The organism is Geodermatophilus sp. CPCC 205761 (assembly GCF_051383655.1).
Classification (GTDB): Bacteria; Actinomycetota; Actinomycetes; order Mycobacteriales; family Geodermatophilaceae; genus Geodermatophilus.
In genome coordinates this window covers 1-57,322 of sequence record NZ_JALPKQ010000025.1, presented here as the reverse complement: position 1 = coordinate 57,322, position 57,322 = coordinate 1, and the positions used below count along the sequence as shown (strand labels likewise).

Genomic DNA, 57,322 nt, shown 5'->3' with positions numbered 1-57,322 from the left:
CCGCACCGACAGCCGCCCGGCGGCCCGCCAGGCGCGGGCCACGACGTCGCGGTCGCCCTCGGTGACCAGGTTGCCCATCACCCGCAGGGCGACCGTCATCAACGCCCGCGACCGCATGCCCGCCGGCCCGGCGGCCGGGAGGAATCGCGGCACGGTCAGCAGGCCGGCCAGCCGACGGGCGATGGAGAACGCGTCGCCGTAGTGCCGGCGCAGGGTGGCCGGCCAGGCGAGCGACCAGTCGTCCTCGTCGAGCAGCCCGGCGATGCTCCGGCCGGTCTCCAGGCCGTAGTCGATGCCCTCGCCGTTGAGCGGGTTCACACAGCCCGCGGCGTCCCCGATCAGCGCCCAGTTGCGCCCGGCGACGTTCGACACCGCGCCGCCCATCGGCAGCAGCGCCGAGGCCGGCGCCTCCACCGGCCCGTCCAGCCGCCAGTCCTCGCGGCGGGCGTCGGCGTAGACCTCCAGCAGTGCCTTGAGCTGCACCCCGGCCGGACGGCGGGCGGTGGCCAGCGTGCCGACGCCGAGGTTCACCTGCCCGGACGCCGCCCCGAGGGGGAACACCCAGCCGTACCCGGAGAGCAGCTCCCCGGCGCCTCCGCGCAGCTCCAGGTGGGAGGAGATCCACTCGTCGTCCGCCCGCCCGGAGCGCACGTAGCCGCGGGCGGCGACGCCGTAGGCGGTCTCCCGGTGCCACTCCCGGCCGAGCACCCGCCCCAGCGGGGAACGGACGCCGTCGGCGACGACCAGCCGCCGGCACGCCACGGTGACGGTCTCGTCGTCGGGCAGCTCGAACACCACGCCGGTCACCCGGTCCCCGTCGCGCTCCACGTCGACGGCTCGGGCGCCGTCCAGCGGAACGGCGCCGTGGGCCAGGGCGACCTCGCGGATGCGGGCGTCGAGCTCGGTGCGCGGCACGGCGCTGCCGTGGTCGGGGAACTCCCCGCCGGGCCAGGGCAGCTGCCACTCCCGACCGAAACCGGCCGCCCGCAGCCCGCGGTTGCGGGCGCGGGCGCGGGCCCAGTCCCCCAGGCCCAGGTGGTCGAGCTCGGCCATGGCGCGCGGCGTCAGTCCGTCGCCGCAGGTCTTGTCGCGCGGGAAGGCCGCGGCGTCGGCGAGCACGACGTCGTGCCCGGCCCGGGCCGCCCAGGCCGCGGCGGCCGAGCCCGCGGGGCCGGCTCCGACGACGAGGACGTCGGTCGCGGTCGGGAGCTCGGCGCCGGCGGTCACGCCCCCAGTGTCCCTGGTCGCGACGACGGCCCGGCGCGCGCCGCTCAGCCGAAGAGCGGGAAGCGCTCCGCGGCCGTCCCGATCTCGGCCCGGTCCGCCGCGGTCAGCGGCTCGCGTCCGGTGCCGCGGCGGGCCGCGGTGACGCCGTCCCACGACGCGGGCAGCGGCCCGCCGAGCAACCCCTCGAGCACCCGGCGGACCTCGGCCAGCGGCGCCGCGCCCGGCCCCGGCCGGTCCAGGTGGAGCACCAGGTCGAGGTGGTGGACCGCGGCCTCGACGACGAGCGTGGACAGCAGGTCGGCGACGGTCAGGGTCGAGCCCTGGGTGCGGACGACGGCGTCGGGCGCCACCCGCCCGGCCGCCACGACGACCGCCGCCGAGGCCTCCGCGTAGCGCCGCTGGACCGCGCCGAACCCGCCCTGCACGCTGGCCGCCACCCGGGTGCTCCACAGCTCGTCCTCGTCGTCGGGCGCCGGCGGACGCCAGGACCGCCAGTAGTCGACGGCCGTGGTGTCCGCCGGGCCCGACGCCGGCGTGTTGAGCGCGACCAGAGCCCGCCGGGCGTCGCTGAGCAGGTGGAACCCGAGGTCCACCGGCGTCCAGCCGGCACAGCCGGTCGGCTGCCAGCCCTCCCCGGCGCTCAGCGAGGAGAGCACCTCGGTGAGGTCGGGATAGGCGGTGCGCAGCAGGTCCAGCGGCTCGGGCACGCCGCCAGCCTGGCACCGCTCACTCGGGCCGGGGACCCCGCGCGCGCACCTCCTCGACCGCGGACATGGCGTCGCGCAGCTCGCCGAGCCAGGACTCCGCGTGCTGGCCGACCAGCCGGACGGCCCACACCAGCGCCTCGGAGCGCGACCGGGCGACGCCGGCGTCGACGAGCGTGTCGAGGACGAGCCGCTCGGGCTGGCGCAACCGGGTCATCACGGGGACCGAGAGGTTGGTGAACAGCTCGTGCTCGTCCCCGCACGCCGCACCCCAGGCGACCGAGCGGCCGTAGCGCTCCTGCGCGGCGTCGGCGATGGCCATGCGCTGCTCACGGGTCTCCTCCCGGAACCGGGAGATCCGGCCGGCGCGGGCGGCCGCGGGGTCGCCCTCGCCCGGCGAGGGCTCGGCGAGCGTGCCGACGACGGTGATCTCGTCCCGGTCGATGCTGAGGTCCACCGGGCCGGTGAACCAGCCGTCCGGGAGCCGGCCGGCGAACCAGCCTGCGACCTCGGCGCGCTCCACCGGGGGCGGCGCCTCGGGCCCGCGACCCCGGCCGCCCGGTCCACGGCCGCGGAACCCGCCGCCGCGAAAGCCCCCGCGCATGCCCGCGAACGGCGAGTCGGAGAAACGATGGTGGTGTCCGTGCACGACGGCCTCCCTCAGCGTGGTGATTACACGCTTACACGGTAAGACCGTCAGCGGTCCTCAGGAAGGGTTCATCGCTCCGCCCAGAGCGGACACCCCCGTCACCGGGGCGGAGCAGACGAAGCCCCGGCAGACGTAGGCGGCGGGCCGGCCGTCCACGAGCGGGCGCCCCGCCAGCAGCGGCACCCCGGGGGCGTCGGGCTCGCCCACGACGACGACCGCCCCGGGGCTGGTGGACGCCCGCGCGGCCGCCGCGAGGGCGTCGCGCTCCGGCCCGGCCGGCCCGCTGACCGCGACCTCCAGCGGGCCGGCCAGCAGCGCCTCCCCGACCGCCGCCGCCCAGCCGGCCGCCCGGGGCGCCTGGGCGACCAGGGCCGCCAGCGACCCGACCGCCGCCTCGCCGAGCTCCCGGTGTCGCGGCGACCCGGCCAGCGCCGAGTACGTGACGGCGGCGCCGGCCACGGCCGCGATGCCGGCCGGCGTCGGGCCGTCGGCCGGGTCGAACGGCCGGTGCACGAGCGCCTCGGCGTCGGAGGCGGTGTCGTGCCAGCCGTCGGCGTCCACGAACTGCTCCGCGACGACGTCGAGCAGGTCGCCGGCGAGCTCCAGCCACCGCCCCTCCCCCGTGGCCTGGTGCAGGGCGAGCACCCCCTCCGCGAGGTCGCCGTAGTCCTCCAGCACGCCGGCCGGCGTCCCGGCCAGCCCGTCCCGGGACGCCCGTCGCAGCCGCCGGTCCACCCAGTGCGTGGAGGCGACAAGCTCCGCGGCCCGGCGGGCGGCGGCCACCGACCCGTCGTCCCCGGTGAGGACGCCGTGCTCGGCGAGCGCGGCGACGGCCAGCCCGTTCCAGGCGGTGACGACCTTGTCGTCCCGAGCCGGCTGCGCCCGCCGGGCCCGGACGGCGGACAGCCGCTCGCGCACCGAGGCGAACCGGGCCGGGTCGTCCGGGATGCGGGCCAGCTGCAGGGTCGACGTCCCGTGCTCGAACGTGCCGCGCTCGGTCACGGCGAACACCTCGGCCGCCCAGCGGGCGTCGTCCGCGCCGAGCGCCTGGGTCAGCTGCGCCGGCGTCCACACGTAGGTGAGCCCCTCGACGCCCTCGGTGTCGGCGTCGAGCGCGGAGGCGAAGCCGCCCTCCGGCGTGCCCAGGTCCCGGACGAGGAAGGCGGCGGTCTCGTCGGCGACCCGCCGGGCCCACCCCTCACCCGTCGCCCGCCAGAGGTGCACGTAGACGCGCAGGAGCAGCGCGTTGTCGTAGAGCATCTTCTCGAAGTGCGGCACCACCCACTGGCCGTCGACGGAGTAGCGCGCGAACCCGCCGGCGAGCTGGTCGTGGATGCCGCCGCGGGCCATCGCCTCCAGCGTGCCGCGGGCCATCCGCAGCGCCTCGGCGTCGCCGGTGCGGGCGGCGTGGCGGAGCAGGAACTCCAGCACCATCGACGGCGGGAACTTGGGCGCTCCGCCGAAGCCGCCCCACCGCTCGTCGTAGCTGCCGGCCAGCGAGTGCGCCGCGGCGTCGAGCGCCTCCGGCCGCAGCGGGTCCGGGGCGCCCAGTTCCAGCCGCGCGGAGATCGCCCGCACGATCCGCCCGCTGGCCTCCTCCAGCTCTGCGCGCCGCGTCGTCCAGGCGTCGGTGACCGCGGCCAGGACCTGGCGGAAGGCGGGCATGCCGGGCGCCGGGCGGGGCGGGTAGTAGGTGCCGCAGTAGAACGGCTCGCCGGCGGGGGTGGTGAACACCGTCATCGGCCAGCCGCCGTGCCCGGTGAGCGCCTGGGTGGCGGCCATGTAGACGCTGTCGACGTCCGGCCGCTCCTCGCGGTCGACCTTCACGCAGACGAAGTCGGCGTTCATCTGTGCCGCGGTCGCCTCGTCCTCGAAGGACTCGTGCGCCATGACGTGGCACCAGTGGCAGGCCGCGTAGCCGACCGACACCAGCACCGGCACGTCCCGCTCGCGGGCCTCGGCGAACGCCGCCTCCCCCCACTGCCGCCAGTCGACCGGGTTGTCCGCGTGCTGCAGCAGGTAGGGGCTGGTCGCCCCGGCGAGTCCGTTGGGCACGGGCCCTGCCTACCCGCGCGCCTCGCGGGCACGCCCGGACTCGCCGCCCTCGCCCTCGTCGGGCTCGCGCTCCTTGCGCCGGAGCAGCCACGAGGTCGCGCCCAGCAGCAGGACCAGCACGCCGAGGACGGCGATCTCGATGATCCGGTCGGTGAACTCGGCGCCGCGCCCGACGACGCCGGCGGCCTCCACCGACAGCACGACGATCTCCTTGATCGACGCGATCACCCCGATGACGAGGAACGGCTCGGCGACCAGCTCCCGCTTCTCCACCGTCGTCCGGACGGCGAACAGCAGCTCCACCACGATGAAGACCAGCAGCAGCACGTCGAGCAGCTCGAGCATGGGCGCCTGGGAGAAGTCGGTGAACACCGACCAGGTGGTCCGCCCGGCGAGGGCCAGCAGCACCAGCGCCGCCACGACGAGCAACAGCGCGATGCCGGTGTAGACGACGTTCTCGGCGAACTCGAGTGCGCGGGTGCCGGCCTGCCCGAGGTTCGACCGGGGCGGCCGCTGCTCCGGGTCGTCCCGGCGGGGGCTCATGCGGGAATCGTGGACCACCGCGGAGTCCGCGGGCAGGTACCGGCAGCCAGGTCCCCCACTCGGGTGGCCCTAGCACGATCTGCCCGCCTTGCGCAGGAGCCACGCCCGGTGGGCTTGGCGGTTGTTGCCGTTCCGATGCGAACTTCTTCGTCGAGTCGACGTGTCGACAGGTCTATCTCCGTCTCGGCGTGTCGGCGGATGCTGCCGACGGCGCACACCAAGGAGGCCCGCCATGAACCGGTCCCGTTCCCGTTTCTTCGTCCTCGCCGTCTCGGTCCTGGCCCTGCTGGGGGTGATCACTCCCGCCGCGGCGGCCGCGAGTCCCTACTGCGGCATCACCTGGGGGTCGCAGGCCAAGTCCCTGCACCCCTACGACCCGGGGCACAACTTCGTCGACGACGTCCGGGCCGGCCGGCACACGTGCTACGACCGGCTCGTCGTCGACATCGCGGAGGTGGGCGGCTTCGACGCCTACAACGTCCGCTACGTGCGCGCCGTGACCCAGGACGGCAGCGGGGCCGTCGTGCCGCTGCGGGGCGGGGCCGCGCTGCAGATCACGGTGGGGGCGACCGGTCACGACGATGCCGGGCGGCCGACGTACTCACCCCGCAACCGGCGGGAGGCGGTGGACGTGGCCGGCTTCAGCACCTTCCGTCAGGTGGCCTGGCTGGGCTCCTTCGAGGGCCGCTCCGACCTCGGCCTCGGCGTCCGGGCGCGACTGCCGTTCCGCGCCTTCGTGCTCGAGGGCAGCTCCGCCCACGTCGACCGGCTCGTCATCGACGTCGCGCACCGCTGGTAGCCCGTCGCACCGACGACGGCCGTCCGGTCAGGCCCGCGGGGGCTCCGGACGGCCGTCGTCGCGGCGCGGCGGCTCGATGGCCAGGGGGGCCCGGCGGAGCGTGTCCAGCAGCTCCTGCCCGGGCTCCGGCCGCGGCTCGAGCAACTCGGCCGGGGTGTCGGGGACGACGACCCGCGGCTCGTCGTCGTCCTCGGGGTCGAAGCTGGGCGGGATGCGCTTGAGGTGCCGCGACATCGACTTGACCAGCAGCGCGGTGGCGATGAGCAGCAGGAGGATGAGCAGCAGCCCCAGCGGGCCGGCCTTGCCGACGTCGGAGGGGAGCTGGTCGGCGGCGAGCACGGCGGTGGTCACGGGACGGTCACCTCACAACGGACACCGGCGAACAGGTCGTCCTCCGGCAGGGGCGAGTCGACCACCGAGCGCGCCAGTTCGTAGTCCTCGGTCGGCCAGACCTGCTGCTGCACCTCCAGCGGGCAGGCGAACCAGCGGCCGTTCGGGTCGATCTGCGTCGCGTGCGCGATGAGCGCGGCGTCCCGGACGGCGAAGTGGTCGGCGCAGTGCACCTTCGTGGTGACCCGGTGGGAGATGTCGCGGTCCGGGTCCCAGTTCTCCAGCCACTCCGCGTAGGGCGACTCCGCGCCCGAGGCGATGATCGCCTCGTGCAGCGCCCGCGTGCGGGGCAGCGTGAAGCTCATGTGGTAGTAGAGCTTGAGCGGCTGCCACGGCTCGCCGAGCTCGGGGTAGCGGTCGGGATCCCCGGCGGCCTCGAACGCGTGCACCGAGATCTCGTGGGTCTTGATGTGGTCGGGGTGCGGATAGCCGCCGCGCTCGTCGTAGGTCGTGATGACGTGCGGCTTGAACCGGCGGATCAGCTCCACCAGCGGGGCCGCGGCCTCCTCGGTGGGCACCAGGGCGAAGCAGCCCTCCGGCAGCGGCGGCAGCGGGTCGCCCTCGGGCAGGCCGGAGTCGACGAAGCCGAGGAACTCCTGTTCGACGCCGAGGATCTCCCGGGCGCGGTCCATCTCCTCGACCCGGATCTGCGGCAGGCGCTCCCACACGTCGGGGCGGTCCAGCGCCGGGTTGAGCACCGAGCCGCGCTCACCGCCGGTGCAGGTCGCCACCATCACGCGGACGCCCTCGGCGACGTACTTCGCCATCGTCGCGGCGCCCTTGCTCGACTCGTCGTCGGGGTGGGCGTGCACGGCGAGCAGGCGCAACGGGGCTGCATCGGTCACCCGGACATCATCCACCGCCCGCGGGGGCCGCCGCCGCTCCCCGGCCCCACGATCGGGTGGACGTGGTGCTCGTCACGCTCCGACCCGCTACCGTTCCGCAACTCGACCGCCGATCCGCGTGGAACACCCGCGCCACCGGCGGTGTTACGTTGACCGTTCTGAACGCGGCCGTTTCCCCGTGCGGGGGGACGGCCACCGACTTTTCAGGAGCACCGCCGTGTCCACCCCCACTGACGAGCAGAACCCGGGCGTCTGGCTGACCCAGGAGGCCCACGACCGGCTGAGGGCCGAGCTCGACCAGCTGGTGGCGGGCCGCCCGGCCATGGCCGCCGAGATCAACGCCCGCCGCGAGGAGGGTGACCTCCGCGAGAACGGCGGCTACCACGCCGCCAAGGACGAGCAGGGCAAGCAGGAGGCCCGCATCCGGCAGCTGGAGGACCTGCTGCGCAAGGCGCGGGTCGGCGACGCTCCGACGACGGCGACGCACGCCACCACCGGCACGGTCATCACCATCCGGTTCCAGGGCGACGACGAGACCGAGAAGTTCCTCCTCGGCTCCCGCGAGATCGTCGGGACCACCGACCTGTCGGTGTACTCCCCGGAGTCGGCCCTCGGGGCGGCCATCATGGGCGCGAAGCCCGGCACGACGGTGACCTACCAGGCGCCCAACGGCCGCGACATCACCGTCGACGTCGTCGCCGTCGAGCCCTTCGTCCCCTGACCGGGGCGGTCCGCATGGGCCGGCCGGCGCGGTCCCGGCGCGTGGAGAACACCGGGTTCGAGTGCGTGTACTGCCACGCCCCGGTTCCGGCCAACACCGACGGGCACTACCGCAACCACTGCCCGCTGTGCCTGTGGTCGCTGCACGTCGACGACCTGCCCGGCGACCGGGCCAGCGAGTGCCGGGCGCCGATGGAGCCGATCGGGCTCGTGGAGAAGTCGGGGAAGGGCTGGCAGGTGGTCCACCGCTGCACGGTGTGCGGTCACCGCCAGCCCAACCGGCTGGTCCGCGAGGGCGAGTCCCCCGACGACCTCGACGTCGTCCTCGGACTGCCCTGGCTGTGAGGCCGCCGTCCTCCCGGGCCTCGGCACTGCGGGCGTTCCTCGCGCACTGACGGTCCGGTAGGACCCGCGGTGCGCGAGGAACACCCGCACCGGGTGGTCAGGAGGCGGGCAGCAGCCCGCGCCGGCGGAGCAGCGGCGTCGGGTCGGCGTCGCGGCCGCGGACGGCGCGGAAGGCCGCCAGCGGGTCGACCGACCCGCCCACCGCAAGCAGGCGCTCGCGGAAGACGTCGCCGTTCTCCCGACGCAGCCCGCCGTTCTCGCGGAACCACTCGACGGTGTCGGCGTCGAGCACCTCCGACCAGATGTAGGAGTAGTACCCGGCCGCGTAGCCCCCGGCGAACACGTGCTGGAAGTACGTCGTGCGGTACCGCGGCGGCACCAGGTCGTAGGCGACGCCGGCGGCCTCCAGCGCGGTCCGCTCGAACTCCGCCGGATCGCCGATCTCGGTCTCCGGGGTGATCCGGTGCCAGGCCTGGTCCAGCAGGGTGGCCGCCAGGTACTCGAGCGTCGCGAAACCCTCACCCCAGAGCTGGGCCCCCTCGATGGCCTCGACGACGCTGGCGGGCAGCGGCTCGCCGGTCTCGACGTGCCGGGCGTAGCCGCCGAGCACCTCGGGCCACAGCGCCCACATCTCGTTGACCTGGCTGGGGAACTCGACGAAGTCCCGCGGCACGCTGGTCCCGGCGAAGCGCGGGTAGGTGACCGCGGAGCTCAGCCCGTGCAGCGTGTGCCCGAACTCGTGGAACAGCGTGGTGACCTCGTCGAGCGTGAGCAGCGTCGGCTGCCCGTCGGCGGCCCGCGTGACGTTGAGGTTGTTCACCACGACCGGCCGGGTGTCCAGCAGCCGCGACTGGCTGACGAAGGAGCTCATCCACGCGCCGCCGCGCTTGCCCTCCCGGGCGTAGAAGTCCCCGAGGTAGAGGCCGACGGTCCCGCCGTCGGCGCCGGTGACCTCCCAGACCCGGACGTCGGGGTGGTAGCCCTCGAGGTCCGGGCGCGGGGTGAACCGGTAGCCGTAGAGCAGCTCCGCGGCGCGGAAGACGCCGTCGACCAGCACCCGGTCCAGCTCGAACCACGGCCGCAGCGCCGCGGTGTCGACGGCGTAGCGCTCGGCCCGCACCCGCTCGCTGTAGAACGCCCAGTCCCACGGCGCCAGGTCCGTCACCCCGTCGCGCGCGGCGACCTCCGCCAGGGCCGCCGCCTCGGCCTTCGCGTTGGCCAGCGCCGGCCCCACCATCGAGGCCAGCATCGCGTCGACCGCCTCCGTGCTGCCGGCGGTCTGGTCGGCCAGGACGAGGTCGGCGTGCGTGGCGAACCCCAGCAGCGGCGCGCGCTCGGCCCGCAGCCGGGCGATGCGGGCCGCGACCGGGCCGTTGTCGTGCTCCCCGGCCGAGGCCCGGCTCACCGACGCCTCGAACACCCGCTGCCGCAGGGCCCGGTCCCGCAGCTTGGCCAGCACCGGCTGCCCGGTCGGCAGCAGCAGCGGGAGGAGGAAGCCCTCCACCCCACGCTCGGCCGCCGAGCGTGCGGCGGCGGCCACCTCCGCATCGCTGAGCCCGTCGAGCGCGGCGGGGTCGGGAACCACCACGGCGGCGGCCTCGGTGGCCATCTGCAGGTTCTGCCCGAACGTCGTCGAGAGCGCGGAGAGCTCCTGGTTGAGCTCGGACAGCCGGGCCCGGCCGGCCTCGTCGAGGCGGGCGCCGGAGAGCACGAAGTCCAGGTGGTAGCGCTCCACCAGCCGCAGCGCCTCGGGGTCCAGCCCGGCCTCGTGCCGGCCGGCGTGGACGGCGTCGATGCGCGCGAAGAGCTCCGGGTCCAGCCTCAGCGCGTCCGAGTGCGCCGACTCCAGCGGCGCCAGCTCGCGCTCGATCTCCCGGAGCCGGTCGGAGGACACCGACGAGGCCAGGTTGTGGAACACCGCCCCGGCCCGGCGGTAGAGCCGGCCGGAGCGCTCCAGCGCCACGACGGTGTTCTCGACGGTCGGCGGCTCGGCCGACCCGACGATCGCGGCGACCTCGGCTCGCTGCTCGGCCATCCCGCCCAGCAACGCCTCGCGGCAGTGCTCCAGCGTGATCTCCGCGAACGGAGGCAGCTGCAGCGGCAGCCGGGACGGCTCGAGCAGCGGGTTGTCGGCGGACGGGACGACGGGGGCGGTCTGGAGGGCGCTCATCGCCGCCCATAGTGCTATGACACTGCGGTCCTACCGGACCGCACCGCGGCCAGGTGCCGTCCCCGGCCCGCGCTGAGCCCCACCCGCCGGGTGTCCCGGTCGCCTGCGGCATCGCGACTACCGGCTGGCCGTGCGCTGGTAGGCGCGGACCGACAGCGGCACGAACACGACGAGGAAGACCGCCGTCCAGAGCAGCGTGTAGAGCACCGGGTTCTGCAGCGACCAGGCGTCGGGGACCGGGGCGCCGGGGACCGTGTTGCCGAACAGCTCCCGGGCGGCCTGCACCACCGCGGACACCGGGTTCCACTCCGCGAAGGTCTGCAGCACGGCCGGGAACGTCTCCAGCGGGACGAAGGTGTTCGCGATGAACGTCAGCGGGAAGATCACGATGAAGCTGGCGTTGTTCACCACCTCCGGCGTGCGGACCAGCAGCCCGACCAGCGCCATCAGCCAGGAGACGCCGAAGGCGAAGACCAGCAGGACGAGGAAGCCGCCGATCGCCGCCAGCACCGAGGTGTGGATCCGCCAGCCCACCACGAAACCGGTCAGCGCCATCACCGCGATCGAGATGACGTTCAGCCCGAGGTCGGCGACCGTGCGCCCGATCAGGACCGACGCCCGCGACATCGGCAGCGACCGGAACCGGTCGATCAGGCCCTTCTGCAGGTCCTCGGCGATGCTCGCGCCGGTGACGGTGCTCCCGAACACGACGGTCTGGGCGAAGATCCCGGGCAGCAGGAACTCGGCGTAGCTGACGTCGCCGGGCACCTGGATGGCGCCGCCGAAGACGTAGCGGAACAGCACCACGAACATGATCGGCGACAGGGTCGCGAACACGATCAGGTCGGGCACGCGCTTGACCTTGATCAGGTTGCGCTTGGTGATGGTCGCGCTGTCGGACAGCGTCTGCGCGATCGTGCTCATCGAGCCGCCTCCCCCGCGTGCGCCGGCCGCCGGCCGTTCTCGGCCTCTGCTCGCTCCTCGGCCGCGTGGCCGGTGAGGGTGAGGAACACGTCGTCGAGGTCCGGCCGGCGCAGGCCGATGTCGAGCACCTCGACCCCGCTGCCCTCGAGCAGCCGCAGCGCCGCGGCGAGGTCGTCGGTGCCGCCGCTGACCGGCAGCGAGAGCCGGCGGGTCGACTCGTCCCGCTGCGGCTCGTCGACGGCCAGCGGACGCAGCCGCCCGGCCGCCTCCTTGAGGTCGCCGGCGTCACCGACGGTGAGCTCCAGCCGCTGCCCACCGACCTGCGCCTTCAGCTCGTCGGCGGTGCCGCGGGCGATCACCCGGCCCCGGTCGATGACCACCATCCGGTCGGCCAGGCGGTCGGCCTCCTCCAGGTACTGGGTGGTGAGCAGGATCGTCGTCCCGCCGCCGGCGAGGTCGGCGATGAACTCCCACATCGACAGCCGGCTGCGCGGGTCGAGGCCCGTGGTCGGCTCGTCGAGGAAGAGCACCCGCGGGCGGGCGATCAGCGAGGCGGCGATGTCCAGCCGCCGGCGCATGCCACCGGAGTAGGTCTTGGCCGGCCGGTTGGCCGCGTCGGTCAGGTCGAACCGCTCCAGCAGCTCGCCGGCCCGCGCCCTGGACCGGGCGCGGCCCAGCCGGTACAGCCGGCCGACCATCTCCAGGTTCTCGAAGCCGGTCAGGTACTCGTCGACGGCGGCGTACTGGCCGGTCAGCCCGATGCAGGCGCGGACCGCGTCGGCCTCGTGCACGACGTCGAGGCCCACCACCTGCGCCCGGCCCGCGTCCGCGCGCAGCAGGGTGGTGAGGATCCGCACCACGGTGGTCTTGCCCGCCCCGTTGGGTCCGAGGAGCCCGAGGACGGAACCCTCGGCCACGGTCAGGTCCACCCCGTCGAGGGCGGTGGTCGCGCCGAAGCGCTTCACCAGCCCCTCGACGACTATCGCGTCGGTCATGGACTGCACGCTAGGCCGGGGTACCGACGGTTCCCGACTCCTCACCCGGCAGTGGCGGCGCGGGACTCCCCGTCAGCCGACGGTCACCGCGTAGCCGGCGCGGTACACCTGGGCGAGCACCTCCTCGGCGTGCTCGGGCCCGCGGGTCTCCAGGACGACGAACACCTCGACCTCGCCGATGTCCAGCCGGGTCGCCGTCCGCTCGTGCTCGACCTCCAGCACGTTGGCGCCGACCCCGGCGAGCTCGCTCAGCACCGCCGCCAGCGACCCCGGCCGGTCGGGCACGCGCAGGCGCAACCGCAGGTAGCGCCCGGCCGCGGCCATGCCGTGCTGGACGACCTTGAGCAGCAGCACGGGGTCGATGTTGCCCCCGGAGACGACGGCGACCACCGGCGGCGGGAACGCGGTGGGGTCGGCGAGCACCGCCGCCACGGCCGCTGCCCCGGCGGGCTCGACGACGAGCTTGGCCCGCTCCAGGCAGAACAGCAGCCCCCGGGAGAGGTCCTCCTCGCTGACCGTGCGCACCTCGTCGACGAGGTCGCGGACGTGCGCGAACGTCAGCTCGCCCGGGGCGGCGACGGCGATGCCGTCGGCCATCGTCGCCGTCGCGTCCAGGGGGACCGGGCGGCCGGCGGCCAGCGACCCCGGGAACGCGGCGGCCTCGGCGGCCTGGACGGCGACCACCCGGACGTCGGGACGGCGGTGCCGCACGGCGGCCGCCACCCCGGACACCAGCCCCCCGCCGCCGGTGCACACCACGACCGTGGCGACGTCGGGGCACTGGTCGAGCACCTCGAGGCCGACCGTGCCCTGCCCGGCGATGACGTCGGCGTGGTCGAAGGGGTGGATGAACACCGCGCCGGTCCGGACCGCGTGCTCGGCGGCCGCGGCCAGCGCCTCGGTGAGGTCGTGCCCGGCCAGCCGGGCGTCGGCGCCGTAGCCACGGGTCGCGGCGACCTTCGGCAGCGGCGCGGTCTCCGGCATGAACACCGTGGCCTCGATCCCGAGCAGCTGCGCCGCGAGGGCGACGCCCTGCGCGTGGTTGCCCGCGCTGGCGGCGACCACGCCGCGGGACCGCTCGTCGGGGGTCAGGCGGGCCAGCCGCGTGTAGGCACCGCGGATCTTGAACGAGCCGGTGCGCTGCAGGTTCTCGCACTTGAGCCACACCGGCCCGCCGACCCGCTCGGCGAGCGCCCGGGAGTGCTCCAGCGGCGTCTGCCGCACGACCCCGTCGAGCAGAGCCGCCGCGGCGACGACGTCCGCGCCGCTGACCAGTGGGGTCCCGTCGGCGGCCATGCGCTGATCCTCCCAGGCAGCGCCGCAGGTGGGGGCACCCGGACGGGTGCCCCCGATGGCGTCGTCGTCGTACCGTGACGGGGGTGACGGACCCCGGCTTCCCCGCCTCCGCTCCCCCCGCTCCCACGACCCTCGGCGAGCTCCGCGACAGCGGGGCGACCTTCCAGCCCGTGAAGGCCGAGATCCGCGCCAACCTGCTCGCCCGCCTGACGGCCGGCGAACCGACCCTGCCCGGCATGGTCGGCTTCGAGGACACCGTCGTCCCCGAGGTCGAGCGGGCCGTCATCGCCGGCCACGACCTCGTGCTGCTCGGCGAGCGCGGGCAGGGCAAGACCCGGCTGATCCGCACCCTGGTCGGCCTGCTCGACGAGTGGACGCCGGTGCTGGCCGGCAGCGAGATCAACGAGCACCCGCTGCACCCGATCAGCGTGTGGGCGCACCGGCAGATCGCCGAGCACGGCGACCGGACCCCCGTCGGCTGGCTGCACCGCAGCGACCGCTACGGCGAGAAGCTCGCGACGCCGGACACCAGCGTCGGTGACCTGATCGGCGACGTCGACCCGATCAAGGTCGCCGAGGGCCGCACCCTGGGCGACCCGGAGACGGTGCACTACGGGCTCGTGCCGCGCACCAACCGCGGCATCTTCAGCGTCAACGAGCTGCCCGACCTCGCCGAGCGGATCCAGGTCGCGCTGCTCAACGTGCTGGAGGAGCGCGACATCCAGATCCGCGGGTACCGGGTGCGGCTGCCGCTGGACCTGCTGCTGGTCGCCAGCGCCAACCCCGAGGACTACACCAACCGCGGGCGGATCATCACCCCGCTCAAGGACCGCTTCGGCGCCGAGGTGCGCACGCACTACCCGATCGAGCTCGCCGACGAGATCCGGCTGCTGCACCAGGAGGCGCGCACCAGCTGGCTCGACGCCGCCGGCCGCGGGGTCGGCGGCCAGTTCGCCGCACCACTCATCCCCGAGCACCTCGCCGAGATCATCGCCCGGTTCACCCGGCTGGTCCGCGAGTCCAGCCACGTCGACCAGCGCTCCGGCGTCAGCGCCCGGTTCGCCATCGCGGGGCTGGAGACCGTCGCCGCCTCCGCCGTCCGCCGGGCCGCGGTGGCCGGGGAGACCCGGCCGGTGGCGCGGGTGGTCGACCTGCCCTGCGTCGTCCCGGCCAGCCGCGGCAAGGTCGAGTTCGCCGACGCCGGCGCCGACCCGGACGACGAGCGGGAGCTGGAGATCCTCGAGCACCTGCTGCGCCAGGCCACCGCGCAGACCTTCCGCGCCCGCTGCGCGGGCCTGGACCTCACCGGCCTGCAGGAGCACTTCACCGGCGGGGAGACCGTCGAGTCCGGGGAGCTGGTGCCGGCCGCGGCGCTGCTGGGCCAGCTGGGCACGATCCCCCGGCTCGCCGAACTGCTCGGCCGGCTCGGCGTGCCGGAGGGCGAGCAGTCGGCCGAACAGGCCGCCGCCGCGGTGGAGTTCGCCCTCGAGGGGCTCTACCTCACCCGCCGGCTGGCCAAGGACACCGACGGCGCCCGCACGGTGTACGGGGCCTGACGATGGCGCGCCGGCCCGGCAGGGGGCACCGGTACTCGCGGTGGCACGGCGGGCCCGACCCGCTGGCCCCGCCCTACGACCTGGGCACCGCGGTCGACGAGATCGGCGACTCCGTGCTCGGTGGCAGCGGCGTGCGCGAGGCGCTGCGCGAGCTGCTGCGCCGCGGCATGGACGGCCGCCGCGGCCTCGACGAGCTGCGCCGGTCGGTCCGCGAGCGGCTGCGCCAGGCCCGGACCGCCGGCCGCCTGGACGGCACTCTGCAGGAGGTGCGGGAACTCCTCGACCACGCGCTGGAGGCCGAGCGCCGGGAGCTGTTCCCCGACCCGGACGACATGGCCCGCCTCAAGGAGGCCGAGCTCGACGCGCTGCCCGACGACACCGCGGGCGCCGTACGCGCGCTCAAGGACTACGAGTGGCGCTCGGCCGAGGCCCGGCAGGCCTACGAGCAGATCCAGGACCTGCTGCGCCGCGAGGTGCTCGACAGCTCCTTCGCCTCGATGAAGCAGGCGCTGGAGAACGCGACCGAGCAGGACATGCAGGCGGTCAAGGACATGGTCGCCGACCTCTCGCAGCTCATCGACGCGCACAACCGCGGCGAGGACACCGACGAGCGGTTCGCCGAGTTCATGGACAAGCACGGCCAGTTCTTCCCCGACGACCCGCAGTCGATCGAGGAGCTCATCGACTCGCTGGCCCGCCGCGCCGCCGCCCAGGAGCGGATGATGGCCGGCCTCTCCCCCGAGCAGCGGGCCGAGCTGGCCGACCTCATGGCCCAGACCATGGCCGACATGGGGCTGGCCAGCGAGATGGCGCACCTGCAGGACGCGCTCCGCCAGGCCCGGCCCGACCTGCCGTGGGGGCAGCGCGGGCAGGTCCCCGACGGCGAGCAGGCGCTCGGCCTGGGCGACGCGACCAGCGCGGTGGCCGAGCTGGCCGACCTCGAGGCGCTGTCCAACCAACTGTCCCAGGGCTACGCCGGCGCCTCGCTGGCCGACGTCGACGAGGAGCTGCTGGAGCGGGCGCTCGGCCGGCCCGCCGTGGACGACCTCGCCGCGCTGCGGCAGATGGAGCGGGAGCTGGAGCGGCAGGGCTACCTCAACCGCTCCGACGGCAAGCTGGAGCTCTCCCCCAAGGCGGTCCGCCGGCTCGGGGCGACCGCGCTGCGGCGCGTGTTCGCCAAGCTCGACGCCACCGGCCGCGGCGACCACGACGTCACCGACGCCGGTGCCGCCGGGGAGCTGACCGGCGGCTCGCGGGAGTGGCAGTTCGGCGACGAGCAGCCGCTGGACGTCGTCCGGACGGTGCGGAACGCCGTCCTGCGCACCGCCGGCGAGCCGCGCGCCGAGGAACAGCGGTCCGTGCGGATCGCCGTCGAGGACTTCGAGGTGGTCGAGACCGAGCGGCGCACCGGCGCCGCGGTGGCGCTGCTGGTCGACCTCTCCTACTCGATGGCGCTGCGCGGCACGTGGGGCGCGGCGAAGTCGACGGCGATGGCCCTGCACTCGCTGGTGACCACCCGCTTCCCGCAGGACGCCATCCAGATCATCGGCTTCTCCTCCACCGCCCAGGTGCTGCGCCCCGAGACGCTCGCCGAGCTGTCGGTGGACACGCTGCAGGGCACCAACCTGCAGCACGGGCTGATCCTGGCCCGGCGGTTCCTCGCCCGGCACCGGGACGCCGAGCCGGTGGTCCTGGTGGTCACCGACGGCGAGCCCACCGCCCACCTGGAGGACGACGGGACGCCGTTCTTCTGCTGGCCGCCGATGCCCGAGACGATCGCCCGCACGGTGGCCGAGGTGGAGCGGGTGGCCCGCTCCGGGGCGACGATGAACGTCTTCGCGCTGGACCCCGAGCCGGGGCTGGTGCACTTCGTCCACGACATCACCCAGCGGGCCGGCGGGCGGGTGTTCACCCCGGACAGCGAGCGGCTCGGCGAGTACGTCGTGGCCGACTACCTGCGGACCCGCCGGGGCCGCCGGGCACGGTGAGCAGCGTGAGCTCCCCGGTCCCGACCGTCGAGGAGGTGCCGGTCGACGTCGTCCTGCCGCTGCGCAGCGCCGTCCTCCGGAACGGCGGCCCCGCCGACCTCCCCGGGGACGGCGACCCGGCGACGGTGCACCTCGCCGCGCGCACCCCGGACGGCGAGGTGCTGGGCGTGGTCCGCCTCTCCCCCGCGCCCTGCCCGTGGCGCGAGGCGCGGGCCCCGTGGCAGCTGCGCGGCATGGCGACCGCCCCCGCCGCCCGCGGCACCGGCGTGGGCCGGGTGCTGCTGGACGCCGCACTCGCCCTGGTCGCGGCGCGCGGCGCGGACCTGCTGTGGTGCGACGCGCGGACGACGGCCGCGGGGTTCTACGAGCGGCACGGGTTCACGGTGGTCGCCGGCCCCTACGACAAGCCCGGCATCGGGCCGCACCTGGGGATGCTGCGGGATCTGGGCGGGCGCTGAGTTCCCCGGCCCGACGGGGTCTGCACCTCGTGACCGAGTACGTGCAGACCGAGGACGGTGTGCGCATCGCCTACGACCGTGAGGGCGCCGGCCAGCCGCTGGTCCTCATCGGCGGTGCCGGGCAGTTCCGCGCCGTCGATCCCGACACCCGGGGCCTGACCAGCGAGCTCGCCGCCCGCGGGTTCGACGTCGTCCACCCCGACCGCCCCGGCCGCGGTGACAGCGCGGGCGACCCGCCGTTCCGGCTGGCCGGTGAGGTGGCCGCGATCCGCGCGCTGCTCGACGTGGCCGGCGGCCGGGCCTGGCTCTACGGCAGCTCATCGGGCGGCGCGATCGCCCTCGCCGCGGCGGCGCGGCTGCCCGGCGTGGAGCGGCTGCTGCTGTGGGAGGTGCCGCTCGGCGAGGAGGATGGCGCCGACGGCGCGGAGTTCCTCGCCGCCATCCGCCAGCGCGTGGCGGCCGGCGACCGCGAGGGCACCCTCCGCCTGTTCATGGACGGCATGCCGCCGGAGTGGTTCGAGGCCATGCGCGCCGGGCCGCAGTGGCCGCTCTTCGAGCGGATGGCCCCCACCGTCGAGGCCGACGCCGAGGCCCTGGCCTGGACCCAGTCGGCGCCGCGGGCGCGGCTGTGGTCGTCGATCACCGCGCCGACCGTGGTGCTGCTCGGGACGGCACCCTTCCCGTTCTTCGTCGACGCCGCCGACTCGATCGTCGCCGCCCTGCCGTCGGCCGAGCGCGCGGAGGTGCCCGGCAGCGGGCACCGGTGGCGCCCGGCCGACCTCGCCGACCGCCTCGCCGGGTACCTGCCGGCCGCGGCTCAGTGACCGGGCACGGGGTGCGAGCCGCTCGAGCTGATCCCCGGGATCGCCCCGGCGCGGAAGGCGTCGACGAACAGCCGGTGGTCCTCCTGGGTCCGCCGGGCATAGGCCGAGGCGAAGCCGATCAGCTCGTCGGCGAACTCCTCGCGGCGGTCGCCGACCATCGCGGTGACCGCCTCCTCGGTCTGGAAGGGCACGAGCGTGTGGTCGCTGTCGGCGTCCCCGACGCAGTGCACCTTCGCCGTCGCCCGGCCCAGCTGGGCCATCACCGGGGCGATCTCCTCGGGCTCGGTCAGGTCCTCCCAGTCCAGGTCCAGCTCGTACGGCGACAGCTCCTGGACGACGAACCCGACCCCGCCGATCTCGGTGTGCCCGAGGAACTGGGAGGCGTTGGCCTGCAGCGCCCGCTGGGAGATCGCCGTCCGGTGGCCCTCGTGCTCGAAGGCCGCGCGGATCGCCGGGTCCCGGACGATCCGGCTGGGTGCCGGCACGTTGCCCTGCTTGAGCGAGAGGACGACGTCGTTCTCCAGCGCCTGGTCGTAGCCCTCGAGGAGGACGTTGTAGGCGGGCAGCCCGGCGCTGCCGATGCCGAAGCCGCCGGTGGCGATCACGTCCTTCACGTCGAAGGCGACGTCGCGGCGCCGGCGCGGCGGGAAGACCGTGCCGTGGTACCGCTCCAGGGCGGCGAGCACCCGGTCGCGCTCGTCGTCCGGCAGCCGGCGGTTGCGGGGACGCTCGGCGAACCGCCGCTCGTACCCCTCGACGACGGTCATGCGGTCCAGCAGTGCCTGCCGGCTGCGCGCGCTGGTCTCCAGGATGACGTCGTGCACCGCACCCTCGGTGTTCTCGCGGACCAGCGCGAAGGCCTTGTCGTCGTCGCTCCGGGTGAACGCCGCGACCTGGTCCAGGTAGGCGTCGAGGTAGCCGCGCAGCAGGTCGGCGATGACGTCGTCCCCGAGCGCCTTGCGCCAGGCAAGCAGCGCGAAGCTGGCGGCGAACCGGCGCAGGTCCCAGCAGACGTGCCCCACGTAGGCCTCGTCGAAGTCGTTGACGTCGAAGACGATCTGCCCGCCGCCGTCCATGTAGGTGCCGAAGTTCTCCGCGTGCAGGTCGCCCTGGATCCACACCCGGCTGGTGCGCTCGTCGCACCAGCAGTCCTCCAGCTGCGCCATGTCGGCGTAGAAGAGGCAGGCGCTGCCCCGGTAGAACGCGAACGGGTCGGCGGCCATCTTGCGGAACTTGGTCCGGAACGCGTCGGCGTCGGCGGTCATGAGCTCGGAGAAGGCGTCGACGAGCACGTCGACGATCAGCTGCGACCGTTCACCGTCCGTTGGTACACCGGTGACCCGTGCGGGGGAATCTGCCACGGGGCGACCGTAGGGGGCGGCTAACCTGCGGAACAGGTGGTTGACGCGGCGCGGAGGGCGGGAGCGGCGGTGACTCGAGCGAGCAGGGCGTGGCGGCTGGCGACGGGAGCCGTCTACGGCGGCGGCGGGCTCGGCCTGGCCGGCGCCGGCGCGGTCGCCCTGCTGCGGGCCCAGGCGCGCGCGGCCCGGCGCCGGGTCGAGGCGCGGACCCTGAAGTCGGACCCGCCCTCGGGCGACGGGATCTACGGCCGCGGCCGCGGCAAGCCGATCGTGCTGGCCGTGCTCGGCGACTCCAGCGCCGTGGGCCTCGGCGTCGAGCGGGCCGCGGAGACCCCCGGGGTGCTGGTCGCGGCGGCGCTGGCCGAGCTGGCCGAGCGGCCGGTGCGGCTGGTGCGGCTGGCGGTCTCCGGGGCGGAGTCCTGGGAGCTCGAGGAGCAGGTCGACAAGGCGCTGGTCGAGCACCCGGACGTCGTGCTCATCATGATCGGCGCCAACGACGTCACCAGCCGGACCCGTCCGTCGGTCTCCGTGCGGCACCTGCACGACGCGGTCAGCCGGCTCGTCGACGCCGGCGCGGAGGTCGTCGTCGGCACCTGTCCCGACCTCGGCACGATCCGGCCGATAGGCCAGCCGCTGCGGCTGCTGGCCCGCCGCTGGAGCCGGCAGCTGGCCGCCGCGCAGACCATCGCCGTCGTCGATGCCGGCGGGCGCACCGTGTCGCTCGGCTCGGTGCTGGGCCCGACCTTCGCGAAGGACCGGGGCCTGTTCAGCGTCGACGAGTTCCACCCCAGCGGCGCGGGGTACACCGCCGCGGCCGCCGTCCTGCTGCCCTCGATCGCCGACGCGCTGGGGGTCTGGCCGGCCGCCGCCGACCGCGGGCTGCGCAACCTGCGGCGCGACACCGTGCGCCCGGTGGCGCGGGCCGCCGCCCAGGCCGCCGGACGCACCGGTACCGAGGTGCAGGCGACCGAGGTGCGCGGCTCCGACGTCGGCCCGCGCGGCCCGTGGGTCCGCCTGCGCCGCCGCCGGCCGCCGGAGATCCCGACGCCGGAGCAGGCCGAGCGGGCGGCGGAGGCGACGCCGCGGGGCTGAGGTCCGATGGCGTTACCGGGTAGTAGGTTCGAGGTGACCCGACGTCCGGCGTCACCCGTCGGATCCGCCTCATCGTGGAGGACCCATGCCCGAAGCCGTCATCGTCGCGACCGCGCGCTCGCCCATCGGCCGCGCCTTCAAGGGCTCGCTCAAGGACCTGCGCCCCGACGACCTCACCGCCACGATCGTGCGGGCGGCGCTGGAGAAGGTGCCGGCGCTGGACCCGACCGACATCGACGACCTGATCCTCGGCTGCGGCCTGCCCGGCGGCGAGCAGGGGTACAACATGGGCCGGGTCGTCAGCGTCCTGCTCGGCATGGACCACCTGCCCGGCACCACCGTCACCCGCTACTGCTCCTCCTCGCTGCAGACCACCCGCATGGCCATGCACGCGATCAAGGCCGGCGAGGGCGACGTGTTCATCTCCGCCGGCGTGGAGATGGTGTCCCGGTTCGCCAAGGGCAGCAGCGACTCGCTGCCGGACACCAAGAACCCGGTGTTCGAGGACGCGCAGGCCCGGGTGGCCAAGACCGCGGAGAGCGGCGCGGACGCCTGGGCCGACCCGCGACAGAACGGTGAGCTGCCCGACATCTACATCGCCATGGGCCAGACCGCCGAGAACCTGGCGCTGCTCAAGGACGTCTCCCGGCAGGAGATGGACGAGTTCGCCGTCCGCAGCCAGAACCTGGCCGAGCAGGCGATCGCCGACGGCTTCTGGGCACGGGAGATCACCCCGGTCACCGCCCCCGACGGCACGGTGGTCAGCACCGACGACACGCCGCGAGCGGGCACCACGCTGGAGGGCGTCTCCGGGCTCAAGCCGGTGTTCCGCCCCGACGGCCGGGTCACCGCGGGCAACGCCTGCCCGCTCAACGACGGCGCCGCCGCAGTCGTGGTCATGAGCGACACCAAGGCCCGCGACCTGGGGCTGACCCCGCTGGCCCGGATCGTCTCCACCGCCGTCACCGGGCTCTCCCCGGAGATCATGGGCTACGGACCGGTCGACGCCTCCCGGGCGGCGCTGCAGCGTGCCGGGATGAGCATCGGCGACATCGACCTCGTGGAGATCAACGAGGCGTTCGCCGCGCAGGTCATCCCCAGCTACCGCGACCTCGGCATCGACATCGACCGGCTCAACGTGCACGGCGGGGCGATCGCCGTCGGCCACCCGTTCGGCATGACCGGCGCCCGCATCACCGGCACGCTGATCAACGGCCTGCAGACCAAGGACAAGACCTTCGGCCTGGAGACGATGTGCGTCGGTGGCGGCATGGGCATGGCGATGGTGCTCGAGCGCCTGAGCTGACGGAGGACCCCCTGCCCCCCACCGCTCGCAGGCTCGCGGCGGCCCCCTGCAGGGGGCCGACCAACGGTCAGTGGCCGGCCCCCGCGTGCCGTTCGCAGCACGCGGGGGCCGCCGGTCCCGCGGTCAGGCCGCCTCGACGGTGAACGGCACGGTGAGCACGTCGCCGTCGGCGAGCCGGAACTGGGCCCACAGCCGGTAGGTCCCGGCGGTCGGGAACTCGGCGTGGACGTCGAGCTCGGGGCCGAAGCTCTGGCCCGGCAGGGCGAAGACCGGGCGACCGGACGCGTCCTCCACCTCGGCGTGCTCGTGGGCGAACGTCGTCCCGTCGGCCCGCATGACCACGACGTGGCCGGCGGCGGCGAGGTAGGGCTGCAGGTCGTCGACCGGCCGACCGGTCTCCGCGTCGGTGAACTCGACGTGCAGGTCGCTGCGGCTCCCCACCTCGGCGTCGCCCCCGAGCTCGACGCGGACGCCGTCGACGACCACGCTGCGCGGACCGGCCGCCAGGACCACCGGCTCCGGCGCGGTGCCGGCCACGGTCACGACCTGCCGCTGGTGGACGTCGGCCATCTCGCCCTGCCGGCGGAACTCGGTGTTGACGACGTACCGGCCGGCGGTCGGGAAGGTGAGCTCGACGGCCAGCTGTCCGGGCGCCCCGGTGGGCTGCGGGTGGACGTGCGCGAACGTGCCGAGGTCCTCGCGGGTGGCGATGAGGTGCATCCACGCCTCGTGGCTGCGGGTGAGGTCCTCGACCGGGCCGCCGGTGGCGGTGTCGACCACGGTGGCGACCAGCCGGGCCGCTTCCCCGGGGCGGACGTCCGCGGGCAGCTCCAGCCGCACCTCGACGCCCGCGTCGGCGGCCTCGGTGGGCGGCACCTCGGCGGTCATCATCTCGCTCATCGCCGGGCGCATCGGCATGCCCGTGCCCTGCATCCAGGCCAGCGTGCCGTTCATGCCGCGCTCGGCGGCGTCCATCCGGCTGACCGCGGTCAGGCCCGCGCCCAGGGCCAGGGCGACGACCGCGACCCCGGTGAGGTAGGCGTACTGGCCGACCCTGGCGCGCACCGGCGGGTGCAGGATCTCCGCGACCGTGGCCGGGCGGCGGAACCGGCGCAGCCGCAGCGCGTTGGTCAGGACGCTGACCGAGCTCATCGCCATCGCCGCGCTGGCCAGCACCGGGTCCAGCAGCAGGCCGTCCCATCCGTACAGCGCGCCGGCGGCGACCGGGATCAGCAGCAGGTTGTAGCCGAACGCCCAGGCCAGGCCCTGCTTCATCGTGGTGACGGTGCGCCGCGAGAGCGCGATGGCCGAGACGATGCCGCGCAGGTCGCCGCCGACGAGGGTGATGTCGGAGGCGGCGATGGCGACGTCGGCCCCGGTGCCGATGGCGATGCCGACGTCGGCGGCCGACAGCGCGGCGGCGTCGTTGATGCCGTCGCCGGCCATCGCGACCACGTGCCGCTGCTGCTGCAGCTCGCGGACCTTCGCCGCCTTGTCGGCCGGCAGCACGTCGGCGAGCACGTGCTCGATCCCGACCTGGTCGGCGATGGCGCGGGCGGTGGCGGCGTTGTCACCGGTCAGCATCCACACCTGCACGCCCAGCGCCCGCAGCTGCGCGACGGCCTCGGCGGACTCCGGCCGGACGGTGTCGGCGACGGCGATCGTGGCGGCCGGCAGGCCGTCGATCGCGACGAACATCGGGGTCTGCCCGGACGCGGCCGCGGCCGCGGCGGCACCGGTCAGCCCGGACACGTCGATGCCGCTGGCGCGCATCAGCGCCTGGTTGCCGACGAGGACGCGCCGGTCGCCGACGGCGGCGTCGATGCCGTGGCCGGGGACGGCCGCGAAGGAGCCCAGCGCCGGCACCCGCAGCCCGCGGTCGGCCGCGGCCGCCACGATCGCCTCACCGACCGGGTGCTCGCTGCCCGCCTCGGCGGCTGCGACCAGGGCCAGGACGTCGTCCTGGGTCCAGCCGCCGGTCGTGGTGACCGACGTGAGGGCCGGCCTGCCGCGGGTGATCGTTCCGGTCTTGTCGAGCACGACGGCGGTGACCCCGCGGGCGGTCTCCAGCGCGTCCCCGTTGCCGATGAGGATGCCGAGCTCGGCGGCGCGGCCGGTGCCGACCATGACCGCGGTCGGGGTCGCCAGCCCCAGCGCGCACGGGCAGGCGATGATCAGCACCGCGATCGTCGTCGTGATCGCCATGGTCAGCCGGCCGGTGTCCGGCCCGAACAGCGCCCACGCCACGAACGTGGCCGCGGCCAGCAGCAGCACGACCGGCACGAACCAGGCCGAGACCCGGTCGGCGAGCCGCTGCATCGGCACCTTGGCGCCCTGCGCGTCCTCGACCAGCCGGACGATCTGCGCCAGCGCGGTGTCCTCGCCGACCGCCGTCGCCCGCAGCACCACCGTGCCGGTGCGGTTGAGCGTCGCCCCGATGACGGTGTCCCCCACGGCCTTGTCGACCGGCAGGCTCTCGCCGGTCAGCATGCTCTCGTCGACCGCGGTCGCGCCGTCGGTGACCACGCCGTCGACCGGCACCTTCTCCCCGGGCCGCACCCGCACCAGGTCGCCGACGACGACCTGCTCGACCGGGACGTCGACCTCGGCGCCGTCGCGCAGCACCCGCGCCGTCCTCGGAGCCAGACCCACGAGCGCGGTGATCGCCGCGGCGGTGCGCTTCTTCGCCCGGCCCTCCATCCACCGGCCGGCCAGCACCAGCGCCAGGATGACCAGCGAGGTCTCGAAGTAGACGTGCAGCGGCAGCCCGAGGCGCTCGGCCGCGGCCGGCCACAGCGTGACGAAGGCGCTGTACGCGTACGCGACGCCGGTGCCCAGCGCGACCAGGGTGTTCATGTTCGTCGACCGGTGCCGGGCCGCGGTCCACGCGGCGCGGTAGACCTCGCCTCCGGCCCAGAACTGGACGACGGTGGCGACCACGAGGATCGCCGGCATCAGCCAGTCCATCGTGTCCAGGTACAGCGGCACGTACATCAGGGCCATCAACCCGAGGCCGACGGCGAGGGTGACCTGCCACTTCCGCTTCAGCGCGGCCAGGTGCCGGTCCCCGTCGCCGTCCTCCGGCCCGGCTCCGGCCGGCGCGGCTACCGGCTGCGCCTCGCGGCGGGGGGTGGCGGTGTAGCCGGCCCGGGCGACCGCGGCGGTCAGCTCGCCGAGCCCGGCGCGGGCCGGGTCGAACCGGACGGTGGCCACCTCGGTGGCCAGGTTGACCTCGGCGGCGGTGACGCCGTCGACGCGGGCGAGGGCCTTCTCCACCCGGCCCACGCAGGAGGCGCAGGTCATGCCGCCGATCTCGAGCGTGCACGCGGCGGTGGCCTCGGTCGTGGCGGGAAGCGGCGCGGTCGTCGTCATTGCGGAGCTCCTGGTCGCAGGGGCGGTGGGCTGGAACCGATGCTCGGCGGCGGCCTCCCGGCTCGGACCGGGGAAACCGCCGGGATCCGTGTCAGACCTGCGCGGCCGCGTAGGCGGCCGGTGTCCAGGCGGCCGTGACCTTGTGCCGGAGGGTCGCGCCGAGGCGGCGGTAGAACCGCTGGGCGTCGACGTTCTCGACCTCCATGCCCCAGCGGATGAGCATCTGCTCCGGCGCGGCAACGGCGGCGAGGGCGGCCATGAGCGCGCGGCCGACACCGGCGTCCCGGTGCCCGGGGCGGACGTAGAGGTCGTCGAGGGCGAGGACGTCCCCGCCGCTCCACAGGTGCAGCTGGCGGACCGCGGAGACGTAGCCGACGGGCGCACGGCCGCGCTCGGCGAGCAGCACGGTCACCTCGGGCCGGGCGAGCAACGTCCGCCACTGCTCGACGTCGACGTGGACGTGCGCGGTCTGGTCCTCGTGGGCGGCGATCTCGCCGACCATGGCGGCCACGTCGCCGGCGTCGGCCGGCGAGGCCCGCCGGACCGTGATCGGAGCTCGCGGGCGGTCGGTCAGGGGCAGGACGGTCATGTCGGGCTCCTCGGGGTCGGACGGGCGTCCCGGGGTCGCCGGCGGCGGGAGCGCGGGGTGCGGGCTCCCGGCGCCGGTGTGGTCAGGACAGGACGCGGTAGCCGGCCTCGTCGACCGCGGCGGCGATGTCGGCGCGGTCGACCGGACCGGTGGCGGTGACCGTGACGGTGCCGCCGGCCAGGTCGACGGTGACGGTCTCGACGCCGTCGACGGCGGCGATCTCCGCGGTGACCGCCCGGCGGCAGTGCTCGCAGGTCATCCCGGCGACGGAGAAGGTGGTGGCACCGGTGAAGGTGCGCGGCGTGGCGGACAGCATGGGAACTCCTGGTGGTCGGTGCGGCATCGGTCGGGGATCAGGGTCGGCGCGGAGGGGGTGCCTCCCGCCGGGGAGCTCGCCGGGGTCGGCCCGGTCAGTGGCCGTGTGCGCCGTGCCCGTGGCCGGCGGCGCCCACAGGGGGCCTGCCGCCGGGGACGGCGAGCAGGGTGAGGACGACCAGCGCGCCGAGGACACCGGCGGTGACCGCGAAGGCCCGGCCGTAGCCGTCGACGAAGCCGGCGGAGGTGGCCAGGTCCCCGGCGACGGCAGTGAGCGCGGCGACGCCGAGGGCGGCGCCGATCTCGTGGCCGGTCATCATCAGCCCGGACGCGAGCCCGGACCGGTCGGCCGGCACGTCGCTCATCGCGGCGACGGCGATGGCCACGAACATGGGGCCGACGCCGGCGCCGACGAGCAGGAAACCGGGCAGCACGTCGGTGGTGTAGGAAGTACCGCCCGCGTTCGCGGCCAGCAGCAGCACGCCGGCGGCCATGACCACCAGGCCGCCGAGGATCAGCGTGCGGGCGCCGAGGTGGCCGATCACCTTCGACGCGGCGGCGGCAGCCAGGGTGATCGCGGCGGCCAGCGGCAGGAACTGCAGCCCGGCGACGACCGGCGAGGAACCGACGACGGCCTGCAGGTACAGCGAGGACAGGAAGATCGCGCCGACCACCACGCCGGTCACGCCGGCCATCACCGCCGAGGCCGAGACCAGCGACCGCATCCGCCACGTCGCCGGGGGCACCAGCGGGTCGGCGGCGCGCCGCTCGAGCCGGGCGAAGGTGGCGAGCAGCACCGCTGCGGCGGCCAGCGCCGCCCACGTGCGGGGTGCGGCCCAGCCGGCCGAGCGGGTGGCCTCGATGCCGGACACCAGCGCCAGCAGACCGCCGACCAGGGTCAGCGCGCCGGGGAGGTCCAGCCGGCGCAGCGCCCGGGGCTGCGAGCCGCCGCGGGCCACGGCCCGCAGGGTGCCGAGCACGACGGCGATGCCGATCGGCACGTTGATGAAGAACACCGCCCGCCAGCCGAGCGCGCTGGTCAGCGCCCCGCCGAAGAGGACGCCGGCGGCGATGCCGAGGCTGCCGACGGTGCCCCAGGCGGCGAGTGCGGTCTGCCGCTGCCTCCCGGCGTAGGCGGTCATGATGATCGACAGCGCGGCCGGGGTGAGCAGCGCCGCACCCGCGCCCTGCGCCGCGCGGGCCAGGACGAGCGTGAGCGGGGTCTGCGCCAGGCCGCTGACCAACGAGGCGACGGTGAACAGGCCGACGCCGGCGAGGAACGCCCGGCGCCGGTCGAGCAGGTCGGCGATCCGGCCGCCGAGCAACAGCAGCCCACCGGAGAGCAGCACGTACGCGCTGATCGTCCACTGGTGGTCCGCGGCCGACAGGTGCAGGGCGTCGCTGATCGACGGCAGCGCGACGTTCACCACCGACACGTCCAGGATGACCATGAACTGGGCGGCGATCATCAGCGCGAAGACCGCCCACGAGCGGCGCGGCTCCTCCGCGGCCGGCGGCGACGGGTGGTCCGGTGCGTGGTGGGCCGGGTGCCCCTGGGCGTGGGCGTGAGGCGCACCGTGCCCCTGGGCGCGGGGCGCACCGTGCGCCTGGACGTGGGCCGCCGGTGCGGCGGTGGGGTGGGCCGACATGGCTCCTCCTCGAGGTGGGGACTGTGGGGCCGGCTGCCACGCTCGCCGTCGCCGAGCTCACTCACGCCGGGAGAACCACCAGGTCTCCGAACCCCGGACCCGTCCGCTGCGGTCGTTACGGTTCCGTCGTGCTGGCCGGACGGGACCGCGAACGCGCGGCGATCGCTGCACTGCTCGAGGCCGCCCGCAGCGGCGCGGGCGGGTCCCTGGTGATCCACGGCGTGGCCGGGTCGGGCAAGTCGACGCTGCTGGCCGACGCCGTCTCGGCCGCCACCGGCATGCGGGTGCTGCGCACCTCCGGGGTGGAGTCGGAGTCGCCGCTGCCGTTCGCCGCGCTGCAGCGCCTGCTGTGGCCGCTGCGCGCCCGCATCGACGCGCTGCCGGCGCCGCAGGCAGCGGCGCTGCGCGCCGCGCTGGGCGAGGCCGCCGGGGAGGGCGACCGGTTTCTCGCGTTCCTCGGCACGCTGAGCCTGCTCGCCGACGCCGCCGAGCAGAGCCCGGTGCTGGTCGTCGTCGACGACGCGCACTGGCTCGACGACGCCTCCGCCGCGGCGCTGCTGTTCGCCGCGCGCCGGCTGCAGGTCGAGCCGGTCGCCCTGCTGTTCGCCGCCCGCGACGGCGACGTGCGCACCCTCGACAGCGGAGGCCTCCCCCTGCTCCCGGTCGGCGGCATCGACGCCGGCGCCACCGGCGAGCTGCTCGCCGCCCGCACCGGCCTCCCCGTCCCGGCCGACGTGCGCGACAGGCTGCTGGCCAGCACCGGGGGCAACCCGCTGGCGCTGGTGGAGCTCGCCGAGGTCCTGACGGCCGGGCAGCTGTCCGGCCGGGAGCGGCTGCCGGCCCGCCTGCCGCTGACCGAGGGGGTGGAACGCGCCTTCCTCGACCGGTACCGACGGCTGTCGGAGCAGGCCCGGACCCTGCTGTTGGTCGCGGCCGCCGACGACTCCGGCCGGACGCGGGTCGTGCGGCAGGCCGCCGCGGACCTCGGCGCGGACGAGGACGCGCTGCTCGAGGCCGAACGCTCCGGCCTGCTGCGGGTCCACGGCGCCGAGGTCGACCTGCGCCATCCGCTGGTGCGCTCCGCGGTGTACGGGGCCGCGACCAGCACCGAGCGCCGTCGGGCGCACCGGGCGCTCGCCGCCGTCCTCACGGGTCCGGGTGAAGCCGATCGGCGCGCCTGGCACCTGGCCGCCTCCGTGGAGGAGCCGGACACGGCGGTCGTCGCCGAGCTCGACGCCGCCGCGGACCGCGCCCGGGCCCGCGGCGGCCTGGAAGCCGCCGCGTCCGCCTGGGAGCGCGCCGCCGAGCTGTCCCCGGCCGGGGAGGCCCAGGCCGGGCGTCTCTACGCGGCCGCCCGCTCGGCGTGGTTGGCCGCGCAGCCTGCCCGGGCCCGGGCGCTGGCCGACGCTGCGGCCACCCAGGTCCGCGATCCGCTGCTGCGCGCCGACATCCGGCGCCTGCGGGCCCGCATCGAGTGGAACGTCGGGTCGTTCCACACCGGGCACCGCATGGTGCTCGCGGCCGCCGCCGAGGTCGCCCCGCACGATGCCCAGCGGGCCCGGGAGATGGCCATGTTCGCCGCCGCGCTCGCCGCCTTCGGCGCGGGTTCCGGCAGCACCGTCGACCTCACCGCGCTGGTGCCGGTGCCCGGGCCCGAGGCGCCGGCGCGTGCCCGCTGCTTCTCCGATCTGCTGTCCGGCCTCGCCGCGGCGGTCGCAGGCGACTGGGCGGCGGCGATGCCGCCGCTGCAGGCGGCCTTCACAGCGGCCGAGAGCCTCGCCGAGGAGGACGCCGACCTGCTGCCCAACCTGGGCATCGCCGCGATGTACCTCGGCGACGACACCCTGACCCGGCGCTACCACGAGCAGCTGCTGACCCGGGCCCGCAGCACCGGCGCGGTGGTGATGACCCTGTACTCCCTGACCCGGCTCGGTCTTCCGGAGCTGGCCACCGGGCGGTGGACCGCGGCCCGCGCCGCCGCCACCGAGGCGTTGCTGCTGGCCGAGCAGTCCGGGCAGCGGGGCCTGGCGGCGCTGCCGACGGCCTGGCTGGCGCTGCTCGCCGCGCTGCGCGGCGACGAGGACGTCGAGCAGCACCTCGCCGACACCGAGCAGATCTGCGCCGACCACTCCCTGGGGATCCTGGCCGAGGTGGTGCCCGACGTGCTGCGCTGGGCCCGCGGCGTGCAGGTCGGCGCCGATGCCGGCGCCGCGCTGCACCAGCTCGAGCAGCTCCGTCATCCCATCACCCGCCGCCTGGCCGCGATCGAGCGCATCGAGGCCGCGGTGCGCGCGGGGCGGGCCGACCTGGCCGGCGCCTGGGTGGACGAGCTCGCCACCTTCGCCGATGCCACCGGCTCGGCCTGGGCGCAGGCCTCGGTCGAGCACGGCCGCGCGATGCTCAGCGCCGGCCCCGAGGCTCGTTCCCACTTCGAGCTGGCCCTGGCCGCGCACGCCAGGACCGAGCGCCGGTTCGACCGGGCGCGCACCCAGCTGGCCTACGGCGCCGCGCTGCGCCGCGGCCGCCGGCGGGTCGACGCACGGCCCCACCTGCGCGCCGCCGTGGAGACGTTCGACGACCTCGGCGCGCGCGCGTGGGCCGAGCGTGCCCGCCAGGAGCTGCGGGCGTCCGGGGAGACCGCCCGCCGCCGCGACGTCTCCACCGTGGTGGACCTCACCCCGCAGGAGGTGCACGTGGCTCGCCTGGTGCGGCAGGGGCTGGCCAACCGCGACGTCGCCGCGCAGCTCTACGTCAGCCCCCGCACCGTCGACTTCCACCTGCGGAACGTGTTCGCGAAGCTCGGCCTGTCCAGCCGCACCGAGCTGGCCGCCCACCCGCTCGACTGACCGGGCACGTCCGCGTGCCGAACCTGGCGGTTTTCCCGGCGTGACGCCGCCGGCCCGCTCCTAGCGTCCCGAGCCAGATCCCAGCCCGGACCGAGGAGCCTCCGATGACGCCCACCACCGCTGCGGCACCGGTGTCCGCGATCCGCCGGGGCGGCGGCCTGCGCGGCGCACTCACCCACCGCTGGCCGACCGCGCTCGGCGCCGTCGCCGCCGTCAACAGCCTCGTGCTGGTCGCACGGCTGCCCGAGGCCGCGCAGGCCTGGATCAGCGCCTGGTGCGTGCTGCTCGCCGCCGTGATCTACCTGACGTGGGGCACCGCCCGCGGCGACCTCGCCGACCGGCGGCTGCTCACCGCGCAGACCGCGGCCGTGCTCGGCTTCGGCGCGGTGGCGATCGCCGCGGTCGCCGTCGACCCGGCCGCCGCCCGCTACGTGCTCGCCGCCGGCTGGCTGGCCCACGCGACCTGGGACGTCGTCCACCACCGCATCGGCCGGGTCGTGCCCCGCTGGTACGCCGAGACCTGCCTGGTCGCCGACCTCGTCCTCGCAACCGCGCTGCTCACCGTCGGCCTCCCGTAACCGCCCAGGCCACCGCCGTCACCCCGCTCATGTCTGGAGACACCGTGCCCATCCCCGTCACCGACCAGCTCCTCGACGTGCTCGTCGTCGGCGCCGGCCAGGCCGGCCTCGCCCTCGGCCACCACCTCGCCGCGCGTGGAGCGGACTTCCTGCTGCTCGACGCCGGCCCGGAGATCGGCTCCAGCTGGCGGTCCCGCTGGGACTCCCTGCGGCTGTTCAGCCCCGCCCAGTACGACTCGCTGCCCGGCCTGCCGTTCCCCGCCCCGGCCGACACCCACCCGGGCAAGGACGACGTCGCCGACTACCTCGCGCAGTACGCCGCGCACTTCGCACTGCCGGTGCGGCTGAACTCCCCGGTGCTGCGGCTGCACCGCGACGCCGACGGCACCTTCGCGGCCGCCACCCCGGCCGGGACGCTGCGCGCCCGGCAGGTCGTCGTCGCCACCGGCCCGTTCCAGACCCCGCACGTCCCCGCCCTCGCCGACCGGCTGGACCCGCTGGTGCCGCAGCTGCACAGCGCCGGGTACCGCAACCCCACCCAGCTGCCCGGCGCCGGCCGGGTGCTCGTCGTCGGCGCGGCCAACTCCGGCCTGCAGATCGCCGCCGAACTGGGCGCCACCCAGGCGGTCACGGTCGCGGTTGGCACCCGGCCGACCGAGCTGCCCCAGCGCATCGCCGGCCGCGACCTGTTCTCCTGGCTGTCGGCGGTGGGCTTCTTCACCGTGCCCGCGCACACCCGCATCGCCCGCCGGTTGCGCGCCCGGGGTGACCTGGTCATCGGCACCCGCAGCCGCGAACTGCGCCGCCGCGGCATCGACTTCCGGCCGCGGCTGACCGACCTCGCCGGCCGCACGGCCCGCTTCGCCGACGGCACGGCGGTCGACGTCGACGCGGTCGTGTGGGCGACCGGCTACCGGCCCGACCACTCCTGGCTGCACGTGCCCGGCGTCGTCGTCGACGGCCAGGTCCGCCACACCGCCGGGGTCACCGACGTGCCCGGGCTGTACGTCCTCGGCCTGCCCTGGCAGACCTGCCGCGGCTCGGCACTGCTCGGCTTCGTCGGCGCGGACGCCGCCGCTCTCTCCGACCGCATGGCCGACGACGCGGCACACGGGCAGCGCCCCGAGCCGGCGACCCCGGCGGTTCTCCCGGCGTGACCACACCGCCGCGTCGACAGGGTCGGCTCACCGGAGTCCGGCCCGCCGAAGGAGGCACCCGTGTCCACCACCAGCCTGTCCCCCACCACCGCCCCCGCCGCGGGTGCCGACGTCACTGCGGCCCGGTTCCTCGCCGGCCTGGCCGTCACGCTGCTGCCGCTGCTGGCCGCCGTGATCGCCCTCGAGCTCGGGTGGCAGGCGTTCGCCGGGGACGCCTGGCCGGTCGCCGGTGCCGTCGCCGTCGGATGGGCGCTCGGCGGCGCGGCCTGGCTGTGCCGCCGCGGCTGGCGGACCGGCGCCGTACTCGTGGTCACCGGTGCGCCGGCGGCCGTGCTGGCCGGACCGGCCGCGCTCGGCTGGCTGTCCCCGGCCGGCCTCGTGCTGTGGGGACCGGTGAGCACCGTGCTGGCCGCGGCGCTGGTGATGGCCGCCGACCCGCTGGGTCCGAACGGCCCGATCCCCGCTCGCGACTGAGCCCCTGAGGAGGTCCCGGGGAGCCCCGAGTCGATCCACCCGCCGGAGAGGCGAGAGCCCGCCCTCCGTTCGGAGGGCGGGCTCCCGTCGTCACCCGCGATGCGGCTGTGGGTCAGTTGTCCTGGAGGTAGGACAGCAGCCGCAGGATCTCCAGGTACAGCCAGACGACGGTCACGAGCAGACCGAAGGCGACGTACCAGGCGAACTTCGCCGGAGCGCCGCGGCGGATCGCCTCGTCGGCCATGTCGAAGTCGAGCAGCAGCGAGAAGGCCGCGACACCGATGACGACGAGGCTGAAGACGATGGCCAGCGGGCCGCCGTCGCGCAGGCCGAGGCCGCCGGGGGTGAAGAAGCTCGCGATCAGGTTGACCAGGACCAACGCCAGGACACCGAACATCGCGCCGACGATCCAGCGGGTCAGCTTCGGCGTGACCCGGATGGCGCCGGTCTTGTAGACGACCAGCATGCCGAAGAAGACACCGAAGGTGCCGATCAGCGCCTGGACGACGATGCCCGGGTAGATGGCGTTGAACGCCTCGCTGATCGCGCCGAGGGCGACGCCGTAGAGCGCGCCGTAGGCCAGCGTGGCGGCCGGGTTGGCGATCTGCTTGAACGCGATCACCAGGCCGAGGACGAACGCGACGAGCACGGCCGGCAGCGCCAGGCCCCAGGCGGCCTGCCCGGGCATCGCCCAGACGGCGGCGGCGGCCAGGACGGTGACGAGGAAGGACAGGCCCGTCTTCTGGACGACGTCGTCCATCGTCATGTAGCGGGTGGTCGGCGGCGCGTACGGCGAACGGGCGTACGGCGACGGCGCGGCGTACGGGTCCTGCGTCGGGGCGCCGTACTGCGGAGCGCCGTACTGGGGCGCCCCGTACTGCGGGGCGCCGTACTGCGGAGCGCCGCCCCACTGGGTGGGCTGCTGGCTGTTGCCGGCGCCCGCGTTCGCGAAGCCCCGGCCGAAGACCGGGTTGTGGCTGGGCATCGTCATCTCCTCGAGGTGACAGGCGGTCGTGGGGTCTACGGTCCTGCACCCCACTCGTGCCGGTCAACGCCTGAGTGGGCGGTTGCGTTCCGGCTCCCCACGGCGGGTCACCCCTCGGGGTCGGAGCGTGCGGCGGCCCGTTCCCCCGAATGGGGGACAGGGACACCCCCTCGTTCGGATTGGTTCCGAAACGGATGGGCGCGGATCGTCGCTGCGAGCAGTCCAGCACCTCGCCAGGCAGCCGACTCCCAGCCCCGGAGCCCCTCATGGACCTCGCAGACACCCCGCTCCCCCGCCGCACGGTGCTCCGGTACGGCTTCGGAGCGGCGGCGACCACACTCCTGGCGAGCGCCGGCCTGCTCGCGTCGGCCGAGCGAGCCGCCGCCGACGTCGTCAACGCCCAGCTCCACGCGCTGAACGGCGAGCGCATCATGATCGACGGCCTGATCGTCCCGGTCCTCGGCTTCGGCAGCACCGCGCAGCGGGCCGAGATCCCCGGCGGCCGGCTCGAGGTTCAGACCGGCGACACGGTGAACGTGACGATCACCAACGGCACCACGCGCCAGGTCGGGCTCGCCGTTCCCGGCGTCCCCGGCGTCGACCCCGCTCCCGTCCCACCGGGGACCAGCCGCACCGTCTCGTTCAGCGCACCGTCCCGGCCGGGCACGTTCTCCTACGTCGGCACGATCGACGGCAGCGCCGACACCGGCCGGGCGCTGGGGACCACCGGAGCCCTCGTCGTCCGGTCCCGGGAGGACCCGAGGTCCATCGAGGCCAACTTCCCCGGCTTCCTGGGCCGGGCGCGCCGCCAGCCGCTGTTCGGCAACCAGCAGGCGGCGATCCCGACCGAGATCGTCCAGGAGCGCACCTGGCTGTTCGCCGAGCTGAACCCGGCCACCGCCCGGGATCTCGCCGGCGGGCGGGTCGCTCTCCCCAGCGACCCCGAACCCGAGTACTTCCTCATCAACGGGATCAGCGGGATGTTGGCGGTCGAGGACCCCGCCACGTTCCTCGAGGGCCGGGCGGGGTCACTGCTCACGCCCGGGGACGCCACGCTCGTCCGCATGATCAACACCGGCCGGGCGCCGCGGTCGGTGCACTTCCACGGCAACCACATCTGGGTGCTCAGCCACCCGGATACACCGTGGATCGTCGGCGCCAACAAGGACACGGTGCGCGTCCCCCCGGGCACCGTCGTGGACGTGCTGTTCCCGTTCAACACCCCGCCGGACTCGCTCCCCGTGGTCGACCGGGCCCAGAAGTACGTGGTCCACGACCACATCGAGATGGCCGAGACCGCCAGCGGTGGCCACTACGCCGGCGGCATGGTCTCCGAAGCCGTCTTCGACTGAGGAAGGAGCTGATCAGCATGGCCGGAGGACTCGTCCCCATCGACCAGAACCGCCCGGCGGACCTCACCCAGTCCACGCACTTCGGGCACAACTACCCGGAGGCCGGCCCCGAGACCCCGGGGCGGGTCCGGCCTGACGTGGCCTTCGTGCGCAAGGTCTTCAACGACAAGCTGGAGTTCTCGGACGGGGAGGACGTCGAGTTCTGGGCGTTCAAGGACCCGGACGACGACAAGCCCTTTCCCTCGACGCCGATCCGGGTCCGCCAGGGTCAGGTGGTCCACGTGACGATCGAGCCGTCGATCAACCGGCACACGATCCACCACCACGGCATCGAGCCGTCCACCTACAACGACGGGGTCCCGGACACGTCGTTCACCGTCAGCGGCGACTACACCTACCAGTGGCGGGCCGCGCGGGCCGGCACGTTCTTCTACCACTGCCACCGCAACGCCCCGCTGCACGTGCAGATGGGCATGTTCGGCTACCTGGTGATCGACCCGCCGACCGGGCCCGGGACGTTGTACGTCGGCGGCCCGCAGTACGACGTCGAGGCGATGTGGGCGACCTACGACATCGACCCGTCCTGGCGCGACTACAACCACGCCTCCGGCGAGGAGAACGCGATCGCCGACCGCACCCGGCTCAACCGCTTCCGTCCGCGCTACTTCACGATCAACGGCGTCGACGCCCGGCGGTCGCGGAACAGCGCGAAGACGACGGTGCGGGCCCGGGTCGGCCAGCGGGTTCTCCTGCGGCACCTGACCGGCGCGTACTTCGTCAACGTCGTCCGGTTCCCGGCCGCCCTGGAGCCGGTCGCGCACATGTCCGACGGCGAGCTGCTCCCCGCGCCGACGCCGCTGCCGGGCAACGTGCTCACGACGACCACGGCCGAGCGCTACGACCTGATCCTCACCCCGAGGACCACGGGGACGCACACCGTGACCTACGAGTTCCGGCACTGGCTCACCGGCGCCCTCGCCGGCACGGCCACCGCCCACGTGATCGTGACCTGACCGGACGGAGACGACGTCATGCGCACCTGGAACAGGACGACGGTCATCGGGGCGGCCGCCGGGTTGGCCCTGGCGGCCACCGCGACGACGACCCTGGCCGCGGCCCTGGCGGACGACGGCCGGCACCTCGAGGCCGACTTCACCAACGGCGGGCACGCCTGGCTGGAGCTCGAGGACCGCAACGTCGTGCCCGCGATCTGCTTCGTCTGGGACAACGACGCCCCCCAGGACGGGGACAGCATCGAGAGCCGGATCCTGACCCGCGACGGTGCTGAAGCGGTGTATCTGGGCATCAGCGACCAGTGGGTCGACGGTGGTGGGTCCGGCTGCGAGGTGATGCGGGAGGACCAGGAGTTCCGGGACGTGTTCGAGGACCCGGACCAGTACGTCGTGGAGGTCCGGGTCGTGGAGAACCAGGGAACGCCGGTGACTCCCCCCTTCCGGTCCGGGCCGCTGGAGCTCACCGACGGCACGTCCGGGTGAGCCGCACGGTGGGGTGCTGCGCGGCGAGAACGGCGCGATCAGCAGCTCGGCCGATGTCGGCCCGGCGGCACCGCCGGCTGATCGATGAGTTCCGCGCCTGCGTGCGGTCAGAGCCTCCAGGACCTGCTGAGAGACTCCCGCACCCGTACGCGGAGGAGACGCATGGCCAAGCTGATCTACTCGATGATCACCTCGCTGGACGGCTACGCCGAGGCGGCGGAGGGCGACATCGGCACCGGCGCGGCCGACGACGAGGAGGTGCACACCTTCATCGGCGACGTCTTCCGCCCGGTCCGCACGTACCTCTACGGCCGGCGCATGTACGAGACGATGGTCTTCTGGGAGACCGCGCACACCCTGCCCGACGCGCCACCGCACATCGTGCAGTACGCCCGGGACTGGCAGGCCGCCGAGAAGATCGTCTACTCCACGACGCTGGACTCGGTGTCGAGCGAGAGGACCAGGATCGAGCGGACCTTCGACCCGGACGCGGTGCGCCGGCTCAAGGCCGAGGCCGACCACGACCTCACCGTCGACGGCCCGAACCTGGCCGCCCAGGCGATCGCCGCGGGCCTGGTGGACGAGTACCACCTCTTCGTGACGACCAGCGTGGTCGGTGGCGGCAAGCGGTTCTTCCCCGACGGCGTCCGCCTCGATCTGGAACTGGTCGAGGAACGCGCCTTCGACACCGGTCTGGTCTACGCGCGCTACCGGACCCGCTGAGCCGGCACCTGGCGCCGGTGGGTCGGCAGCGACCCCGCGGGCAGGCGAGAGCGGTCAGCTCCTGACGGTGGGGTGCTAACCGTTGCCCTGACCAGCGGTGGAGCACCGACTTCGGCGGACTTCTGACACGTTTCCGCCGGACTTCTTACACAGCTGACCGACGGCAGGGCGCCAACGGAGGGTCGCGGGCTGGGTTCGCGCCCTTCGGATAGGGGTACGTCAAGGTCCACAACTACAGCGGCCGCCTCTCTCCCGGGCCACCGGAGAGGCGGGCAGCGTGCAATCAAACATGCCGGCGATCCGCGTCTTCCTGGTCGACGCGCACGAAGTCTCCCGGCGCGGAGTCGCCGCGGTGCTGGCAGCCGATCCGCGGATACGCGTGGTCGGCGAGGCCGAATCTGTGGACCAGGCGCGGCGACGCGCCCTGGCCGTGCGGCCGGACGTCGCGGTCGTAGCCGGCGCGCAGCTGTGCGCGGACCTGGGCCTGGTGCTGCCCGGGCTGCGCTGCCTGGTGCTGGGTCAGGACGTCAGCCCCGAGGCGGTGTCCGCCGCCATCCGGGCGGGCGCGTCCGGCTACCTCGTCAAGGACGTGCTTGGCGCGGAGCTCGTGGCCGCGGTGCGCCGGGTGGCCGCCGGCCACACCCTGTTCGTCGCGGCGACGAGCCCGCTGCCCGAGCCCAGCTCCAACGGTCACCACCGGGACCGGTTGACGCTGCTCACCGACCGGGAGGGCCAGTTGCTGCAGCTGCTCGGCGAGGGCATCAGCAACCGCGAGATCGCCGAGCGTCTCCGCCTGGAGGTCAAGACGGTGAAGAACTACGTCACCGCCCTGCTGGCGAAGTTGCAGCTGGCCAACCGCACCCAGGCGGCGGTCCTCGCCACCGAGTTGCGCATCGGCGATGGGGACACGTCAGCATTTCGCCGGACCAACGGCTAGCAACTGACGGTGCCCCCGGTCGGGTTCGAACCGACACTGGGACCCTTTTAAGGGGCCTGCCTCTGCCAGTTGGGCTACGGGGGCCGCCCGGAACGCTAGCGCCGCGGCACGAGCGCACCACGCCGTGTCCTCAGCTGGCCTGGGCGCTCCCCGGCCGGGCCGGGTCGACCGCCGGCGGGGGCAGCTGGCCGGCGCGGCCGGTGTTGGCCGCCGCGACGAACTCGCGGCGCGGGTCCTGGAGCTGGCCCAGCGAGATGACCTCCCGGCGGAACACCGCGGCGAGGGTCCAGTCGGCGACCACCCGCGCCTTGCGGTTGAAGGTCGGCACCCGGCTGACGTGGTAGCTGCGGTGCATGAACCAGGCCGGCCAGCCCTTGAGCTTCACGCCGTAGACCTGCGCCACGCCCTTGTGCAGGCCGAGGCTGGCCACCGACCCGGCGTAGCTGTGCCGGTAGGGCTGGGGCTGCCCGCCGCTGAGCACCGCCACGACGTTGTCGGCGAGCCGCTTGGCCTGCCGGACGGCGTGCTGCGCGTTGGGCGCCGTGGTGGCGCCGGGCTCGCTCTTGGTGAGGTCGGGGACGGAGGCGAGGTCGCCGGCCGACCAGGCGTCCGGCATCCCCGCCACCTGCAGGGTCGGCTCGCAGACCACCCGGCCGCGCTCGTCGAGCGGCAGGTCGGTGGAGGCCAGCATCGGGTTCGGCTTGGTGCCCGCCGTCCAGACGAGGGTGTCGCTGGCGAACTCCTCCCCGTCGGAGAGGCGGACGGTGCAGGAGTCGGAGATCGACTCCAGGCGGGTGTTCAGCCGCACGTCCATGCCCCGCGCGGTGAGCTGCTTGACCGTCCACGCGGCCATGTCCAGGTCGACCTCGGGCAGGATCCGCCCCATCGCCTCGACCAGCACCCAGCGCATGTCGTTCGGCGAGAGCCGCGGGTAGTAGTGGCTGACGGCGTAACGGGCCATGTCCTCGAGCTCGGCGAAGGCCTCGACCCCCGCGTAGCCCCCGCCGACGAAGGTGAAGGTCAGCGCGCGGCGGCGGACCGACGGGTCGTCGGTGGAGCTGGCCGCGTCCAGCCGGGCGAGCACGTGGTTGCGCAGGTAGATGGCCTCGCCGACGTTCTTGAACCCGATGCCGTGCTCGGCCAGCCCGGGGATCGGCAGCGTGCGCGCCACCGAGCCCGCGGCCATGACCAGCACGTCGTAGGTCAGGTCGAACGGCTCGCCCTCGATGGGGGCGATGCGGGCCCGCTTCTCGGCGTGGGTGAGCCCGGTGACCGCGCCGGTGACCACCCGGCAGCGCGGCAGCGTCCGGCGCAGCGGCACCACCACGTGCCGCGGCTCCACCGAGCCGGCCGCCGCTTCGGGCAGGAAGGGCTGGTAGGTCATGTGCGGCTGCGGGTCGACGACGACGATCTCCGCCCGGCCCCGCGACAGCTTCTTCTGCAGCCGGAGGGCGGTGTAGAGGCCGACGTAGCCGCCGCCCACGACCAGGACCACGGGTCGCTGCGCCATGGGGCGAGCCTAGGGGTGCGGCCCGGTCGCCGACACCGTGGCGGCGACCTGGGTGGCCCGGGACAGGACGGCGTCCAGCATCGGTTCGGTGAGCTTGCCGGTGAAGGTGTTCTGCTGGCTGACGTGGTAGCTGCCGAGCAGGGTGAGCGGCCCACGCGGGCCCTCGAGCCGCACCTCCACGCCGTGCCCGAACGCCGGACGCGGCCTCGGCAGCCGGTAGCCGGCCTGGGCGAGCACCGGCCACAGCGCCGTCCAGCCGAAGCCGCCGAGGACGACGACCACCCGCAGCCGCGGCAGCAGCTCCAGCTCCCGGGCCAGCCACGGTGAGCAGGTGTCGCGCTCCTCGGGTGTCGGGGCGTTGGCGGGCGGGGCGCAGCGCACCGCCGCGGCGACCCGGACGCCGGTCAGCTCCAGCCCGTCCCCGATGTGCGTGGACGTCGGCTGGTTGGCCAGCCCGGCCCGCCACAGCGCGGCGAAGATCCAGTCGCCGCTGCGGTCGCCGGTGAAGACCCGGCCGGTGCGGTTCCCGCCGTGCGCCGCCGGCGCCAGCCCGACGACCGCGATCCGGGCGTCGGCCGGCCCCAGCCCGGGCACCGGGCGGCCCCAGTAGTCCTGATCGCGGAAGGAGGCGCGCTTCACCCGGGCCACCTCCTCGCGCCAGGCGACCAGCCGCGGGCAGGCGCGGCAGCCGGAGACCCGGGTGTCGAGGACGGCGAGGTCGCGGGCACCCCGCGCGGAGCGGACGACGCCGGCCGGGCTGCGGGTGACCGGGAAGCCGGCCGGGTCGGTCGCCACGGGGGAAGTGGACCACCCGGGCCGACACGAGGGGCGCCCGGGGCGGCATGATCGCCGCCGTGGCCAGGAAGAAGAAGCAGAAGGCACCGCTGACCTTCAAGCTGCTCGGCACGGGCATGGCGGCCGGCACGGGGATCGCCGTCCGGAAGCTCGCCGACGCGAGCTGGTACGCGGCGCGCGGTTCCGCCCCGCCCAAGAACCCGGCCGCGCCGGGGGTCGGCTGGGGCGAGGCGCTGGCGTGGGCCGCGGTGTCGGGGGTCGCCGTGGCGGCCGGCCGGCTCGCCGCCGCCCGCGGTGCCGCCGCGACCTACCAGTCGCTGACGGGGAAGCTCCCGCCCGGGCTGAACACCGACAGCCCCAGCCCCTGACTCAGCGCCCGGCCAGTCCGAGGGCGATGCCGTCGAGGATGTCGTGCTCGCTGACGACGACGTCGTCGAGGGCGAACGCGTCCATGATCACCCGCAGGATGAGCGAGCCGGCGCCGATGACGTCGACCCGCCCCGGGTGCATCACCGGCTCCGCGGCCCGCCGCTGCCGGGTGGCGGTGAGCAGGCCGGCGGTCACCGACCGGACGCCGGCCACCGGGATGCGCGAGCCGTGGATGACCACCGCGTCGTAGGCGGGCAGGCCGAGCGCGAGCGCGGCGACGGTGGTGACCGAGCCGGCCAGCCCGACCAGCGTGGCCGCCTCGTGCACCGGGACCGCGGTCTCGACCTCGGCGAGGGCGGCGCGGATGTCGGCCTCGGCGCGCTGGATCTCGTCGGCGGTGGGCGGGTCGCCGTGCAGGTGCCGCTCGGTGAGCCGGACGCAGCCGACGTCGACCGACCGGGCGGCGCGCACGCCTGCGGAGTCGCCGAGGACGAACTCGGTCGAGCCGCCGCCGATGTCCACGACGAGGTACGGCGGGTGCGGCGCGGGCTGTCCGTGCGCGGCGACCGCGGCGTCGAGCGAGGCGGTGGCCCCGAGGTAGGACAGCCGCGCCTCCTCGTCGCCGGCGACCACGTCGGGCAGCTGCCCGAGCGTCGCCACCACCATGTCCTCGAAGTCGGTGCGGTTGGCGGCGTCCCGGCTGGCGCTGGTCGCGACCATGCGCACGTCGGTGGCGCCGAGCTCCCGCGCCCGGGCGGCGTACTCGGCCAGCACGACCCGGGTCCGTTCGATCGCCTCGGGTGCCAGCCGGCCGGTGGCATCGACGCCCTGGCCCAGCCGGACGACCTCCATCCGGCGCAGCAGGTCGGTGTGCGGTCCCTGGACGGGCACGTCGGCGACCAGCAGGCGGATGGAGTTGGTGCCGCAGTCGATCGCCGCGACGCGGGTCACGCGCTCTCCTCGGGTTCGGGCCGGGCGCAGGGGCCGTTCGCCCACCACTGCCCCATCTCGGCGACCGCGCGGTCGCCGATCGGGTTGACGCCGGGGCCGGCGGCGAGCGCGTGCCCGGCCAGCGCGTGCAGGCACTTGACCCGGTCGGGCATGCCCCCGGCGGTGTGGCGGGTGGGCAGCACGTCGAGGGCGTCGCGCTCGGCGAGGTAGGCCTCGTGCGCGGCCCGGTACCGGGCGGCCAGCTGGGGGTCGGTGCCGAGCTCGTGCTGCCACTCGCGCATCCGGCCGGCCGACTCCAGCCGGCTGGCGGCGGCCGAGGCGCGCGGGCAGGTCAGGTAGTACAGCGTGGGGAACGGCGTGCCGTCCTCCAGCCGCGGGGCGGTCTCGACGACGTCCGGCTGGCCGCAGGGACAGCGGTGCGCCACGGCGCGGACGGCACGCGGCGGCCGGCCCAGCTGACGGGACACGATCTCCCGCTCCACCGGGGTCACCGGTTCCTTCACTCGCTCGGCTCCTCGTCGCCGTCGGCATCGGCGACCGACTGCAGCAGCGCCTCGTACCAGGGCAGCTCGCCGTCCTCCGGCTCGGGGACGGTGCCGGCGTCGCCCTCGACCGCCGCTCCGTCGACGACGACGAGCAGCCGGTCACCGGGCAGCACGTAGGTCAGCCGTTCGCGGGCCTCCCGGGCGGTGAACGCCGGGTCGTCCTGGCGCTCCAGCTCCTCCTGGAGGTCCTCGATCCGCTGGTCGAGCGCGGTGCCCTCGGCGGCGAGGGCGGTCAGCTCGGCGCGGCCGGCGAGGTACTGCCTTATCGGCCCGGCGAGGGTCAGGGCGAGCAGCAGCACCAGCCCGACCAGGACCACCGCCCGGCCGGTGAACAGCGGGCGGCGCGGCGCGCCGCCGGACGGCGCCGGGCGCGCGGTGCGCCGCTTCGACCGCCGGGGCTCCGGCCGGCTGCCCGCACCGGAGCGGGAGCCGGCCGGTACCGGTCGGGACGCCGCGTTCGTGAGCGGCCGCCCGGTGGTGCGCCGCCGGGCGGGAGGGACGGCGCCCGCCCCGCCGCGGCGACCGCGCGCCGCGCTCATCGGGCGGAGGAGCTCATCGGTCGGTCAGCCGCGGGAACGCACCCGCACCCGCGTAGCGGGCGGCGTCGTCGAGCTCCTCCTCGATGCGCAGCAGCTGGTTGTACTTCGCCACACGCTCGCTGCGCGCGGGCGCACCGGTCTTGATCTGCCCGCAGTCGGTGGCCACGGCCAGGTCGGCGATCGTGGTGTCCTCGGTCTCGCCCGAGCGGTGGCTCATCATGCAGCGGTAGCCACTGCGGTGGGCCAGGTTCACCGCGTCCAGGGTCTCGGTGAGCGTGCCGATCTGGTTGACCTTCACCAGCAGCGCGTTGGCGGCCTTGCGGGAGATGCCGTCGGCGAGCCGGGCCGGGTTGGTGACGAACAGGTCGTCGCCGACCAGCTGGACGCGCTCGCCGATCGCCGAGGTCAGCGCGATCCAGCCGTCCCAGTCGTCCTCGGACAGCGGGTCCTCGATCGAGACGATCGGGTACGAGTCGACCAGCTCGCGGTAGTAGTCGATGAGGAACTCCGCCGGGCGGCGCTGCCCCTCGAAGTCGTAGCCGCCGTCGGTGTGGAACTCGGTGGCCGCGACGTCGAGCGCCAGCCCGATGTCGTCGCCGAGGGTGTAGCCGGCCTTCTCCACGGCCTCGGCGATCAGGTCGAGGGCGTCGCGGTTGCTCGGCAGGTCGGGGGCGAAGCCGCCCTCGTCGCCCAGGCCGGTGGCCAGGCCGCGGCCCTTCAGCACCGACTTGAGGGCGTGGTAGGTCTCGGCGCCCATGGCCAGCGCCTCGGCGAACGTCGCCGCGCCGATCGGGGCGATCATGAACTCCTGGACGTCGACGTTGCTGTCGGCATGGGCCCCGCCGTTGACGATGTTCATCATCGGGACCGGCAGCAGGTGGGCCGACGGGCCGCCGACGTAGCGGAACAGCGGCAGGCCGGAGGAGTCGGCGGCGGCGCGGGCCACCGCGAGGCTCACGCCGAGGAGGGCGTTGGCGCCGAGGCGGGACTTGTCCGGCGTCCCGTCGAGGTCGATCAGCCGCTGGTCGACCAGCCGCTGCTCGCTGGCGTCGTAGCCCACCAGCTCGGGGCCGATGACGTCCAGCACGCCGTCGACGGCCTTGGTCACCCCCTTGCCGCCGTAGCGCTCACCTCCGTCGCGCAGCTCCACGGCCTCGAAGGCGCCGGTCGAGGCGCCACTGGGGACCGCCGCGCGGGCGATCGTCCCGTCGTCGAGGGCGACCTCGACCTCCACGGTGGGGTTTCCGCGCGAGTCGAGGATCTCCCGCGCGCCTACGGCGTCGATGCTGGGCACGGGTGGAGCCTAGCCAGCCCGCCCGGAACCGCTCACCAGCCGCGCGCCAGTGCGAGCGAGACCTCTGCCCCGCGCACCGATGAGAACCGGCGTCCGCCATCGTCTCCTCAGCAACGACCACCCGACCGGCGCGTGAGCCCGCGCCGGCCGACCAGCTGAGGAGCAGGCAATGGGCGCGATCAAGGTGCACGAGTTCACCACCGTCGACGGTGTCGTGGACGCACCCATGTGGACGATGGACTACGGCTTCCCCGACGACCTGGCCACCTCCATCGGCGGCCTCACCGCCTCGTCGTCGGGCATCCTCCTCGGCCGCACCACCTTCGAGATGTTCGCGCCGGCCTGGTCGACCCGGACCGTGGAGGACGACCCGGGAGCTCCGTTCTTCAACGAGACCCGCAAGTACGTCGTGTCCTCCACCCTCGCCGACGCCGAGGCCGTGTGGTCCAACTCGACGGTGGTCGGCGGCTACGACGCCGAGCGTCTGCGGGCGCTCAAGATCGAGGAGGCCGGTGACCTCTACGTGAGCGGCAGCGCGACGCTCGTGCGGGCCCTGCTGGCCGACGGCCTGGTCGACGAGCTGCATCTGTACGTCTACCCCGTCGCCGTCGGGACGGGCATCCGGCTGTTCCCCGACGGCGCACCGCGGACGCCACTGTCGCTTCTCGGTGCCGAGCGCCTGAGCAACGGGGTGGCGCACTTGACCTACGGTCCGGCGCCCTCCGCCGGCTGAGTGCCGCGCGCCGGTGGGCCGGGCTCCCGCCTCGGGGGTCGGGCCCACCGGCGCGGACCCTAGTAGGGCGGGAGGTCGAGGTCGGTGCCGAACCGCGGTGGGTGACTGACCAGGACCTCGCCGTTGGGCATGGTGACCGCCAGCCCGCCGTCGTCGGCCTCGTCGAAGCGCCAGCCCGGAGCCTGGTGCTTGAGCCGGTGATGGTGCTCGCACAGACAGCAGAGGTTGTGGTGGGCGGTGGGCCCCTCGGGCCACTCGAGCCGGTGGTCCAGGTCGCACGTCCGGGCCCGGCGCCGACAGCCCGGGAAGCGGCAGCGCCGGTCGCGCAGCCGGACGAAGCGGTCGAGCACGGCACCGGGCGTGTAGCCGTCGGTCTCCGGTGGCGGGCCGAGCGCCGCACCACGGCGGATGCCCGCGGCGTCGGTGAGCGCCACCAGGCCGCCCCGGAGCTTGTCCACGATGGCGACGTGTGGCCGGTGCGCCAGTGCGGTTCGGTCGAGGTCGCTCACGCCGATCAACGCACCGACGTCCAGCACCGCGCAGCTCCCCGTCGGTCCAGACGCCCTCGAGGACCGCCTCCCTCGCCCCGGCGAGCCCGTCGCGGACCGCGGCCGCGTGCCGTGCCGCAGCCAGCGCGAGCCACTCGGTGAGCGTCCGGTCCGCCACCGGAGTGGGGTCGGGAGGACCGCCCGGTGGTCCCGGTTCAGCAGGTGGGGGCACCGCGGGAATCCGCGGTTCCGGTTCACCGGCGGGTGGGTCGACCGGCGCCGAGGCGGACGGAACCGGCTCCGGCCCGGTCGCCGAGGCGTCGTCCGGCAGCGCGCTCACGTCGGGCGCGGGGCGCGGCAGGAGGCCGAAGGCGTAGCCCAGCTCGCGGACCATCTCGGCCGGCACCACCTGCCCGTCGACCTGCCCCGGCTCGGCGCCGCCGAGCATCGTCTCCAGGGTGGCGACGAGCGTGAGCGCGATGGTGACCGGCGGCATGCCGTGCTCGCCGGGCCGCAGGACGAGGTCCTGCAGGCAGTCGGCCATCCGCTGCTGCTTGGTCCGCTGGTCACCCTCGACGCGCACCTGATCCGCGTAGGCCTCCAGCTGCCGGTAGATCGCCGCCGCGGCCGGCAGCGGCAGGTCGACGGCCACCGTCGCGGTGCCGTCGCGGCGGTCGTGCAGCCGGACACCCCGCCCGCGGATCGCGGCCACCAGCTTGCGTGCCGCGGCCTCGGCGTCCCGGCGCAGCACGATCCGCCGGGCACAGTCGCCGAGTTGCGGCGGGGTCTTGCGGCCCAGCAGACCCAGCACGTGCGCCTCGATCTCGGCGCGCAGGCCGTCGTCCGCGACCGGGCCGACGATCGCGACCATCTGGCGGGCATGGGCCGGGCTCAGGACCCCGCGGGACAGCAGGTCCAGCGTCATCGGGAGGCGCTCGTCGAGCACCAGGGCCTCGGCGAGCTGCACCGTCGCGGCCACGGCGCTGATCCGCAGCGTCGGTGCCACCTCGTCGACCGCCCACTCGCTCACCTCGGTGAGCACTGCCGGCCGAGCCGCGCGGGTGGCTGCTGACATGGCCCCCTGCTCCCCGGGTTGCCGGTCCAGCCGAGCCGCCGGCCGGCAACGGGCGAACTCGGCCAACGACGTCACCATCGCCCCCGTCGCCTGCGCGATCGCGCGCGCCGCCGTCGACGCCCGCTGCAGTGGCTCCGCGCCGGCGTCGAGCAGCCGGCGCAGCTCGGCGAACTCCGCCTCGGCGGCGTCGGCGGTCGGAGCACCGTCGTCGGGCCGACCGCTCGTCGCGTGTGGCCCAGAACCCTCGATGAGCCAGGCGACGCCCCACCGCAGTTCCGGCTGGACGGCGTCGATGACGCACCACTCGCCGACGAGCGCGGAGGTCATCCGCGCCTCGAACCCGGACGGGAGGCCGAGGTCCGCGAGGTCGCGAGAGAGTACGTCGAACACGTGTTCGATCTTAGCAACCGGTGGTGTCGCTGAACAGCGCAGATGCAGCCTGTGGACAGTGTTTGCGACTGTGGAAGGAGCCCTGGTATCGGTGCGGTGGGGACGGATCCACCCCCCACGCCGAGCGCGTCGCCGAGCGGTTCCAGCCGACTCGCCGCACTGCTGACCCTCCCGCCGCGAAGTGCTCCCCGGACGGGGATGGCACCTCGGAGAGGGGGCAGTCGAGCCGTTCGAGCAGGACGAGTGACCTGCTGACGGGCTACACCCGCACCAGCCCCGCAGCCGGGGCGCGGTCATCCCTCGACGGCGGCGTCCAGCTCGCCCGCGTAGCGGCGGACCGCCTCGCGCAGCGCGTCCTCGACGTCCCAGCCGCGCTGGGCCGCGCCGCTGACCACCGCCAGCAGCCGCTCCCCCAGCTCCTCGGGACTGCGGGCCGACAGCTCGGCCGGCTCGGGCACCGGCAGCCCGGCCCGGCCGGCCCGGCGGATCAGCGCGGCGCCCCACGAGGCGGCCGGCTGCGACCGGGCGACGCCCTCCGTGGGCGACCGGCGCTGCTTCTCCGCCTTCTTGATCTCCTCCCAGCCGGCCTCGACCTGGGCGACGTCGCGGGGGCCGGCGTCGCCGAACACGTGCGGGTGCCGGCGGACCAGCTTGTCGACCAGGTCGCCGGCCACCTCGTCGATGGTGAACCGGCGGTCGGGGTCGGCCTCGGCGGCGACGCGGGCGTGGAAGACGACCTGGAGCAGCACGTCGCCGAGCTCCTCGCGCATGGCCGCCGCGTCGTCGTCGACGATCGCGTCGTAGGCCTCGTGCGCCTCCTCCAGCAGGTAGCCGCGCAGCGAGGAGTGCGTCTGCTCGGCGTCCCACGGGCAGCCACCGGGCGAGCGCAGCCGGTCCATGACCGCGACCACGTCGAGCAACCGGGCGCCCGGGGGCAGCGGGGCACCGTCCACGACCTCGTCGGCGTCCACCGCCTCGCCGGACACCAGGGCGACCACCTCGTCGGGGTGGGCGGCCGCCGCGACGGCGTCCGGAACGTCCTCGACCCGCCAGCCCGCGGCGCGCAGCGCCTGCGCCGTGGCCGCCGCGCCCGGCAGCGCCACCACCGGCCGGTCGCCGGCCAGCGCCCGCCAGCCGGCGGGTCCGAGGAGGCCAGGGAGGGACGGGCTGACGGTGACGGCGAGCGCGACGGGCACGCGGTCAGTCTCCGGCAGCCGCCGGACCGGTGTCCCCACCGGCGTCGCCGGCGCCGTCGAGGATGTCCACCACGCCGTCCTCCGCCGGCACGATCGAGCCCTCCTCGATGACGCCGAAGCGCGGGTTGACCGTGATGTCGAGGTCCGCCCGGACCTCGGCGACCAGCTCCTGCGCCGCCTGGTCGCCCGCGGCCTGGGCGTCGGCCTCGAGGTCGGGTCGGACCTCCTCGAAGCTGGGGGCGACCGGCTGGCCCACGAAGACGACGAGGACGCCGGTCACCTCCGGGACCGTGACCGTGAACGCGGTGTTCGGCGCCGCGGTGGTGACCTGGTCGGCGATCGCCGACGGCACCTGGTCCCGGGACCGCGGCTGGACCTGTGCGAGCGTGGTCGCGCCCGGGTACTGCGCCGCGATCGTGGGGTAGGCGGACGGGTCCGCGGTGAGGGTGGCGACCGCGGCGTCGGCGGCGACCTGGTCGGGGACGGTGATGTACCCGAGCGCGACCTGCGACAGCGAGGGCAGCGCCTCCTCGTACCGCGCGCGCAGCTCCTCCTCGCTGACCTCCTCGCTCAGGCCCTCCTCCTCCGCGATCCGCTGGCGCACCAGCTGCTGGCGGACGGTCTCGAAGACGTCGGCCCGGCCCACGCCCTGGCCCGCGGCCTGCTGGTAGAGCGCCTCGGGGTCCTGGTCGCCGATCAGCTCGTCGAGCAGGGCCTGGACCTCGGCGTCGTCCGGGGTGACGCCGAACTGCGCGGCCACCTGGTCGTACACCTCGGCCTGCACCAGCCGGGTGAGGACCAGCCGGGTGTACTCGTCCTCGCGGCCGGCGGTCGCCGCGGCGAGGGCGGGGTCGGCGAGCCGCTCGTCGACCGCCGCCTCCAGCTCGGCGACGGTGACCCGCTCCTCCGCGACGTAGGCCGCGACGTTGGGCGAGGTCCGGCACCCGGCCAGCCCGGCCAGCGCGACCAGGCCGACGGCCAGCGATGCGGTCAGGCGACGCGTCTGCACAGTTGGCGAGGGTGCCACACACGGTGGAACGCACGGCGCAGGCACCGAGCAGATCCGCCGACGGGCCTCAGGACGCCGCGGCGACCGGCACTTCGAGGACGGCGGTCAGCAGCGCGTGCAGGTTCTCCAGCAGGGTGACGTCGCGCAGCGGCGTCCGCCGGTCCGGGCCGACCGGCACCTTGAGGGAGATCGTGTCGACGGCGGCCTTGTAGGTGGCGCCGTCGGCCAGCCGGGCCAGCCGCATCTGCTGCGACTCGCGCAGGGGCACCGGCGAGATCCGGATGGCCCGGCCCTGCATCGACACCTCGGTGACCCCGAAGCGCCGCACCGCCGCGCGGAAGCGGGCGACGGCCAGCAGGTTGAGCACCGGCGCCGGCGGGGCGCCGTAGCGGTCGGTCAGCTCGTCGAGCACCGCCTGCGCCTGCTCGTCGGACTGCACCGACGCCACCTTGCGGTAGGCCTCCATCCGCAGCCGCTCGCCGGGCACGTAGTCGTGCGGGAGGTGCGCGTCGACCGGCAGGTCCACCCGCACGTCGGCCGGCTCGGCCGGGACCTCCTCGCCGGTGACCTGGGCGCGGTAGTCGGCCACCGCCTCGCCGACCAGCCGCACGTACAGGTCGAAGCCGACGCCGGCGATGTGCCCCGACTGCTCGCCGCCGAGCAGGTTCCCCGAACCGCGGATCTCCAGGTCCTTCATCGCCACGGCCATGCCGGCGCCGAGGTCGGTGTTGTGCGCGATCGTGGTCAGCCGGTCCACCGACGTCTCGGTCAGCGGCCGCGACGGGTCGTAGGTGAAGTACGCGTAGGCCCGCTCGCGACCACGACCCACCCGGCCGCGGATCTGGTGCAGCTGGGAGAGGCCGAAGGTGTCGGCGCGGTCGACGACCAGGGTGTTGGCGTTGGGGATGTCCAGGCCGGACTCGACGATCGTCGTCGCCACCAGGACGTCGTACTCCTTCTCCCAGAAGCCGACCATGATCCGCTCGAGCTCGTGCTCCTTCATCTGCCCGTGGCCCACGGCGACCCGCGCCTCGGGGACGAGCCGGCGGATCTTGGCCGCGGCCTTGTCGATCGACTGCACCCGGTTGTGGATGACGAAGACCTGGCCGTCGCGCAGCAGCTCGCGACGGATCGCGGCGGCCATCTGCTTGTCGTCCCACGCGCCGACGTAGGTCAGCACCGGGTGCCGCTCCTCGGGCGGGGTGAGGATCGTCGACATCTCGCGGATGCCGGTCAGCGACATCTCCAGGGTCCGCGGGATCGGGGTGGCCGACATCGACAGGACGTCGACCGCCGTCCGCATCGTCTTCAGGTACTCCTTGTGCTCGACGCCGAACCGCTGCTCCTCGTCGACGACGACCAGGCCGAGGTCCTTGAACCGGGTGGTCGGCTGGAGCAGCCGGTGGGTGCCGACCAGGACGTCGACCTCCCCGGCGGCCAGCTGCCGCAGCGTCTCCGAACTCTCGGCGTCGGACTGGAAGCGGGAGAGCACCTTCACCGTCACCGGGAACTGCGCGAACCGCTCGGAGAAGGTCTTGAAGTGCTGGTTCGCGAGCAGCGTCGTCGGCACCAGGACGGCGACCTGCTTGCCGTCCTGCACCGCCTTGAACGCCGCCCGGACGGCGATCTCGGTCTTCCCGTAGCCGACGTCGCCGCAGATGATCCGGTCCATCGGCACCGGGTTCATCATGTCGGCCTTGACCTCGTCGATCGCGGCCAGCTGGTCGGGGGTCTCGTGGAAGGGGAAGGCGTCCTCGAGCTCGCGCTGCCAGACGGTGTCCGGGCCGAACGCGTGCCCCGTGGTCGCCATCCGCGCCGAGTACAGCCGGATCAGCTCCGCGGCGATCTGCTTGACCGCCCGACGGGCCTGGCCCTTGGTCTTCTGCCAGTCGGCGCCGCCGAGCTTGGACAGCGCCGGGGCCTCTCCGCCCACGTAGCGGGTGAGCTGGTCGAGCGCGTCGGTGGGCACGAACAGCCGGTCCGGCGGCTGGTTCCGCTTCGACGGCGCGTACTCGACGATCAGGTAGTCGCGCTGCCCGCCGTTGACGGTGCGGCTGACCATCTCGATGTACCGGCCGATGCCGTGGTGCTCGTGGACGACGAGGTCCCCGGGCTGCAGCTGGACCAGGTCGACGGCGTTGCGGCGGCGGGCCGGCATCTTCACCGCGTCGCGCATCGAGGTGCCGCGCTGCCCGGTCAGGTCGTGCTCGGTGAGCAGCGCCAGCCCCACGCCCGGGAAGGCGAACCCGGCCTCGAGGTTGCCCTGGGTGATGTGCGTCAGCCGCGGCTCGGGGGCCGTCGCGATGTCCGGGACCAACCGGGCGCCGAGGTCTGCCTCGGCGAACTGGTCGGCGGCGCGCTGGGCGGGGCCGGGCCCGGCGAAGGTGACGACGACCCGCCAGCCCTGGCGCTGCCAGCCGCGCATCTGGTCGATCGCGCGCCCCTGGTCGCCGTGGAACCGCTCGACGGTGGTCGCGTCGAGGGTGACGTGCGTGTCGTCGTCCTCGCTGGCGAGGGTGAACGCGCCGGTGCTCCACCAGGGCAGGCCGCGGCCGCGGGCGGCGGCCTCGACGTCGGCCAGGTCGCGGAAGGACGACGCGCCGAGGTCCAGCGGCGCCTCCCCGGCCTCGGCGGCGGTGGCCCACGAGGCGGCGAGGAACTCCTCGGCGGTGCGCACCAGGTCCGCGGCGCGGCTGCGCACCCGTTCGGGGTCGCACACCAGCACGTGGGTGCCGGTCGGGAGCAGGTCGGTGAGCAGCTGCATCTGCGCCTCGCCCAGCAGCGCCGGGGTCAGCGACTCCATGCCCTCGACGGCGATCCCCTCGGCCAGCTTGCCGAGGATCTCCAGCAGCCCGGGGTGCTGGTGAGCCAGAGCGGCCGCCCGCTCGCGCACCTCGGGGGTGAGCAGCAGCTCGCGGCACGGCGGGGCCCACAGCCGGTCGGGCCGCTCGTCGAGGGAGCGCTGGTCGGCGGCGGAGAAGTAGCGCAGCTCGTCGACCTCGTCGCCCCAGAACTCCACGCGCACGGGGTGCGGCTCGGTCGGCGGGAAGACGTCGAGCAGCCCGCCGCGGACGGCGAACTCGCCGCGCTTCTCCACCAGGTCGACGCGGGTGTAGGCGGCGTCGGTGAGCGCGCGGGCGACGTCCTCCAGCTCGGCGGTGTCCCCGGGCGCGAGCTCGACCGGCACCAGGTCGCCCAGCCCGGGCGTGAGCGGCTGGAGCACGCTGCGCACCGGCGCGACGAGGACGTCGATGACCCCGTTGTCGCCGGGGTGCGTGAGGTCGCGCAGCACGGCCAGCCGGCGACCGACGGTGTCCGCGCGCGGGGACAGCCGCTCGTGCGGCAGCGTCTCCCAGGCGGGGAAGACCTCGGTGCGCCGGCCGGGAAGGAAGCAGCGGAGCTGGTCGGCGACGGCGTCGGCGTCACGCTCCCCCGCCGTCACGACCACCACCGGCACGCCGGCGCCCGGCGCCTGCGCGGCGAGGGCCGCGGCCACCAGCGGCTGGACCGACGGAGGGGCGGTGACCGCCAGCTCCGCGTTCCCGGCCGCGGCCACGACGCGGGCCAGGCCGGGGTCGGTGAGGACGACGTCGAGCACGCCGCGCAGGGACACGGGTGGATCACTCCTGAGAGGCCGGGGCCACACACGACGCGCCGGGTGCGCGGGGGACCGGGGACCCAGGTTAGTCCCGGGATCCGACAGCGGCAGCGGCCGCACGGGAGACGGCCGGCGACGGCCGCTGGACGGCGTCCTCCGATCAGGTGGTCCTGCGCGCCGAGCGCGGACGGAGGGTCACCGTCCGGCAACATCGGGTTCCGACATCGGGTCTCGGAGGGGCGGTACATGCGGTCACGGGGGCAGGGGGCTGCCGCGCGCCTCCCGCGGCTCTACCTGGCGGCGGTGGGGCTGCTCGTGGGGATCACCATCACCGCGGCGCGGGTGGGCGGCTCGCCCGAGGACCCGGCGGAGGGATCGCCGCCGACCCCGTCCCCGCCCGAGGCGGTCGCGCCGTCCGGCTCGGGAACGGTCGCGCCGGCGCCCGCCGACGCCGTGGGCAGCGAGTGGACGCTGACGATCGACCAGGACTTCACCACCCCGGCCGCACCCGGCGAGTTCGACCGGGTCTACCCGGGGTGGGCCGAGTACGACGGCACCCGCGACACGTCCGGGCACGGGCTGTACGACAGCGACCGCGTCGTCTCGGTGTCGGACGGCGTGCTGCGGAAGACGCTGCACACCGAGGACGGCCAGCCGCTGGTCGCCGCCGTCACGCCGGTCCCGCACGTACAGACGTACGGCCGGTACGAGGTCCGCTTCCGCGCCGACGCGCTCCCCGGCTACAAGATCGCCTGGCTGCTGTGGCCGGACGACGACGACTGGCACGACGGGGAGCTCAACTTCCCCGAGGCCTACCTCGACGCCGGCGAGGAGATCCACGGCTTCGCGCACGAGATCGGCCCGAACCCGCACGTCAACGCCTTCATCGCCGACACCGGTCAGACGCTGCTGGAGTGGCACACCGCCGTGATCGAGTGGCGGCCGGACTCCGTGACGTTCGCGCTGGACGGGGTCGAGTACCGGACCACCGACCCGGTGGCCGTTCCGCAGGTGCCGATGTACTGGTCGCTGCAGACCGAGACCAAGCGGGTGGGCCCGGCGGCCGACGTGTCGGGGACGGTGTCCATCGACTACGTGCGGGCCTGGGCCTGGACGCCGCCCGCCTGAGGGCGCGTTATGTGAGTCGCCTATGCGGCGCCGGGGTCGGTGAGATGGACGCGGAGCAGGGTGTGTGCCGCGATGGTGGCGGCGGTGCGGGTCAGCAGCCCCCAGAAGGTGTGTGCGCCGTGGCGGGCCAGGTCCATCCGGTCGGTGATCTCGCCGAAGGTGACCTCGACGCGGTTGCGCCAGCAGGCGATCACCGCCTGCAGCCAACGGGGCATGCCGACGCGTTGGGCCTTGGTCGGTGGGGTGAGTACGGCGGTGCCGCGGGCGGCCTGGTCGGCGGCGAAGGGTCGGCCGTTGAAGCCCTTGTCGGCCAGCAGGTTCCGCGGCGCAGGCCCCAGCTCGAGCAGGTCGGCGGCGGCCTCTCGCTCGGCCGTGGCAGCGGGCACGATGCTCCAGGCGCGCACGATCCGGGAGCCCAGGTCGGTCTTGACTGCGAGCCGGAAGCCGTAGAACCACTCGGCGTGTGCGGCGTCGCGGCCGAAGCGGGCCACCAGATCGTTGGGGCCCGTCCAGCCGTCGGGGCCACGCACCCGAGAGGGGTGCTTGACCGGCAGTGCGGTGGTATCTACCTGGGCGCAGTCATCGGGGGGCACTGCGGCGGCCAGCGTGGCGCGCAGCTGTTCGAAGGCCGCCCACAGCCAGCGGGTGCGCCGGTTGACCTCCGACTGGTGCGGCAGCCGGGGGAACAGGCCCGCCCAGTCGCGGGCTACCTCGGCCAGGAATCCGGCCTCGCTGCGCCGGCCCAGCAGGTGGCGCATCAGCGCGATGGTCAGCAGCTCGGCGTCGCTGCAGGCCGGCGCCGGACCGGGTCGGTGCGGAATGGCGATCTCGCCGGCGGCGACCGCGTCATCGACGAGCACGTACACGTAGACGAACAAGTCCTCAGTGGGAAGCATGAGGGACGCCTCTGCGGGGCGAACGGTCTTCGACAACCGCGTACGTGCCGCAGAGGCGCCCTCATGTCAAGGGATCAGTTGCCGCGAGCAACCCACATAAGGCGCCTGAGGGCCGGCGGGGCCCCAGCCCCGGCCTCGGTGCCCCGCCTCAGGAGGCCAGGACCGCCAGCGCCTTGCGCAGCGCCGTGCTCGAGGTGTGCATCGTGTACGGGAAGTAGCGCACCTCCACGCCGACGGCGGCGAAGTCCCGCTCCAGGCGGTCGCCCTTCGGCGTGCCCCGCCAGTCGTCGCCCTTGAAGATGACGTGGAAGCCGACCTCGCGCCAGGTGTCGATCTTGTCCGGCACGGTCTCGGCGTGGACCGCGTCGACGAAGCGCAGGTTGCGCACGATCTCCAGCCGCTCGGCCAGCGGGACGACGGGCAGCCGGCCCTTGGTCTGCAGCAGCACCTCGTCGGCCACCACGCCGGCCACCAGCCGGTCGCAGTGCTCCGCGGCGTGCTTGAGGATGTTGAGGTGCCCGATGTGGAACAGGTCGTAGGCACCAGGCGCGTAGCCGACCACCGTCATTGCGATCCCCCGATCGTCGCCGCCCCGGCCTCGTGGTGAACGGAGGCCGGATCACCCAGCGTGAGCACCGGGCGCCTCTCATCGGCGTCCGGCTGCGGCAGCAGCGAGGAAGTTAGCCGAACCAGGTCACGCACGGTGACCTCCGGCGAGAGCTTCACCCCTTCCGGTGGCGCGGCCGGCCGCGGCGGGGCCCCGGCGTGCCCCCTCCGGGTGAGGACCGCCCCGGAGGGGGCCGGACCGGCTCCGCGCGCCCCTAGCATCGCGATCGACGAGGCTCCGGGAGCCCGCCGGTGCCGAGCACCGGTCCCCGGCGCATGCACGCCCGCACGAGGGTGCTCGGGCGACGAGCAGGGGGAAGCGACATGGAACTGCGCCACTATCTGGCCGCGCTCCACCGGCACTGGGTGGTGTGGGTCGGCGCGACCGTTCTCGGCGCCCTCGTCGGCGCGCTGGTCGTCGCGGCGACACCCGCGACCTACGAGGCGTCCGCCCGGGTGTTCGTCTCCGTCTCGCCGTCCATCCCGAACAGCGCCGGCTTCGTCCAGCAGCGGATCAAGAGCTATCCGGACGTCGTCGCCAGCGAGTCGGTCCTGGGCCCGGTGAAGGACGACCTGGGGCTCGAGGAGTCCCTCGCCGACCTGCGCGACCGCGTGCGGGCGACCAACCCGGCGGACACCTCGCAGGTCGGGATCACCGTCAGCGGCCGCGACCCGCAGCAGGCCGCGGAGATCGCTGACGCCGTCGCCGAGCAGCTCACGGTGGTCGTCGAGCAGCTGGAGACGCCGGCCTCCGGCAACCGCCCCGTCACGCTGACCGTCACCGACCCCGCCGCGACGCCCACGTCGCCGGTCGCTCCGGTGGCGCTGTTCGTCATCGGCCTGGGCCTGCTCGTCGGCCAGTTCCTGGGGCTCGCCGCCGCGGTGGTCCGCAGCCGGGTGGACACCGCCGTCCACACCCCGGAGGACGTGCGCCGGGCGTGGGGGGCCGACGTCGAGGTCCTGACCCGGCAGCCCGGCCGCGCCGGGCGCAGCGAGATGGCCGGCTCCCCGGCGACGTTCCTGGCCCGGCGGCTCGAGCGGCGGGCCGAGGAGGGCCCGGTCCGCGCCGTCCTGGTCACCCCCGCTCCCGGCGAGCGACCGGCGGTGGCCGCCCTCGCCGACGAGGTCGCCGCCGCGCTGGTCCGGCGCGATGTCGAGGCGACCGTCGCCGCGGCCGCTCAGGACGACGACGGGGCGCGCGTGCGCCTCGAGGTCGCCGATCCGCTGGCCCCCGCGCGGGTGTGGCGGGAGCGCGCCGAGCGCGGCGACGCCGTCGTGCTCGTCCTCCCCGCCGGCCGGGTCGCCGCGGCCGAGCTGCACGAGATGCGCGCCGTCCTCGACGCGGCCGGGATCCGGCCGCTCGCGGTCGCCGTCGTCCCCCGCCACCGCACCCACCCGGCGGCCTCTGCCGGCCCGTCCTCCGCGGCGGCCGGGACCTCCACCCCGGCGGCCGAGCCGTCCGGCCCGGCCGCGGCGCCGG

General features: G+C 74.8%; 51 protein-coding genes, 1 tRNA gene and 1 pseudogene (1 of these 53 cut by a window edge). 22 read left to right on the top strand and 31 right to left on the bottom strand.

From position 1 onward, the window contains the following. The 5 genes from MY526_RS16090 to MY526_RS16070 all read right to left on the bottom strand — a co-directional run. On the bottom strand, positions 1-1,227 hold the 5' portion of the coding sequence (locus MY526_RS16090; protein ID WP_436695454.1) for a geranylgeranyl reductase family protein. 48 nt of this gene lie to the left of the window's left edge; 1,227 of the gene's 1,275 nt are visible here — the first part of the coding sequence; it begins with the start codon at positions 1,225-1,227; the stop codon falls past the left edge of the window. A 44-nt stretch (positions 1,228-1,271) separates the two neighbouring features. Beyond that, positions 1,272-1,934, bottom strand: coding sequence for a maleylpyruvate isomerase N-terminal domain-containing protein (locus tag MY526_RS16085; protein ID WP_436704460.1), 663 nt, complete (start codon positions 1,932-1,934; stop codon positions 1,272-1,274). Between the two features lie 19 nt (positions 1,935-1,953). Then, a complete protein-coding gene (locus tag MY526_RS16080; protein WP_436695452.1) occupies positions 1,954-2,454 on the bottom strand; it encodes a hypothetical protein in 501 nt (166 codons plus the stop codon). 183 nt (positions 2,455-2,637) lie between these two features. Beyond that, positions 2,638-4,635 carry a thioredoxin domain-containing protein gene (locus tag MY526_RS16075; RefSeq protein WP_436704458.1) on the bottom strand — a complete coding sequence of 666 codons (1,998 nt, stop codon included), beginning with the start codon at positions 4,633-4,635 and terminating at the stop codon, positions 2,638-2,640. 9 nt (positions 4,636-4,644) lie between these two features. Next, positions 4,645-5,178: a phosphate-starvation-inducible PsiE family protein gene (locus tag MY526_RS16070; RefSeq protein ID WP_436695703.1), complete on the bottom strand. Its 534-nt coding sequence runs from the start codon at positions 5,176-5,178 to the stop codon at positions 4,645-4,647. Positions 5,179-5,410: 232 nt separating this feature from the next. On the opposite strand from MY526_RS16070, the gene MY526_RS16065 reads away from it, so the two are divergent. Next, positions 5,411-5,977 (top strand): AMIN-like domain-containing (lipo)protein, encoded by a 567-nt coding sequence (locus MY526_RS16065; RefSeq protein WP_436695702.1) that lies wholly within the window; start codon positions 5,411-5,413, stop codon positions 5,975-5,977. Between the two features lie 27 nt (positions 5,978-6,004). Here the strand turns inward: MY526_RS16065 and MY526_RS16060 are convergent, their stop codons facing one another. Beyond that, complete coding sequence (locus MY526_RS16060; RefSeq protein ID WP_436695701.1) at positions 6,005-6,328, bottom strand: hypothetical protein; 324 nt, start codon at positions 6,326-6,328, stop codon at positions 6,005-6,007. Continuing rightward, positions 6,325-7,212, bottom strand: a complete 888-nt coding sequence (gene mca, locus MY526_RS16055; RefSeq protein ID WP_436695700.1) for a mycothiol conjugate amidase Mca — start codon at positions 7,210-7,212, stop codon at positions 6,325-6,327. The genes MY526_RS16060 and mca overlap by 4 nt, the downstream gene beginning before the upstream one ends. A 217-nt stretch (positions 7,213-7,429) precedes the next feature. Between mca and greA the strand changes: the two genes are divergently transcribed. Further along, positions 7,430-7,933, top strand: coding sequence for a transcription elongation factor GreA (gene greA, locus MY526_RS16050; protein WP_436695699.1), 504 nt, complete (start codon positions 7,430-7,432; stop codon positions 7,931-7,933). A 41-nt stretch (positions 7,934-7,974) separates the two neighbouring features. Beyond that, positions 7,975-8,277, top strand: a complete 303-nt coding sequence (locus MY526_RS16045; RefSeq protein ID WP_436704457.1) for an RNHCP domain-containing protein — start codon at positions 7,975-7,977, stop codon at positions 8,275-8,277. Positions 8,278-8,374: 97 nt separating this feature from the next. On the opposite strand, the gene MY526_RS16040 is transcribed toward MY526_RS16045, so the two are convergent. The 4 genes from MY526_RS16040 to ilvA all read right to left on the bottom strand — a co-directional run bounded on the left by MY526_RS16040 (position 8,375) and on the right by ilvA (position 13,662). Next, positions 8,375-10,447, bottom strand: coding sequence for a M3 family metallopeptidase (locus tag MY526_RS16040; protein WP_436695697.1), 2,073 nt, complete (start codon positions 10,445-10,447; stop codon positions 8,375-8,377). 117 nt (positions 10,448-10,564) lie between these two features. Continuing rightward, positions 10,565-11,371 (bottom strand): ABC transporter permease, encoded by an 807-nt coding sequence (locus tag MY526_RS16035; RefSeq protein WP_436695696.1) that lies wholly within the window; start codon positions 11,369-11,371, stop codon positions 10,565-10,567. Further along, entirely contained in the window at positions 11,368-12,366 is a 999-nt protein-coding gene (locus tag MY526_RS16030; RefSeq protein ID WP_436695695.1) for an ATP-binding cassette domain-containing protein, read from the bottom strand. Before MY526_RS16030 ends, MY526_RS16035 begins: the two co-directional genes overlap by 4 nt. A 72-nt stretch (positions 12,367-12,438) precedes the next feature. Beyond that, positions 12,439-13,662 carry a threonine ammonia-lyase gene (ilvA, locus tag MY526_RS16025; RefSeq protein ID WP_436695694.1) on the bottom strand — a complete coding sequence of 408 codons (1,224 nt, stop codon included), beginning with the start codon at positions 13,660-13,662 and terminating at the stop codon, positions 12,439-12,441. A gap of 83 nt (positions 13,663-13,745) precedes the next feature. Here ilvA and MY526_RS16020 point away from each other — a divergent pair, with 83 nt between their 5' ends. The 4 genes from MY526_RS16020 to MY526_RS16005 are packed head-to-tail and all read left to right on the top strand — an operon-like array spanning position 13,746 to position 18,488. Further along, complete coding sequence (locus MY526_RS16020; RefSeq protein ID WP_436695693.1) at positions 13,746-15,218, top strand: sigma 54-interacting transcriptional regulator; 1,473 nt, start codon at positions 13,746-13,748, stop codon at positions 15,216-15,218. 2 nt (positions 15,219-15,220) lie between these two features. Then, positions 15,221-17,206 (top strand): VWA domain-containing protein, encoded by a 1,986-nt coding sequence (locus tag MY526_RS16015; RefSeq protein WP_436704455.1) that lies wholly within the window; start codon positions 15,221-15,223, stop codon positions 17,204-17,206. Positions 17,207-17,211: 5 nt separating this feature from the next. After that, positions 17,212-17,664 carry a GNAT family N-acetyltransferase gene (locus MY526_RS16010; protein WP_436695691.1) on the top strand — a complete coding sequence of 151 codons (453 nt, stop codon included), beginning with the start codon at positions 17,212-17,214 and terminating at the stop codon, positions 17,662-17,664. A gap of 29 nt (positions 17,665-17,693) precedes the next feature. Next, positions 17,694-18,488, top strand: coding sequence for an alpha/beta fold hydrolase (locus tag MY526_RS16005; protein ID WP_436704453.1), 795 nt, complete (start codon positions 17,694-17,696; stop codon positions 18,486-18,488). Here the strand turns inward: MY526_RS16005 and MY526_RS16000 are convergent. Next, positions 18,482-19,849, bottom strand: coding sequence for a DUF2252 domain-containing protein (locus MY526_RS16000; protein ID WP_436695689.1), 1,368 nt, complete (start codon positions 19,847-19,849; stop codon positions 18,482-18,484). The two genes, MY526_RS16005 and MY526_RS16000, sit on opposite strands and share 7 nt — an antisense overlap. A gap of 69 nt (positions 19,850-19,918) precedes the next feature. Here MY526_RS16000 and MY526_RS15995 point away from each other — a divergent pair, with 69 nt between their 5' ends. Together MY526_RS15995 and MY526_RS15990 are read left to right on the top strand one after the other, a co-directional pair. Beyond that, positions 19,919-20,941 carry an SGNH/GDSL hydrolase family protein gene (locus MY526_RS15995; protein WP_436695688.1) on the top strand — a complete coding sequence of 341 codons (1,023 nt, stop codon included), beginning with the start codon at positions 19,919-19,921 and terminating at the stop codon, positions 20,939-20,941. A gap of 85 nt (positions 20,942-21,026) precedes the next feature. Further along, positions 21,027-22,247, top strand: coding sequence for an acetyl-CoA C-acetyltransferase (locus tag MY526_RS15990; protein ID WP_436695946.1), 1,221 nt, complete (start codon positions 21,027-21,029; stop codon positions 22,245-22,247). 123 nt (positions 22,248-22,370) lie between these two features. Here MY526_RS15990 and MY526_RS15985 read toward each other — a convergent pair whose 3' ends face one another. From MY526_RS15985 to MY526_RS15970, 4 genes are all read right to left on the bottom strand, one after another. Further along, a complete protein-coding gene (locus MY526_RS15985; RefSeq protein ID WP_436704451.1) occupies positions 22,371-25,619 on the bottom strand; it encodes a heavy metal translocating P-type ATPase in 3,249 nt (1,082 codons plus the stop codon). Between the two features lie 91 nt (positions 25,620-25,710). Then, a complete protein-coding gene (locus MY526_RS15980; RefSeq protein ID WP_436695133.1) occupies positions 25,711-26,208 on the bottom strand; it encodes an N-acetyltransferase family protein in 498 nt (165 codons plus the stop codon). Between the two features lie 82 nt (positions 26,209-26,290). Then, positions 26,291-26,524 (bottom strand): heavy-metal-associated domain-containing protein, encoded by a 234-nt coding sequence (locus MY526_RS15975; RefSeq protein ID WP_436695131.1) that lies wholly within the window; start codon positions 26,522-26,524, stop codon positions 26,291-26,293. Between the two features lie 94 nt (positions 26,525-26,618). Continuing rightward, the gene (locus tag MY526_RS15970; protein ID WP_436695129.1) at positions 26,619-28,172 is read right to left on the bottom strand and encodes an MFS transporter; all 1,554 of its coding nucleotides are present in this window, start codon (positions 28,170-28,172) and stop codon (positions 26,619-26,621) included. A gap of 128 nt (positions 28,173-28,300) precedes the next feature. On the opposite strand from MY526_RS15970, the gene MY526_RS15965 reads away from it, so the two are divergent. The 4 genes from MY526_RS15965 (at position 28,301) to MY526_RS15950 (ending at position 33,227) form a co-directional block, all read left to right on the top strand. After that, positions 28,301-31,018: an AAA family ATPase gene (locus MY526_RS15965; RefSeq protein WP_436695127.1), complete on the top strand. Its 2,718-nt coding sequence runs from the start codon at positions 28,301-28,303 to the stop codon at positions 31,016-31,018. A 104-nt stretch (positions 31,019-31,122) separates the two neighbouring features. Further along, on the top strand, positions 31,123-31,596 hold the full coding sequence (locus MY526_RS15960) for a hypothetical protein (protein WP_436704450.1): 474 nt from the start codon (positions 31,123-31,125) through the stop codon (positions 31,594-31,596). 44 nt (positions 31,597-31,640) lie between these two features. Next, positions 31,641-32,753 carry a flavin-containing monooxygenase gene (locus MY526_RS15955; protein ID WP_436695123.1) on the top strand — a complete coding sequence of 371 codons (1,113 nt, stop codon included), beginning with the start codon at positions 31,641-31,643 and terminating at the stop codon, positions 32,751-32,753. Between the two features lie 60 nt (positions 32,754-32,813). Next, the gene (locus tag MY526_RS15950; RefSeq protein WP_436704448.1) at positions 32,814-33,227 is read left to right on the top strand and encodes a hypothetical protein; all 414 of its coding nucleotides are present in this window, start codon (positions 32,814-32,816) and stop codon (positions 33,225-33,227) included. A 112-nt stretch (positions 33,228-33,339) separates the two neighbouring features. Here MY526_RS15950 and MY526_RS15945 read toward each other — a convergent pair whose 3' ends face one another. Then, the gene (locus MY526_RS15945) at positions 33,340-34,212 is read right to left on the bottom strand and encodes a Bax inhibitor-1/YccA family membrane protein (RefSeq protein ID WP_436695119.1); all 873 of its coding nucleotides are present in this window, start codon (positions 34,210-34,212) and stop codon (positions 33,340-33,342) included. A gap of 266 nt (positions 34,213-34,478) precedes the next feature. On the opposite strand from MY526_RS15945, the gene MY526_RS15940 reads away from it, so the two are divergent. The 5 genes from MY526_RS15940 (at position 34,479) to MY526_RS15920 (ending at position 38,720) form a co-directional block, all read left to right on the top strand. Continuing rightward, a complete protein-coding gene (locus MY526_RS15940; protein WP_436695117.1) occupies positions 34,479-35,564 on the top strand; it encodes a multicopper oxidase domain-containing protein in 1,086 nt (361 codons plus the stop codon). A gap of 17 nt (positions 35,565-35,581) precedes the next feature. Further along, the gene (locus MY526_RS15935) at positions 35,582-36,577 is read left to right on the top strand and encodes a multicopper oxidase domain-containing protein (protein WP_436695115.1); all 996 of its coding nucleotides are present in this window, start codon (positions 35,582-35,584) and stop codon (positions 36,575-36,577) included. A gap of 18 nt (positions 36,578-36,595) precedes the next feature. Further along, the gene (locus tag MY526_RS15930; RefSeq protein WP_436695113.1) at positions 36,596-37,060 is read left to right on the top strand and encodes a hypothetical protein; all 465 of its coding nucleotides are present in this window, start codon (positions 36,596-36,598) and stop codon (positions 37,058-37,060) included. A gap of 162 nt (positions 37,061-37,222) precedes the next feature. Further along, a complete protein-coding gene (locus tag MY526_RS15925) occupies positions 37,223-37,783 on the top strand; it encodes a dihydrofolate reductase family protein (RefSeq protein ID WP_436695111.1) in 561 nt (186 codons plus the stop codon). A gap of 289 nt (positions 37,784-38,072) precedes the next feature. Continuing rightward, entirely contained in the window at positions 38,073-38,720 is a 648-nt protein-coding gene (locus MY526_RS15920) for a LuxR C-terminal-related transcriptional regulator (protein WP_436704446.1), read from the top strand. Positions 38,721-38,730: 10 nt separating this feature from the next. On the opposite strand, the gene MY526_RS15915 is transcribed toward MY526_RS15920, so the two are convergent. From MY526_RS15915 to MY526_RS15905, 3 genes are all read right to left on the bottom strand, one after another. Next, positions 38,731-38,804 (bottom strand) — tRNA-Leu (locus MY526_RS15915). Positions 38,805-38,850: 46 nt separating this feature from the next. After that, the gene (locus tag MY526_RS15910; protein ID WP_436695109.1) at positions 38,851-40,230 is read right to left on the bottom strand and encodes an NAD(P)/FAD-dependent oxidoreductase; all 1,380 of its coding nucleotides are present in this window, start codon (positions 40,228-40,230) and stop codon (positions 38,851-38,853) included. Between the two features lie 9 nt (positions 40,231-40,239). Then, complete coding sequence (locus MY526_RS15905) at positions 40,240-41,025, bottom strand: uracil-DNA glycosylase (RefSeq protein ID WP_436695107.1); 786 nt, start codon at positions 41,023-41,025, stop codon at positions 40,240-40,242. Positions 41,026-41,084: 59 nt separating this feature from the next. On the opposite strand from MY526_RS15905, the gene MY526_RS15900 reads away from it, so the two are divergent. Then, on the top strand, positions 41,085-41,393 hold the full coding sequence (locus MY526_RS15900) for a DUF4235 domain-containing protein (protein ID WP_436695105.1): 309 nt from the start codon (positions 41,085-41,087) through the stop codon (positions 41,391-41,393). A 1-nt stretch (position 41,394) separates the two neighbouring features. Here MY526_RS15900 and MY526_RS15895 read toward each other — a convergent pair whose 3' ends face one another. The 4 genes from MY526_RS15895 to eno are packed head-to-tail and all read right to left on the bottom strand — an operon-like array spanning position 41,395 to position 44,723. Continuing rightward, positions 41,395-42,345 (bottom strand): Ppx/GppA phosphatase family protein, encoded by a 951-nt coding sequence (locus MY526_RS15895; protein WP_436695103.1) that lies wholly within the window; start codon positions 42,343-42,345, stop codon positions 41,395-41,397. Next, the gene (locus tag MY526_RS15890; RefSeq protein ID WP_436695101.1) at positions 42,342-42,848 is read right to left on the bottom strand and encodes a DUF501 domain-containing protein; all 507 of its coding nucleotides are present in this window, start codon (positions 42,846-42,848) and stop codon (positions 42,342-42,344) included. Before MY526_RS15890 ends, MY526_RS15895 begins: the two co-directional genes overlap by 4 nt. Continuing rightward, positions 42,845-43,429, bottom strand: coding sequence for a septum formation initiator family protein (locus tag MY526_RS15885; protein WP_436695099.1), 585 nt, complete (start codon positions 43,427-43,429; stop codon positions 42,845-42,847). Before MY526_RS15885 ends, MY526_RS15890 begins: the two co-directional genes overlap by 4 nt. A gap of 13 nt (positions 43,430-43,442) precedes the next feature. Beyond that, positions 43,443-44,723 carry a phosphopyruvate hydratase gene (gene eno, locus MY526_RS15880; RefSeq protein WP_436695097.1) on the bottom strand — a complete coding sequence of 427 codons (1,281 nt, stop codon included), beginning with the start codon at positions 44,721-44,723 and terminating at the stop codon, positions 43,443-43,445. A gap of 169 nt (positions 44,724-44,892) precedes the next feature. Between eno and MY526_RS15875 the strand changes: the two genes are divergently transcribed. Continuing rightward, positions 44,893-45,456, top strand: a complete 564-nt coding sequence (locus tag MY526_RS15875; RefSeq protein ID WP_436695095.1) for a dihydrofolate reductase family protein — start codon at positions 44,893-44,895, stop codon at positions 45,454-45,456. A gap of 59 nt (positions 45,457-45,515) precedes the next feature. Here the strand turns inward: MY526_RS15875 and MY526_RS15870 are convergent, their stop codons facing one another. The 5 genes and pseudogenes from MY526_RS15870 to mfd all read right to left on the bottom strand — a co-directional run bounded on the left by MY526_RS15870 (position 45,516) and on the right by mfd (position 53,227). Continuing rightward, entirely contained in the window at positions 45,516-45,992 is a 477-nt protein-coding gene (locus MY526_RS15870; RefSeq protein WP_436704444.1) for an HNH endonuclease signature motif containing protein, read from the bottom strand. Between the two features lie 391 nt (positions 45,993-46,383). After that, positions 46,384-47,019 (bottom strand): annotated as a pseudogene (locus MY526_RS15865) (DUF222 domain-containing protein); the annotation flags it as partial. A 683-nt stretch (positions 47,020-47,702) separates the two neighbouring features. Further along, the gene (locus MY526_RS15860; RefSeq protein WP_436695091.1) at positions 47,703-48,605 is read right to left on the bottom strand and encodes a MazG family protein; all 903 of its coding nucleotides are present in this window, start codon (positions 48,603-48,605) and stop codon (positions 47,703-47,705) included. 4 nt (positions 48,606-48,609) lie between these two features. Then, a complete protein-coding gene (locus MY526_RS15855) occupies positions 48,610-49,614 on the bottom strand; it encodes a peptidyl-prolyl cis-trans isomerase (RefSeq protein WP_436695089.1) in 1,005 nt (334 codons plus the stop codon). A gap of 67 nt (positions 49,615-49,681) precedes the next feature. Further along, entirely contained in the window at positions 49,682-53,227 is a 3,546-nt protein-coding gene (gene mfd, locus MY526_RS15850) for a transcription-repair coupling factor (RefSeq protein WP_436704442.1), read from the bottom strand. A 231-nt stretch (positions 53,228-53,458) separates the two neighbouring features. On the opposite strand from mfd, the gene MY526_RS15845 reads away from it, so the two are divergent. Beyond that, a complete protein-coding gene (locus MY526_RS15845) occupies positions 53,459-54,340 on the top strand; it encodes a family 16 glycosylhydrolase (RefSeq protein ID WP_436704440.1) in 882 nt (293 codons plus the stop codon). 20 nt (positions 54,341-54,360) lie between these two features. Here the strand turns inward: MY526_RS15845 and MY526_RS15840 are convergent, their stop codons facing one another. Both MY526_RS15840 and MY526_RS15835 read right to left on the bottom strand, forming a co-directional pair. Next, positions 54,361-55,236, bottom strand: coding sequence for a transposase (locus MY526_RS15840; RefSeq protein WP_436704438.1), 876 nt, complete (start codon positions 55,234-55,236; stop codon positions 54,361-54,363). Between the two features lie 148 nt (positions 55,237-55,384). After that, positions 55,385-55,804, bottom strand: coding sequence for an adenylyltransferase/cytidyltransferase family protein (locus tag MY526_RS15835; protein ID WP_436704437.1), 420 nt, complete (start codon positions 55,802-55,804; stop codon positions 55,385-55,387). 362 nt (positions 55,805-56,166) lie between these two features. Here MY526_RS15835 and MY526_RS15830 point away from each other — a divergent pair. Further along, positions 56,167-57,322 (top strand): YveK family protein (locus MY526_RS15830; RefSeq protein ID WP_436704436.1); only part of this gene is annotated, 1,156 nt, incomplete at its 3' end.

Excerpts from the sequence above, each read along its gene's own strand:
- MY526_RS16070 (WP_436695703.1), bottom strand. The coding sequence starts at position 5,178 with ATGAGCCCCCGCCGGGACGACCCGGAGCAGCGGCCGCCCCGGTCGAAC.
- MY526_RS16065 (WP_436695702.1), top strand. The coding sequence starts at position 5,411 with ATGAACCGGTCCCGTTCCCGTTTCTTCGTCCTCGCCGTCTCGGTCCTG.
- MY526_RS16040 (WP_436695697.1), bottom strand. The coding sequence starts at position 10,447 with ATGAGCGCCCTCCAGACCGCCCCCGTCGTCCCGTCCGCCGACAACCCG.
- MY526_RS16035 (WP_436695696.1), bottom strand. The coding sequence starts at position 11,371 with ATGAGCACGATCGCGCAGACGCTGTCCGACAGCGCGACCATCACCAAG.
- MY526_RS16030 (WP_436695695.1), bottom strand. The coding sequence starts at position 12,366 with ATGACCGACGCGATAGTCGTCGAGGGGCTGGTGAAGCGCTTCGGCGCG.
- ilvA (WP_436695694.1), bottom strand. The coding sequence starts at position 13,662 with ATGGCCGCCGACGGGACCCCACTGGTCAGCGGCGCGGACGTCGTCGCC.
- MY526_RS16015 (WP_436704455.1), top strand. The coding sequence starts at position 15,221 with ATGGCGCGCCGGCCCGGCAGGGGGCACCGGTACTCGCGGTGGCACGGC.
- MY526_RS15990 (WP_436695946.1), top strand. The coding sequence starts at position 21,027 with ATGCCCGAAGCCGTCATCGTCGCGACCGCGCGCTCGCCCATCGGCCGC.
- MY526_RS15985 (WP_436704451.1), bottom strand. The coding sequence starts at position 25,619 with ATGACGACGACCGCGCCGCTTCCCGCCACGACCGAGGCCACCGCCGCG.
- MY526_RS15980 (WP_436695133.1), bottom strand. The coding sequence starts at position 26,208 with ATGACCGTCCTGCCCCTGACCGACCGCCCGCGAGCTCCGATCACGGTC.
- MY526_RS15975 (WP_436695131.1), bottom strand. The coding sequence starts at position 26,524 with ATGCTGTCCGCCACGCCGCGCACCTTCACCGGTGCCACCACCTTCTCC.
- MY526_RS15970 (WP_436695129.1), bottom strand. The coding sequence starts at position 28,172 with ATGTCGGCCCACCCCACCGCCGCACCGGCGGCCCACGTCCAGGCGCAC.
- MY526_RS15960 (WP_436704450.1), top strand. The coding sequence starts at position 31,123 with ATGACGCCCACCACCGCTGCGGCACCGGTGTCCGCGATCCGCCGGGGC.
- MY526_RS15945 (WP_436695119.1), bottom strand. The coding sequence starts at position 34,212 with ATGCCCAGCCACAACCCGGTCTTCGGCCGGGGCTTCGCGAACGCGGGC.
- MY526_RS15940 (WP_436695117.1), top strand. The coding sequence starts at position 34,479 with ATGGACCTCGCAGACACCCCGCTCCCCCGCCGCACGGTGCTCCGGTAC.
- MY526_RS15935 (WP_436695115.1), top strand. The coding sequence starts at position 35,582 with ATGGCCGGAGGACTCGTCCCCATCGACCAGAACCGCCCGGCGGACCTC.
- MY526_RS15930 (WP_436695113.1), top strand. The coding sequence starts at position 36,596 with ATGCGCACCTGGAACAGGACGACGGTCATCGGGGCGGCCGCCGGGTTG.
- MY526_RS15925 (WP_436695111.1), top strand. The coding sequence starts at position 37,223 with ATGGCCAAGCTGATCTACTCGATGATCACCTCGCTGGACGGCTACGCC.
- MY526_RS15920 (WP_436704446.1), top strand. The coding sequence starts at position 38,073 with ATGCCGGCGATCCGCGTCTTCCTGGTCGACGCGCACGAAGTCTCCCGG.
- MY526_RS15910 (WP_436695109.1), bottom strand. The coding sequence starts at position 40,230 with ATGGCGCAGCGACCCGTGGTCCTGGTCGTGGGCGGCGGCTACGTCGGC.
- MY526_RS15885 (WP_436695099.1), bottom strand. The coding sequence starts at position 43,429 with ATGAGCGCGGCGCGCGGTCGCCGCGGCGGGGCGGGCGCCGTCCCTCCC.
- MY526_RS15875 (WP_436695095.1), top strand. The coding sequence starts at position 44,893 with ATGGGCGCGATCAAGGTGCACGAGTTCACCACCGTCGACGGTGTCGTG.
- MY526_RS15845 (WP_436704440.1), top strand. The coding sequence starts at position 53,459 with ATGCGGTCACGGGGGCAGGGGGCTGCCGCGCGCCTCCCGCGGCTCTAC.
- MY526_RS15840 (WP_436704438.1), bottom strand. The coding sequence starts at position 55,236 with ATGCTTCCCACTGAGGACTTGTTCGTCTACGTGTACGTGCTCGTCGAT.
- MY526_RS15835 (WP_436704437.1), bottom strand. The coding sequence starts at position 55,804 with ATGACGGTGGTCGGCTACGCGCCTGGTGCCTACGACCTGTTCCACATC.